At 61.7% G+C, this 57,091-nt stretch carries 53 protein-coding genes and 2 pseudogenes (2 of these 55 only partly in view); 22 read left to right on the forward strand and 33 right to left on the reverse strand.

The window, feature by feature from the left end; translation table 11 throughout:
- Nucleotides 1-65, reverse strand: partial view of a hypothetical protein gene (locus BM438_RS18770; protein WP_093636035.1) — the start only. 187 nt of this gene lie to the left of the window's left edge; 65 of the gene's 252 nt are visible here — the first part of the coding sequence; its start codon is at nucleotides 63-65; its stop codon lies off the left edge, out of view.
- Between the two features lie 230 nt (nucleotides 66-295).
- Here BM438_RS18770 and BM438_RS18775 point away from each other — a divergent pair, with 230 nt between their 5' ends.
- Entirely contained in the window at nucleotides 296-634 is a 339-nt protein-coding gene (locus BM438_RS18775; protein WP_234486890.1) for a DUF6566 family protein, read from the forward strand.
- 72 nt (nucleotides 635-706) lie between these two features.
- On the opposite strand, the gene BM438_RS18780 is transcribed toward BM438_RS18775, so the two are convergent.
- The 7 genes from BM438_RS18780 to rhaM form a co-directional block, all read right to left on the reverse strand.
- Nucleotides 707-1,066: a host attachment protein gene (locus tag BM438_RS18780; RefSeq protein WP_244179394.1), complete on the reverse strand. Its 360-nt coding sequence runs from the start codon at nucleotides 1,064-1,066 to the stop codon at nucleotides 707-709.
- A gap of 291 nt (nucleotides 1,067-1,357) precedes the next feature.
- Entirely contained in the window at nucleotides 1,358-2,365 is a 1,008-nt protein-coding gene (gene rhaS / locus BM438_RS18785) for a rhamnose ABC transporter substrate-binding protein (RefSeq protein ID WP_093636040.1), read from the reverse strand.
- Between the two features lie 94 nt (nucleotides 2,366-2,459).
- Nucleotides 2,460-3,476, reverse strand: coding sequence for an ABC transporter permease (locus tag BM438_RS18790; protein ID WP_093636042.1), 1,017 nt, complete (start codon nucleotides 3,474-3,476; stop codon nucleotides 2,460-2,462).
- Complete coding sequence (locus BM438_RS18795; RefSeq protein WP_093636044.1) at nucleotides 3,469-4,527, reverse strand: ABC transporter permease; 1,059 nt, start codon at nucleotides 4,525-4,527, stop codon at nucleotides 3,469-3,471. The genes BM438_RS18790 and BM438_RS18795 overlap by 8 nt, the downstream gene beginning before the upstream one ends.
- Nucleotides 4,524-6,053: a sugar ABC transporter ATP-binding protein gene (locus BM438_RS18800; RefSeq protein ID WP_093636046.1), complete on the reverse strand. Its 1,530-nt coding sequence runs from the start codon at nucleotides 6,051-6,053 to the stop codon at nucleotides 4,524-4,526. The genes BM438_RS18795 and BM438_RS18800 overlap by 4 nt, the downstream gene beginning before the upstream one ends.
- A gap of 53 nt (nucleotides 6,054-6,106) precedes the next feature.
- Entirely contained in the window at nucleotides 6,107-7,000 is an 894-nt protein-coding gene (locus BM438_RS18805; protein WP_093636048.1) for an amidohydrolase family protein, read from the reverse strand.
- Between the two features lie 31 nt (nucleotides 7,001-7,031).
- On the reverse strand, nucleotides 7,032-7,355 hold the full coding sequence (rhaM, locus tag BM438_RS18810) for an L-rhamnose mutarotase (protein WP_093636050.1): 324 nt from the start codon (nucleotides 7,353-7,355) through the stop codon (nucleotides 7,032-7,034).
- 140 nt (nucleotides 7,356-7,495) lie between these two features.
- Here rhaM and BM438_RS18815 point away from each other — a divergent pair, with 140 nt between their 5' ends.
- Nucleotides 7,496-8,494, forward strand: coding sequence for a LysR family transcriptional regulator (locus tag BM438_RS18815; protein ID WP_093636052.1), 999 nt, complete (start codon nucleotides 7,496-7,498; stop codon nucleotides 8,492-8,494).
- Nucleotides 8,495-8,509: 15 nt separating this feature from the next.
- Here BM438_RS18815 and lra1 read toward each other — a convergent pair whose 3' ends face one another.
- The 6 genes from lra1 to BM438_RS18845 form a co-directional block, all read right to left on the reverse strand.
- Nucleotides 8,510-9,292 carry an L-rhamnose 1-dehydrogenase Lra1 gene (gene lra1, locus BM438_RS18820; protein WP_093636054.1) on the reverse strand — a complete coding sequence of 261 codons (783 nt, stop codon included), beginning with the start codon at nucleotides 9,290-9,292 and terminating at the stop codon, nucleotides 8,510-8,512.
- A gap of 75 nt (nucleotides 9,293-9,367) precedes the next feature.
- Nucleotides 9,368-10,546: an L-rhamnonate dehydratase gene (gene rhmD, locus BM438_RS18825; protein WP_093636056.1), complete on the reverse strand. Its 1,179-nt coding sequence runs from the start codon at nucleotides 10,544-10,546 to the stop codon at nucleotides 9,368-9,370.
- Between the two features lie 49 nt (nucleotides 10,547-10,595).
- Nucleotides 10,596-11,924: an MFS transporter gene (locus BM438_RS18830; RefSeq protein WP_093636058.1), complete on the reverse strand. Its 1,329-nt coding sequence runs from the start codon at nucleotides 11,922-11,924 to the stop codon at nucleotides 10,596-10,598.
- Between the two features lie 97 nt (nucleotides 11,925-12,021).
- Entirely contained in the window at nucleotides 12,022-12,774 is a 753-nt protein-coding gene (locus BM438_RS18835; RefSeq protein WP_054035966.1) for an SDR family NAD(P)-dependent oxidoreductase, read from the reverse strand.
- A gap of 172 nt (nucleotides 12,775-12,946) precedes the next feature.
- Nucleotides 12,947-14,194 (reverse strand): MFS transporter, encoded by a 1,248-nt coding sequence (locus tag BM438_RS18840; protein ID WP_093636061.1) that lies wholly within the window; start codon nucleotides 14,192-14,194, stop codon nucleotides 12,947-12,949.
- 301 nt (nucleotides 14,195-14,495) lie between these two features.
- Complete coding sequence (locus BM438_RS18845; protein WP_093636063.1) at nucleotides 14,496-14,804, reverse strand: hypothetical protein; 309 nt, start codon at nucleotides 14,802-14,804, stop codon at nucleotides 14,496-14,498.
- 787 nt (nucleotides 14,805-15,591) lie between these two features.
- Between BM438_RS18845 and BM438_RS18850 the strand changes: the two genes are divergently transcribed.
- Nucleotides 15,592-15,918, forward strand: coding sequence for an H-NS histone family protein (locus tag BM438_RS18850; RefSeq protein WP_093636065.1), 327 nt, complete (start codon nucleotides 15,592-15,594; stop codon nucleotides 15,916-15,918).
- A 79-nt stretch (nucleotides 15,919-15,997) separates the two neighbouring features.
- On the opposite strand, the gene BM438_RS18855 is transcribed toward BM438_RS18850, so the two are convergent.
- From BM438_RS18855 to BM438_RS18865, 3 genes are all read right to left on the reverse strand, one after another.
- The gene (locus BM438_RS18855; RefSeq protein WP_093636173.1) at nucleotides 15,998-16,519 is read right to left on the reverse strand and encodes an arsenate reductase/protein-tyrosine-phosphatase family protein; all 522 of its coding nucleotides are present in this window, start codon (nucleotides 16,517-16,519) and stop codon (nucleotides 15,998-16,000) included.
- A gap of 213 nt (nucleotides 16,520-16,732) precedes the next feature.
- Nucleotides 16,733-16,933, reverse strand: a complete 201-nt coding sequence (locus BM438_RS18860; RefSeq protein WP_093636175.1) for a hypothetical protein — start codon at nucleotides 16,931-16,933, stop codon at nucleotides 16,733-16,735.
- 194 nt (nucleotides 16,934-17,127) lie between these two features.
- Nucleotides 17,128-17,808 (reverse strand): J domain-containing protein, encoded by a 681-nt coding sequence (locus tag BM438_RS18865; protein ID WP_093636177.1) that lies wholly within the window; start codon nucleotides 17,806-17,808, stop codon nucleotides 17,128-17,130.
- A gap of 461 nt (nucleotides 17,809-18,269) precedes the next feature.
- Here BM438_RS18865 and BM438_RS18870 point away from each other — a divergent pair, with 461 nt between their 5' ends.
- From BM438_RS18870 to BM438_RS47000, 6 genes and pseudogenes are all read left to right on the forward strand, one after another.
- Nucleotides 18,270-18,929: an NADPH-dependent FMN reductase gene (locus BM438_RS18870; protein WP_054035960.1), complete on the forward strand. Its 660-nt coding sequence runs from the start codon at nucleotides 18,270-18,272 to the stop codon at nucleotides 18,927-18,929.
- A 477-nt stretch (nucleotides 18,930-19,406) separates the two neighbouring features.
- Complete coding sequence (locus tag BM438_RS18875; RefSeq protein WP_093636067.1) at nucleotides 19,407-19,622, forward strand: transcriptional regulator; 216 nt, start codon at nucleotides 19,407-19,409, stop codon at nucleotides 19,620-19,622.
- Between the two features lie 176 nt (nucleotides 19,623-19,798).
- The gene (gene iaaH / locus BM438_RS18880) at nucleotides 19,799-21,253 is read left to right on the forward strand and encodes an indoleacetamide hydrolase (protein WP_093636069.1); all 1,455 of its coding nucleotides are present in this window, start codon (nucleotides 19,799-19,801) and stop codon (nucleotides 21,251-21,253) included.
- 91 nt (nucleotides 21,254-21,344) lie between these two features.
- Entirely contained in the window at nucleotides 21,345-22,121 is a 777-nt protein-coding gene (locus BM438_RS18885; protein WP_093636179.1) for a CDP-diacylglycerol diphosphatase, read from the forward strand.
- 201 nt (nucleotides 22,122-22,322) lie between these two features.
- Entirely contained in the window at nucleotides 22,323-23,411 is a 1,089-nt protein-coding gene (locus tag BM438_RS18890) for a fatty acid desaturase (protein WP_093636071.1), read from the forward strand.
- A gap of 19 nt (nucleotides 23,412-23,430) precedes the next feature.
- Nucleotides 23,431-23,544, forward strand: a pseudogene (locus BM438_RS47000) (Arm DNA-binding domain-containing protein); the annotation flags it as partial.
- A 186-nt stretch (nucleotides 23,545-23,730) separates the two neighbouring features.
- Here BM438_RS47000 and BM438_RS18900 read toward each other — a convergent pair.
- The 10 genes and pseudogenes from BM438_RS18900 to BM438_RS18945 form a co-directional block, all read right to left on the reverse strand.
- Nucleotides 23,731-24,432 carry a sterol desaturase family protein gene (locus BM438_RS18900; RefSeq protein WP_093636074.1) on the reverse strand — a complete coding sequence of 234 codons (702 nt, stop codon included), beginning with the start codon at nucleotides 24,430-24,432 and terminating at the stop codon, nucleotides 23,731-23,733.
- A 55-nt stretch (nucleotides 24,433-24,487) separates the two neighbouring features.
- Nucleotides 24,488-25,864 (reverse strand): MFS transporter, encoded by a 1,377-nt coding sequence (locus BM438_RS18905; protein ID WP_093636076.1) that lies wholly within the window; start codon nucleotides 25,862-25,864, stop codon nucleotides 24,488-24,490.
- A 93-nt stretch (nucleotides 25,865-25,957) separates the two neighbouring features.
- Nucleotides 25,958-27,691 carry a GMC family oxidoreductase gene (locus BM438_RS18910; RefSeq protein WP_093636078.1) on the reverse strand — a complete coding sequence of 578 codons (1,734 nt, stop codon included), beginning with the start codon at nucleotides 27,689-27,691 and terminating at the stop codon, nucleotides 25,958-25,960.
- A 64-nt stretch (nucleotides 27,692-27,755) separates the two neighbouring features.
- A complete protein-coding gene (locus tag BM438_RS18915) occupies nucleotides 27,756-28,562 on the reverse strand; it encodes an enoyl-CoA hydratase/isomerase family protein (protein ID WP_093636080.1) in 807 nt (268 codons plus the stop codon).
- Between the two features lie 4 nt (nucleotides 28,563-28,566).
- A complete protein-coding gene (locus tag BM438_RS18920) occupies nucleotides 28,567-30,186 on the reverse strand; it encodes an AMP-binding protein (RefSeq protein WP_093636082.1) in 1,620 nt (539 codons plus the stop codon).
- On the reverse strand, nucleotides 30,179-30,700 hold the full coding sequence (locus tag BM438_RS18925) for a (2Fe-2S)-binding protein (protein ID WP_093636181.1): 522 nt from the start codon (nucleotides 30,698-30,700) through the stop codon (nucleotides 30,179-30,181). The genes BM438_RS18920 and BM438_RS18925 overlap by 8 nt, the downstream gene beginning before the upstream one ends.
- A gap of 28 nt (nucleotides 30,701-30,728) precedes the next feature.
- Nucleotides 30,729-31,549, reverse strand: a pseudogene (locus tag BM438_RS18930) (FAD binding domain-containing protein).
- Nucleotides 31,546-34,593: a xanthine dehydrogenase family protein molybdopterin-binding subunit gene (locus tag BM438_RS18935; protein WP_093636085.1), complete on the reverse strand. Its 3,048-nt coding sequence runs from the start codon at nucleotides 34,591-34,593 to the stop codon at nucleotides 31,546-31,548. Before BM438_RS18935 ends, BM438_RS18930 begins: the two are co-directional and overlap by 4 nt.
- Nucleotides 34,590-35,210: a UbiX family flavin prenyltransferase gene (locus BM438_RS18940; protein ID WP_093636087.1), complete on the reverse strand. Its 621-nt coding sequence runs from the start codon at nucleotides 35,208-35,210 to the stop codon at nucleotides 34,590-34,592. Before BM438_RS18940 ends, BM438_RS18935 begins: the two co-directional genes overlap by 4 nt.
- Nucleotides 35,203-36,687: a UbiD family decarboxylase gene (locus BM438_RS18945; protein WP_093636089.1), complete on the reverse strand. Its 1,485-nt coding sequence runs from the start codon at nucleotides 36,685-36,687 to the stop codon at nucleotides 35,203-35,205. Before BM438_RS18945 ends, BM438_RS18940 begins: the two co-directional genes overlap by 8 nt.
- Nucleotides 36,688-37,029: 342 nt before the next feature.
- On the opposite strand from BM438_RS18945, the gene BM438_RS18950 reads away from it, so the two are divergent.
- The 4 genes from BM438_RS18950 to BM438_RS18965 are packed head-to-tail and all read left to right on the forward strand — an operon-like array spanning nucleotide 37,030 to nucleotide 42,447.
- Nucleotides 37,030-37,977 carry a LysR family transcriptional regulator gene (locus BM438_RS18950; protein ID WP_093636091.1) on the forward strand — a complete coding sequence of 316 codons (948 nt, stop codon included), beginning with the start codon at nucleotides 37,030-37,032 and terminating at the stop codon, nucleotides 37,975-37,977.
- The gene (locus BM438_RS18955) at nucleotides 37,977-39,419 is read left to right on the forward strand and encodes an aldehyde dehydrogenase family protein (protein ID WP_093636093.1); all 1,443 of its coding nucleotides are present in this window, start codon (nucleotides 37,977-37,979) and stop codon (nucleotides 39,417-39,419) included. Before BM438_RS18950 ends, BM438_RS18955 begins: the two co-directional genes overlap by 1 nt.
- A gap of 3 nt (nucleotides 39,420-39,422) precedes the next feature.
- Nucleotides 39,423-39,722 (forward strand): EAL domain-containing protein, encoded by a 300-nt coding sequence (locus tag BM438_RS47005; protein ID WP_425270740.1) that lies wholly within the window; start codon nucleotides 39,423-39,425, stop codon nucleotides 39,720-39,722.
- A 40-nt stretch (nucleotides 39,723-39,762) separates the two neighbouring features.
- Entirely contained in the window at nucleotides 39,763-42,447 is a 2,685-nt protein-coding gene (locus BM438_RS18965; RefSeq protein ID WP_093636095.1) for an excinuclease ABC subunit UvrA, read from the forward strand.
- A 76-nt stretch (nucleotides 42,448-42,523) separates the two neighbouring features.
- Here the strand turns inward: BM438_RS18965 and BM438_RS18970 are convergent, their stop codons facing one another.
- Entirely contained in the window at nucleotides 42,524-43,351 is an 828-nt protein-coding gene (locus BM438_RS18970; protein WP_093636097.1) for an AraC family transcriptional regulator, read from the reverse strand.
- Between the two features lie 76 nt (nucleotides 43,352-43,427).
- Here BM438_RS18970 and BM438_RS18975 point away from each other — a divergent pair, with 76 nt between their 5' ends.
- Both BM438_RS18975 and BM438_RS18980 read left to right on the forward strand, forming a co-directional pair.
- Complete coding sequence (locus tag BM438_RS18975; protein WP_093636099.1) at nucleotides 43,428-43,625, forward strand: hypothetical protein; 198 nt, start codon at nucleotides 43,428-43,430, stop codon at nucleotides 43,623-43,625.
- A gap of 224 nt (nucleotides 43,626-43,849) precedes the next feature.
- Entirely contained in the window at nucleotides 43,850-44,344 is a 495-nt protein-coding gene (locus BM438_RS18980) for an MgtC/SapB family protein (RefSeq protein WP_093636101.1), read from the forward strand.
- 90 nt (nucleotides 44,345-44,434) lie between these two features.
- Here BM438_RS18980 and BM438_RS18985 read toward each other — a convergent pair whose 3' ends face one another.
- Nucleotides 44,435-44,869: a PRC-barrel domain-containing protein gene (locus tag BM438_RS18985; RefSeq protein ID WP_093636103.1), complete on the reverse strand. Its 435-nt coding sequence runs from the start codon at nucleotides 44,867-44,869 to the stop codon at nucleotides 44,435-44,437.
- A gap of 295 nt (nucleotides 44,870-45,164) precedes the next feature.
- Between BM438_RS18985 and BM438_RS18990 the strand changes: the two genes are divergently transcribed.
- Complete coding sequence (locus tag BM438_RS18990; protein WP_093636105.1) at nucleotides 45,165-45,740, forward strand: HdeD family acid-resistance protein; 576 nt, start codon at nucleotides 45,165-45,167, stop codon at nucleotides 45,738-45,740.
- Nucleotides 45,741-46,180: 440 nt separating this feature from the next.
- Nucleotides 46,181-49,018, forward strand: a complete 2,838-nt coding sequence (locus BM438_RS19000) for an ATP-dependent Clp protease ATP-binding subunit (RefSeq protein ID WP_093636109.1) — start codon at nucleotides 46,181-46,183, stop codon at nucleotides 49,016-49,018.
- A 53-nt stretch (nucleotides 49,019-49,071) separates the two neighbouring features.
- Here the strand turns inward: BM438_RS19000 and BM438_RS19005 are convergent, their stop codons facing one another.
- The 3 genes from BM438_RS19005 to BM438_RS19015 all read right to left on the reverse strand — a co-directional run bounded on the left by BM438_RS19005 (nucleotide 49,072) and on the right by BM438_RS19015 (nucleotide 51,061).
- Nucleotides 49,072-49,344, reverse strand: a complete 273-nt coding sequence (locus tag BM438_RS19005; RefSeq protein WP_093636111.1) for a UBP-type zinc finger domain-containing protein — start codon at nucleotides 49,342-49,344, stop codon at nucleotides 49,072-49,074.
- 58 nt (nucleotides 49,345-49,402) lie between these two features.
- The gene (locus BM438_RS19010; RefSeq protein WP_234489188.1) at nucleotides 49,403-50,656 is read right to left on the reverse strand and encodes an NAD(P)/FAD-dependent oxidoreductase; all 1,254 of its coding nucleotides are present in this window, start codon (nucleotides 50,654-50,656) and stop codon (nucleotides 49,403-49,405) included.
- Nucleotides 50,657-50,818: 162 nt separating this feature from the next.
- Entirely contained in the window at nucleotides 50,819-51,061 is a 243-nt protein-coding gene (locus BM438_RS19015) for a hypothetical protein (RefSeq protein ID WP_093636113.1), read from the reverse strand.
- Between the two features lie 246 nt (nucleotides 51,062-51,307).
- On the opposite strand from BM438_RS19015, the gene BM438_RS19020 reads away from it, so the two are divergent.
- Nucleotides 51,308-51,838 (forward strand): phosphate-starvation-inducible PsiE family protein, encoded by a 531-nt coding sequence (locus tag BM438_RS19020; protein ID WP_093636115.1) that lies wholly within the window; start codon nucleotides 51,308-51,310, stop codon nucleotides 51,836-51,838.
- 16 nt (nucleotides 51,839-51,854) lie between these two features.
- On the opposite strand, the gene BM438_RS19025 is transcribed toward BM438_RS19020, so the two are convergent.
- A complete protein-coding gene (locus BM438_RS19025) occupies nucleotides 51,855-52,385 on the reverse strand; it encodes a DUF1269 domain-containing protein (RefSeq protein WP_093636117.1) in 531 nt (176 codons plus the stop codon).
- A gap of 442 nt (nucleotides 52,386-52,827) precedes the next feature.
- Here BM438_RS19025 and BM438_RS19030 point away from each other — a divergent pair, with 442 nt between their 5' ends.
- The 4 genes from BM438_RS19030 to BM438_RS19045 form a co-directional block, all read left to right on the forward strand.
- Nucleotides 52,828-53,481, forward strand: coding sequence for a BON domain-containing protein (locus BM438_RS19030; protein ID WP_093636119.1), 654 nt, complete (start codon nucleotides 52,828-52,830; stop codon nucleotides 53,479-53,481).
- A gap of 549 nt (nucleotides 53,482-54,030) precedes the next feature.
- On the forward strand, nucleotides 54,031-56,079 hold the full coding sequence (locus BM438_RS19035) for a TonB-dependent receptor plug domain-containing protein (protein ID WP_093636121.1): 2,049 nt from the start codon (nucleotides 54,031-54,033) through the stop codon (nucleotides 56,077-56,079).
- Nucleotides 56,069-56,596, forward strand: a complete 528-nt coding sequence (locus BM438_RS19040; RefSeq protein ID WP_167378416.1) for a YfiR family protein — start codon at nucleotides 56,069-56,071, stop codon at nucleotides 56,594-56,596. The genes BM438_RS19035 and BM438_RS19040 overlap by 11 nt, the downstream gene beginning before the upstream one ends.
- Nucleotides 56,593-57,091: the 5' end (the start) of a diguanylate cyclase domain-containing protein gene (locus BM438_RS19045; protein ID WP_093636125.1), read on the forward strand. It continues 677 nt past the right edge of the window; 499 of the gene's 1,176 nt are visible here — the first part of the coding sequence; it begins with the start codon at nucleotides 56,593-56,595; its stop codon lies beyond the right edge, outside the window. Before BM438_RS19040 ends, BM438_RS19045 begins: the two co-directional genes overlap by 4 nt.

Consider the following 57,091-nt stretch of genomic DNA (forward strand, 5'->3'; position numbering starts at 1 on the left):
CCCTGCAGCGGTGAGATCGTTGCGGCGATCTGGAACCGTCGATATGAAAGTTCATTCTGTGCCATAAAACCTCCCGTCAACCGAAAAATTTGAGCCTCACGATTCTTTTGTACTCGAAGTCTATGAGCAAAGTCACGTTGATGCGAACATGGGTTTCTCCGATGCTAGGTATTGGTGAAATACGTCTACCGGTTTGTCACTTAACCTCAATAATCCGCGTGTCGGACTGCTGGAGTTACGGCATGATGACGCTGGAAGAGAAGCCCGCACGCCGCGTTGCGGGCGGATATCGATCATGACCGCTGCAAAGGAGAGAACGATGCCAGCACGCACTGTTTCTTACGGCGAATTCGAAATCGCCGTGCGCCCTGAGCGCAACAAGCTCGGCGCCTGGATCGCAAGTGTGAGTGTGAGTCACGGCACCCGAACAGTCGTCGATATTCGTCCCATGACCGTTCAACCCGAGTGGCTAACCGAAGAAGAGGCGGCAAGAGACGGGGTCGAATGGGGATGCCGGTTCATCGATCGCGAGTTCAATACGCCGCCGTCGCGCTCCTGGGTTGCCGAGCGGTCTCATGCGGAAACCTGGTTCCGTGATGCAGAAGAATCGGGTAGCTCTGAAACCAGCGCGTAGATAACACACTGACACAGAAACCCTGCGAGGCCACGGATCGTGGCCTCGCAGGGTTAAGTGTGTGAAGGCCGATCAGTGTCGCCGCAGGTGCGCCTCGATTTCCCGGGCATTGAGCGTCGACAGATCCTCGCTGGTTTGCTCGAATATCAGTCGACGGGTTTCCTCGCTGAGATCCGCTTTGACCATGCCGAGAAATTTCGGCTCGATGGCAAGTCTTAGCCGATTGTAGAGTTGATGGAGCCGCCCTGCCTCCAGATACTCGGCAACGCGCTTCGCGAATTTCTCGCGATCCTTTTCCGTCAGCATCGTGCCGGTATATTCAGTGTTGATGAGACTTTCTTTTTCATGCAAGTCGAGCGTGAGCCCGGGCGTCTGGAAAACACGCGCACGGCCTCCGTCAGCCACAACAAGCCACGTCATTCCAATCATCATGCACCTCTAAGCAGGGATTTATCTGCGTGTACGGCATCCGTTCTGACTGCTCGCCTCCGTCCTCGCCGAAAACCGCGACCGCCAACTGCTGCGTCAATGATCATCCATGGTCCGAACGGCGATCACTCAAGATAGCAGTTCGGAGCCACCACGCCCACGGTCGATTTACCGATTCATAGTATAGGTCTTAAAGTTCACGCCGACGCCTCCCGCGCGTATCCGAAGCGGCTTCCGGTTTGGCCGGGAGGCACGCATATCCCGTACCCGAATTGCTGGGCCTTGGCTCGCTGGCTAGAAATTGAAGTTGTCGATATTGCTTGCGTCGAACGTGGCCGGCGGTCCGAGAATGATTTCGCCTTGCGGTCCGATCGTACGCTTGCCGAGCTTGCCGGCATCAAACGATTCGCCTTCCTTGCCGGCAATCGTCCCCGACGACAGCGCCGCTGCCGCATAGGCCGCCAGATAGCCGAGCTGATTCGGATCCCACAACTGGAACGCCTTGACGGTCCCGTTCTTCACGAACGCACGCATCTGATTCGGCGTGCCCAAGCCGGTCACCTGTACCTTGCCCTTGCTCGACGACGACGAGATGTAACGCGCCGCCGCTGCAATGCCCACCGTGGTCGGCGCAACGATCGCCTTCAGATTCGGATACGCCTGGAGCAAGCCTTGTGTTTCGACGAACGACTTCTGGTCGTCGTCATTGCCGTACGCGATCTTCACGAGCTTGATCTTCGAATACTCGGGCTTTTTCAACTCCTCCTGCATCCACTTGATCCAGGTATTCTGATTCGTCGCGTTAGGCGTGGCCGACAGCACGGCAAACTCGCCCTCCCCGCCCATCAGTTTTGCAACCAGTTGGATCTGGCCCCGCCCAATACCTTCCGCGTTCGCCTGGTTGACGAAAAGCTGACGCCCTTCAGGCGCCGTGTCCGAGTCGAAGGTCACGACCTTGATGCCTTGCGACATCGCTTTCTTCAGATACGGCACGACCGCGTTCGCGTCGTTGGCCGCGATCACAATTGCGTCCTGCCGCTGCGTGATCAGCGTATTGATGTACTGCACCTGCGACGATGCGCCCGCATCCGACGGCCCCACGACCTTGCCTACCCCGTTAAATTCCTTGATCGCGGCCATGCCGCCGTCGTCGGCAATCACTTCATAGGGGTTGTTGATCTGCTTCGGCACGAAGGCAATCTTCAGACCGCTTTTCAGGCCCGCCGCGGATGCGGCACAACTGATCGCGACCAGCGCAATGCAAAGCACAGTCTTGCCGGTGTGACGTAGAGGATTGAACATGAGGTGTCTCCTGCTTTGTTGTTGGACGACATGCTGTCCGGGTTGTCGGTATTTGGTATTGGGTATTTCTTGTGGAGCCGGTTATAAGAGAACGTTATAAAGAAGAAGCGGACTTCGCGATGAAACGCCGGTCACGCGCCGCACGCCAGCGCGCAACCAGATTGGGAATCAGCACCGAGGCCAGCAGCAGCACGCCGGTGACGATCGTCAGCGTTTCGCTCGACACGTCGTCGAGCGTCAGCGCGTTTTTCAGCACGCCGATAATCAGCAGCGAGAGCAGGACGCCGAACATCGAGCCGCGTCCGCCGAAAATACTCACGCCGCCGAACAGCACCGCCGCGATCACCGACAACTCGAAGCCTTCGCCGTTATCACCACGGGCGCTGGTGAAGCGCAGCGTGTAGACGACGCCCGCCAGCGCGCTCATCGCGCCGGACAGCACGAACAAACGCAGCCTGATCTTCGCGACCTCGATACCGGAGAAAGCCGCCGCGGTCGGATTCGCGCCGATTGCGTAGAGGCTGCGGCCGAACGCCGTGGACTGCAGCAGCACGGTAAACAGCACCGCGCCGACGATCACGATCGCAAAGGGCAACGGAATGAAAGTCGAGCCGACCGTATCCATGCCGAACGCCGTATAAGCTGCGGGAAAATCCGCGACCGCCTGATCGCCGAGCAACACATAAGCCAGACCGCGAAACAGCGCTAGCGTGCCGATGGTGACCGCGAGCGAAGGCAGGTTGAGTTTGACGATCACGAGGCCGTTCAGCAGACCCGCCAGCGCGCCGGCAATCAATACCAGCACGATCACGACCGGCATCGGCAAGCCCATGTGCCACAGCACGCCCATCAGTGCGCTGGACGCGCCCAGCACTGACGCCACCGAAAGATCGATTTCCGCGGCGACGATAATCAGCGTCATGGGCAGCGCCATCAATGCGATCTCGGTCAGATCGGCGAGGATATTGCTGACATTCGCACCCGTGAGAAAGACCGGCGACAACAAGCGCCCGAGCACGAGCGACAGGGCCAGTACGATGACCAGCAACACTTCCCATTGCAAGGGCGTTTCGCGTTTGCGCGTGAGCAGTGCCGAATCGGGTTTAGCCATGATCGCGTTTCCTCATCATGCGTTTGGCGACGGAGCGGGCCAGCAAGGTGTCGGCGGTAATGGCGGCGACGATCAGCGCACCCTGAATCGCCTGCTCCCAGAATGGCGAGACGTGCAGCACAACGAGCGCGATGCTGATCACACCCAGCACGAGCGCGCCAAGCGTGGCGCCAAGAATGGTGCCCACTCCACCGGTGATCGCCACGCTACCCACCACGGCGGCGGCAACGACCTGCAATTCGATGCCCTTTGCGGTGCTTGCATCGACGGTGCCGAAGCGAGCGAGCCACAATGCGCCCGCGAAACCGGCAATCGCGCCGGACAGCAGAAAACCCGCCATCACGCGACGTTCGACGTTCACGCCGGCAAGCCGCGCCGCCTCCGGATTCGAGCCGATGGCGTAGTGTTCGCGTCCCCCGCGAAACTGCTTCAGATAGACAGCCAGCCCCGCCAGCACGACGATTGCGATCAGCGCGAGCGTCGGTATGCCGAAGAAAGTGCCGGTAGCGAGACGGGAAAACGCGTCAGGCAAACTGGTCGCGTTGATCTGGCCGCCGTGTACCCATGCATAATCCGCGCCGCGAAAGATGTAGAGCGTGGAGAGCGTCGCCACCAGCGACGGCACGCGCCCCACGGCAACGAGCAATGCGTTGATACTGCCCGCCACCAATCCGATCGCGAGTCCGGCCAGCAACGCGACGATCACCGGCATATGCGGAAACGCGACGTACAGGCTGCCGACCGCATACGCGCTGATACCGACCGTCGACCCCACCGACAGATCGATATGCCGCATCAGGATGACCACGGTCATGCCGGCCGTCAGCAAGCTGATGATCGACACATTGAGCAAAACGTCGCGTAGATTCTGCAGATTCAGAAACTGCGGTTTCGCGAGCCCCGTGCCCACAATCAACAGAATCAGCACGACGAAGAGCGTTGTTTCGCGGCTCTTCGCGACGCCCGCAATAAAACCGCCTGGCGCACTGCCGGTGCGCTTGGGGGCTGACGCCTGAACCGGCGCGGGATGGGTCGTCGAATGGCGCATCATGCCGCGTTCCCCAAGGGTGGAATCGGTTGACCGAGCGCCGCACCCATGATGCGTTCTTCATCGGCTTCGGCGCGCGCTATGTCCGCGCTGATACGTCCCTCGTGCATGACCAGTACGCGATCGGCCATGCCGAGTACTTCCGGCAGTTCGCTCGAAATCATCAGCACGGCCATGCCGTCGCGCACCAGTTCCGCCAGCGCGCCATACACCTCGGCCTTGGCGCCGACGTCGATGCCACGCGTGGGTTCGTCGATGATCAGGACCTTGGGATTCGTGGCGAGCCACTTGCCCAGCACGACCTTCTGTTGATTGCCACCTGAAAGCGTGCCGACTGGCGCGTTCGGGTCACCCGCTTTGAGGCGCAAACGCGTGCCCCACTGATTGGCCAGTTGCGTTTCGCTTCGCGTGGAAATCAGCCCATGTTTGACCAGACGCCCGAGTACCGTCATCGAGGCATTGCGCGCGATGCTCAACTCCAGTGCCAAGCCTTGCTGACGACGGTCCTCCGGGACCAGCGCGAGACCGGCACGCACCGCGGCGGCCGGACTGCCGGCTGCAAGCCGTTTTCCGCCAAGCGAAATTTCACCCGAATCGAGGGGATCGATGCCGAAGATCGCGCGCGCCACTTCGCTGCGCCCCGCGCCGACGAGGCCCGCCAGCGCGACGATCTCGCCTGCGCGCACGTCGAAGGAAATGTCCTTGAATACGCCGATGCGCGTGAGTCCACGCACTGACAATCGCACTTCGCCCGGTGGCCGGTCGGCCTTCGGATAGAAGGTTTCCAGATCACGGCCCACCATCTTCGCGACGATGGATTCAGTGGTGAGATCGGCAGTGAGTCCGTCAAATACTTTCGCGCCGTCGCGCATGATCGTCACGCGTTGCGTCAATGTGAACACTTCGTCGAGCCGGTGCGTGATGAACAGAATCGCCACGTCACGCTCACGCAGCTTGCGCACGATTGCAAAGAGGCGCTCCACTTCGGGCAGCGACAAGGCGGCGGTCGGCTCGTCCATGATCAGCACGTTCGCGTTCAACGACAACGCCTTCGCAATTTCGATCACCTGCTGATCGGCAATCGAGAGCCCTCGCACCAGTTGATCCGCACGCAGATCGACCCCGAGCGAGGCCAGCAAACCATCCACTTCGCGGCGCATGGCGTCGTACTGAATGCGGCCGATCCGGTCGACCGGCTGCCGTCCCATGAAAATGTTCTCCGCGATCGAGAGATCGAAGAACAGCGTCGGCTCCTGATAGATCACGGCGAGGCCCGCATCGCGCGCTTCGGCAGGCGTCGCGAAGCGGCGCGCCACGCCGTCGACCAGCAGTTCACCGGTATCCGGTTGATGCACACCCGCGAGAATCTTCACGACCGTCGATTTGCCCGCGCCATTTTCGCCGAGCAACGCATGCACTTCGCCCGGCCACAACGCGAGATCGCCGTCGGACAACGCGCGGACCCGGCCGAATGATTTGCTCGCGTGCCGTAGTTCGAGCCTGGGCACAGCGGATGGGGATTGCTGCACTACGTGTCTCCTTCTTTTTTGCTTTCGGGAATGCGTCAGACGCGGCAGGTACGTCAGATACGATAAAAACGCTCCGCGTTACGGCAAAACAGCGCTTCTTTTTCAGCGTCGCTCGCGCCGTCGACGATCGCCGCATACGCGTGCCACAAATCCTGGTAAGAGCCGAACAATCGATCGACCGGAAAGTTCGACGCGAACATTGCGCGCTCGACGCCGAACGTATCGATCGTTTCGAGCACATAAGGCCGTAGGCTTTCGACGCTCCACTGATGATCGAACATGGCGAGTCCGCTGATCTTCACCGCGACGTTCCTGCAACCCGCGAGCATTCGCATACCGTCACGCCAGGCGCGATATCCAGCGACGCTGCTGCGATCCACGAACATGCCCGCATGGTTGACGATAAAAATCGTATCGGCATGCGCGCGCGCCAATGCTGCCGCCTCCTCCATCTGCGACGGATACAGTTGCAGATCGAATGACATGTCGTAACGGTGCAGCAAGGCAAAATGTTCGCGCCACTTCGACTCGCGCATGAAATGACGGCCTACGTAATCGAACAGCTTGTTCTCGTGCACATTCAGGATCTGCCTGATGCCACGCGTATTGGCGAACGACGCGTGCGCTTCGAGCAGTTCGGGTGCGTTCGCTGCGGACAGATCCACGGCGGCGACAATCGCATCCGGCATGCCGCGCGACGCCGGACGATCCGCAATGGACTGCAACCAGCGGGTTTCTTCGACCGGATCGGCAGGATCGTGATTCGCTTCCACGTGCACCAGTTTCAGCACCTCGATATCGCCCGCCTCTCGAAGCAGATCGTCGAGCAGGTAGTCGTGCTTCAGGTCGCGCGCGTCCCCCACGAACGACACACCCGGGTTTTCCAGCCACGGATAGCGATGCGTCTTCAGATCCCACAGATGGATATGCGAATCGACAACCTGCATGCGACACCCTCCGCCCATTGGGCAAGCACAGTCAGCTAAGCGAATTCAGACGAAAGACCGGCTCCAGCGGTTGCTGAAGCGGCGTATGGTCAGGGGCCGTCTGCATGATGTCGGCCATGTAATCCCACCATTTGCGCATCACGTCGAGCTGCGGCAGCGCATTCATGGTGTGATTCGTGCTGCGCGTCAGAATGGCGAACAGGTGATGCGAGTCTGCGTCGAAGAAGATCCGATAGTCGCGCACCCCGGCGTTGTGCAATGCATCAACCAGTTCAGGCCAGATTTGCGCATGACGTCGTTCGTATTCCTCGCGCATGCCGGGGTTGAGCACCATCCGGAAAGCGATTGTTTCCATTGCGGCCTGTCTCCCGTCGTATCCGGGCGCTTTCCCTGAGAAGCGTAGAAGCGTCTGGTACGACTATAATTCCTGCGTCGATAGCATCTCAATCCGTTGTTGGGATTGGGCGATCCACAAACCGAATCGCACCCGGAACCATGAGCCAACATTCAGCTGCCATCGCACTCGTCAATCGGCTCAAGTTCAAGCACCTCGCGCTGCTCGTCGCGCTCGACGACGCGCGCAATCTCCACCAGGCCGCCGAAGCCATCAACGTCGCGCAGCCCAGCGCGAGCCGCATGCTCGGCGACATCGAGGAAGCGTTCGGCTTCCTGCTGTTCGAGCGCAACGCACGCGGCATGACGCCCACGCCGCTCGGCGTGGTCACGCTGGCGTATGCGCGGCGCGCACTCGCCGAGCTGACCCGTTTTGCCGAAGACCTCGACGTCAAACGCCGTGGCGGACATGGACAGTTGACCGTCGGCGCGATCATGGGCGCCGCGCCCGATCTGCTGGCCATGGCAGTCGCCGCCCTGAAAACCGAGAGCCCTCTGCTGAACGTGCGCATTCTTGGCGAAACCAGCGACCAGGTCGTGCAATTGCTGCATCGCCGCGAAGTCGATCTGGCGCTTGGACGATTGACCAGCCCGCTGCAACACAACGACTTTAGTTTCGAGCCGCTCGCACGCGAGACTTTGCTGCTGGTGGTGCGTTCGGTGCATCCGCTGGCGCAGCGCTCGCGCATCACGTTGCGGGAGCTGATCGACTGGCCGTGGGTCGCGCAACCTGTTACCAGTCCGGCGCGCGTGCTGTTCGAAGAGGAACTCGCGCGTGCGGGTCTGGCGACACCCGTCAACCTGACAGAGTGCGCGTCGATCTTCGCCACGCTGCAATTGCTCGAGAACTACGACGCCGTGGCCATGCTGCCTGAATCCGTGGTGCGTGATCACGTGCGCGGCAAACTGCTGGTCGCGCTGTCGCTCGAGATCGGCAAGAGCCTCTCCGGCTTCGGCATTCTCACGCGCAAGGAAGAAGCCCTCGCCGAACCCGCGCTGCGATTTATCGATTTGCTGCGCGGCTTCTCGCGCAAGCTCGCACGCGATGATTCCAGCGCGACGGCGATTGAGCCTGTGATCGTATCCGCACCGGTTCATTGACGTCGACATCGCCCGTTACTGCAAGTTGACGAACAGGCCGCCGTCCACCAGCAGCGCGGCGCCTGTTACATAACGGGCACGGTCGGAGGCAAGGAATACCACGCAATCGGCGACGTCCTCCGGGCGGCCCAGTCTGCCCAGCGGAATACGTTTTTCGAAGTAGGCTTTTTTCGCTTCGTCGGCGAGATCTTCCGCGTTGAGGTCGGTCGCGATCGTGCCGGGCATCACCGAATTGCAGCGAATACCGTACGGCCCCAACGCCACCGCGCATGACTGCATCAACGAATGCACACCGGCCTTGGTCGGCGTGTAGTGGGTTTGCATGCCGCCGCCCACCAGAGCGCTGATCGAGCTCGTCGCCACGATCGCGCCGCCCGTGCCCTGCGCTTTCATCTGCTGCGCGGCGGCTTGCGTGACGTAGAACGCCCCGTTCAGATTGACTGCCACCGTCGACTCCAATACCTCGGGCGGCATGTCGAGAAAGGCGTGAAACGGGCAGATGCCGGCATTGCTCGCGAGCACATCGACTTTGTCGAAGGCTTCAACGGTGCGGCGAACAAGTTCCTGACCGGTTTCGCGTAAGGCAACGTTCCCTTCGATCGCGATCACGCGCCGCCCCAAGGCTTCAATTTCTCCGACCACTTCCGCGACGGCCGAACGGCGCCCATACGATGCGTCGTTATCGCCCCAGTAGTTGATCGCTACATCCGCCCCTTCGGTTGCGCACGCAACTGCTATCGCGCGGCCGATGCCACGCGAGCCGCCGGTAACGATCACAACCTTGTCCTTAAGCAACACGTCATTCTCCTGTTGGCTGGATCGATAAGATGTCTTGCGGGTTGAAATCTGGTCCAACCCACCTTCAATAAGCATTCAACGCGGATAAGGCCGCACCAGCGCGCACTCCGGATTGAGCCGCACACCAAAGCCCGGTGTGTCAGGCACTTTCATCCGTCCATTCACGGGGACCGGTTCATCGAGCAGCAGCGGCGTGAACATCGGCACGACTTCATCCGCCTTCGGCGCCATCATCAGAAACTCGGCGAACGGTGAGTTGTGCCGCGTGACGACGAAGTGATAGCTATACACCGATGAACCGTGCGGCACCACCATCACATTGTGAGCATCGGCGAGCGCGGAGATCTTGATGAGTTCGGTGATGCCGCCGCACCAGCCCACATCCGGCTGAATCAGATCGCAGCACTGCATCTCCAGCAGCATGCGAAAACCCCAACGCGTCGCTTCGTGCTCGCCGGTCGACACCATCATGCCGCGCGGCACGTTGCGGCGCAGTTCGGCGTAACCCCAGTAGTCGTCCGGCGGCAGGCACTCTTCGATCCATTTCAGACCGTACTCGTGCGCCGCCTGTGCGAGCCGCGTTGCATACGGTACGTCGAGGCTCATCCAGCAGTCGTACATCAGCCAGAAGTCATCGCCAACGCGACTACGCATCTCCGCGAGCTTCTCCAGATTCTTCTTCAGCCCCGCTTCGCCTTCAGCAGGACCGTGCCGCAACGGCAATTTTCCGCCGATAAAACCCATCTCCTTCGCGAGGTCCGGACGCGCGCCAGTTGCGTAGAACACGAGTTCGTCGCGCACCGGGCCGCCCAATAGTTGGTACACCGGCTCGTTACGCACTTTCGCAAGCAAATCCCACAACGCGAGATCGACGCCCGAGATCGTATTCAGCACCACGCCTTTGCGGCCGTAGTACAGCGTCGAGAAATACATCTGATCCCACATCTTCTCGATGTCGGTGACGAGCTGCCCCTCAAGAAAACGCGCGAGATGTTTTTCGACGATGAACGCGCCGATCTCACCGCCCGTCGTCACCGCAAAACCGACCGTGCCATCGCTCGCTTCGATCTCGACCACCAAGGTGCCGAGCACATTGATGCCGAACGACTGGCGGCTCTGGCGATACTCCGGATAACGCGCCATCGGCGTGGAAATGTGATCGTCGATCCAGTGTCCGTCGGGTTGATCGTGATAGTCCGCACCGCCACCGCGGACGATGAAGGCACGCACGTGCCGGATAGTAGGCATGGCCATGAAAAGGGCTCCGTTATGGGTGCGTCGAACGTGCAGCCAGAAAATGCGCCTAGCGGGCGCGGTGCAATAAGTGTTGGAAAGACCAGCTTGAATCGGCGCCGTCACGACGCAACAGCGTGCCGATCAGGAGCGCAGCCAGCAGACTCGACGCGCCCAATACGATCAGCCCCGCCGAGGTCGACGAAAACACGCGTTCCGCCGCGGTGCGCAGGCTCGGCGCAATAAATCCACCGAGGCCGCCGAGCGAATTGATCAGCGCGATCCCACCCGCCGCTGCGGCGCCCGTGAGGTAGCGCGTCGGAAATGTCCAGAACAGCGGTTGCGCCGCGATGAAACCACTAGCCGCGCAGCACAGCGCGATCAGGCCGATCGACGGGTTATGCGCGAGCCCCGAGGCACCGATGCCGAGACCCGCGAGCACCAGCAGCGCAACTGCCCAGCGCCGGTGTCCACCCGTACGATCCGCTCGACGCGGCACGTACCACGTCACGGCCAACGCACACAGCCATGGCAACGCACCGACGAGGCCCACGCGCAAACCGACCGTCGTGCCGAGCAAAGCCGCCACCTGCTGCGGCAAATAGAAGATCACGCCGTAGACACTCATCTGAATCAGCAGATAGATCGCTGACAGCAGCAACACACGGCGGTCCACCAGCGCTGCGAGAATATGACGCGGCCCATGCGCCGATGCGGCGAGCGCATCGTCGTCGAGCGCGCGGCGCAAGGTGGTGCGCTCCTGCGCGTCGAGCCACCGGGCGTCTTCGGGGCGGTTGTCGAGATACCAGAACGCCCATACGCCGACCACAGAGGCCATCGTCCCCTCGATCAGAAACAGCCACTGCCAGCCGGCCAAACCCATCGCGCCATGCAGTTCGAGCAAGGAACCCGACAACGGACTGCCGAAGATGAACGCCAGCGGCGCGCCGAAATAAAACACGCCCACCGCGCGAGCTCGCGCCGCTTGCGGAAACCAATGCGTCAGGTAATAGATCACGCCGGGGAAGAAACCCGCTTCGGCGACGCCGAGCAGAAAACGCAGCGAGTAGAAAGCGGTCGGCGTATGCGCAAGACACATTGCCGCCGAGACGAGCCCCCAGGTCACCATGATCCGGCACATCCACGCGCGCGCGCCGACCTTATGCAGCAGAAGATTGCTCGGTACTTCGAACAATGCATAACCGACGAAGAACACGCCCGCGCCGAAGGCAAAAGCCGCATTGGACAAACCCGTGTCGTGCTGCAACGCTTTCTGTGCGAAGCCGATATTGGCTCGATCAAGAAACGCCAGCACGTACATCAGCAACAGAAACGGCAACAGCCGGCGCATGACCTTGCTGTTGATCGCCTCCAGTGAAGCGGGCGAATGCGGATTCATGTCGTCTCCTTCGCAGAGCATGCGGGTCGCGCTCTGCGTTTTTTCTACCTTTTGCACTGCCACTGCTACTACTACGGCTTGGTGACGCTGTGACGACTCAATAAGTGGCGCGGCCGCCCGACAGGTCGAATACCGAGCCGGTGCTGAACGCGCAGTCTTCGGAAGAGAGCCAGAGAATCAGCGACGCCGCTTCTTCCGGCAACAGGAAGCGATTCATTGGAATCTTCGAGAGCATGTAGTCGATGTGCTGCTGCGACATCGAGTCGAAAATCTCCGTTTTCGCCGCTGCGGGCGTGACCGCGTTGACGAGGATGTTCTTCGTCGCTAGTTCTTTACCGAGGGATTTGGTCAGGCCGATGAGCCCGGCTTTGGAGGCGCTGTAGTGCGAGGCGTTCGGGTTGCCCTCTTTGCCGGCAACGGACGCTATATTAACGATCCGGCCGTAGCCCTGCTTGAGCATCTGCGGCACGACCGCGCGGCAGGTGAGATACGGGCCGATCAGATTCACGTCGATCACGCGGCGCCAGACCTCGGGGTCCAGCTCCCATGTCGTGCCGTTGCCGCCGGTGATGCCGGCGCAGTTGATCAGCACGTCGATCGCGCCATGGGCGGCGACCGTTTGCGCCACTGCCTGAACCACTGACGCTTCCTGGGTGAGTTCGACCGTGACGGCGGTGACTTTGCCCAGTTCGCTGAGTTCGCGCTCGCTGCGCGCGAGGCGTTCGGCGTCGATGTCCCATAGCGCGACCGACGCGCCCGAGTTCAACGCCCGTTGAGCCACTGCGTAGCCAATGCCGCGCGCGCCGCCGGTAATGGCGACAACACGCCCCTCCAGATCGATTCGATTCATCGCTGTGCTCCTGTAGCAGGCCCGGGAGGCTTGCCGTTCAGTTGTTGTATTTCTGCTGTCTCTGCTTTCGTCCAGCAAATATACGAGCGGTGCGATGCGCCAACAATCCGTGTATTGGAGGGGGCGATAACAAAAGCGGATCGGTGTGGGCGTGGTGCTCGACGCTTACCGGCTAGTCAGTACACGCCGGACAGACCACCGCTTTCGCGGGCACTTCCTGCTTGCTTCGTCCGAAACTCGCGAGCGCGGCGAGCCCCAGCAACGCTAGGCCGCTGCCAAAGAGAAAGTCCGCGGAAATGCCGACATGGTCGACCACCACACCGCCAATGAGCGATCCCAGCGCGATGGCAACCTGAATGATGCTGACAAACAGCGCCGAGCCTGCTTCGGGCGAATCCGGCGTGGCGCGCTGAATCCAGATGCTCAAACAAAGCGGCAATGCGCCGAACGAAACACCCCACGCGAGCACGAGCGCGGCGATGCCGATCGGCGATTGTTCCAGCAAAGGCATTGCCAGCAGCGCGAACATTAGCAGAGAAACCATCACGCCCAGAGACACTTTCAGATTGTGCGTCACCGTCGACGATACGGCGAAGTTCGAGAAGAAGCCAATAATGCCGAAGCCGAGCAGCAGCCACGTAATCGTCGACATCGAAAAACTCGCGTTGTGCAGCAGGAACGGCGTGATGTACGTGTACGAGGAGAAATGCGCGCCGAAGACGAGCGCCACCATCAGCATGCTTCTACGCGGATGCGGGCGGCGCAGCAGCGCAACCAGATCGCGCAGCCGCAATGCGGTGCTCGACGGCAAGGACGGCACGAAAACGAACTGCGCCACGAGCGCGATCGCGACAAGCACGCCGGTTGCCATAAACGAAGCACGCCACGAAGCGAAGCTGGCGATGAACGTGCCGAGCGGCACACCGATCACTGTCGCGCAGGTCACGCCGGTCAGGATCGTCGCCATCGCTTTGGCCGAATCCTTCGGCTGCACGAGGCGCCCCGATGCCGCAGTCGCCAGGGTCCAGAAGCCGCCCAGCGCCGCGCCGAGCAACGCGCGTCCGACCAGCATGACCAGGAAATCGGGCGCAAAGGCCGAAATCAGATTCGACGCGAGCAGCAAGGCCGTGAGCAACAGAAACACGCGCCGGCGATCCATCCGTCCGGCCACCAGCATCAATCCGGGCGCCGAGATGGCGGCAATCACGCCCGGCACCGTGACCATCAATCCTGCAGTGCCAGGCAGCACACCCAGATCCGCCGCGATACGCGGCAGCAGGCCAACAGGTAAAAATTCCGTGGTCACGAATGCGAACGCACCGATTGCAACGGCCACGACGGCGAGCCAGGAACGCAGGGACGACGAAGCCCCATCGTCCGGCGAGGCAATGCTCGCCGGCAGATTATCTTCCATCAACATAGTATTGTTTGCGAGTAACTAAACAACGGGTGGGATTGGAGCAGTCACACCGGACTAATCAAATCGCAGACGGCAAGTCATGAATAAAAAAGCAGGCGGTATTGGCCTGCTTATGATTGCGATCGGAAAAGACAGCGGGTGAAAACCTGAATGGAAGACACCTTAACATCGTATTAAATCGCCCGCTGACGACTCCGTAAAATTGCACTCGGGCGTGTGGGTATTCCGATCAGGGTGCCGTACGTGGATGGAAGTGGAAGCGGTGCGCTCTGTCCCCACCGCCTCCTGAACTGCCGGCCTGCTACTGGCCAAAATAGATCCTGCATTGCGGCCCGGAAGCGCACGGCCGCTCCTGTCGGCCTCCCACTTCCGTCGCGCCTGCAGCCACTCCGCCATAGGAGACGTTCTGCACCGCCTGCCCGGCCGGCATCACGGTCCGCACAGTGTCACCGTACGACATGTCGGTGGTGGCTTGCGCTGATTCGTTTGCGTTCTGCATGAGCGCCTGGCCCGATACGGCCTGGCCCTGCTGGCCATCCAGTGCGCCGGCTGTGCTCGGCGCCAGAAACAGAGCGGTGCTTGCCAACGCCATCAATAAACGTAGTTTCATGTCCAGACTCCTCGAATCCGGCGCAGCAGCGCTTATCCCCTTCGAAAAAGAATTGATCCGCGAAAAAACGTCGTGTCATGAAATCGAACTAACTCACTGCCGAACTGACAAACGGGCGAATGCCTATGCGGGACTGCTGCGGCGAGTCACCGAACTAAATGAGTAAATAGTTGCCAGACCTGAAACCGATGTCGGGCGTGCGCGCACGGCTAGCCGGAAACGGTCGCCACCAGGCTGGAAACGCAGATTGTTGCTCCGCTGTTCCGTTATAGCTCGGCCACTCAGGATTTCAATCCCGGCGGTGCGGACGGCCTTAGTGGCACCCGCCGCCGCTCAATCGGCTGCATGCAGTAACAAAATCAGGCCGGCAGGCGCGTGCGTTACCCGAACAGTGCGTTATGATGCTGGCATAACGCACAAAAATCGGCCCCGCGCGAGGCACCGGCGAGAGACGGAGCGTGGACTTGAGGCCGACTGTTCGCAATCATTGCATTGTCATCACCGTTTTTTCCATTGCGGCCGTAGGGCTTACCCAGCCGTACCTGCCGCGCGGCGGAGCGCTTGAATATTCACTGATTGGCACAGTCAGCCTTATAGCCGGCCTTGTTGGACATATGCTGTACCGCAATGTATGGGGCGACGTTCTTTGACGCAGCCACTGGAATTTCCTTCGATCAATAACCTGACCGCGAGCGGACCCCATATACATGGGCTCGATGCTTTCGCGGCTTCCCCTTGCAATCTGTAACTGACAGAACGCCGGACGCTTTAGAAGGACGAATATCTTATGGACGAAAGGAAGCGAGATAGCATGATTGCGTATCTCCGCCACCGCATGGAAGAGTTTGGTATCAAACCAGAAGACCTCGCCGCCGTGCTGGCGGCCGAACCGAAGGGGCAAAAAGCTGAACGCTACCGCAGCGCAACGGGAGATAGCTGGGACGGCCAGGGTGAAATGCCCCAATGGCTTAAACAGGCAATTAGCGCTGGTCAATCAATCGACCACTTCGAATTATCGGCCACGCCGGCACCCGCCCCGCAGCCGAAAAAACAGGTGGATTGGCTAAACGACCCATTCGCGGGAAGTCCGCTTGCGCGCCCGAACAACCGCTAAGCCGTCTGATCGCCACACCGCCAGAGCAAAGGCATAACCCCGAGGCATCACCCCGTACTGGCTGACGCGCCGGGGCCGTTCACACGTTGCACTGAATGGCGGGATTCGTTGCGCCGTTCAGCGATGCACACGACGCGTCGCCGGTACAAGCCGGCGCCGCCGCGTACTGCGGCAATTCGATAAACGTGCTGAGCTGCCGGACTATCTGCCAGAAGACCTTTTCAAACGAACGGACGCGCTCCGGCTCGAGCATGCCATCGGCAAGCGGATCGGCGAAGTTCCAGCTACACAACGCAGGGTCTCCCGGAAAGCGCGGCGCATGATGCCTGGCGACGCACGCGTCCATGGCAATGACGAGGTCCATCCGCGGCGCCCATTCACCGGTGAATTCCAGCCAGCTTTTCGGGCAGAGCACGCCGAGGTCCGATATACCGGGCCGCAATTGCGCGATCGCAATAGGGTGAACACGCGCGGCCGGCTCCGGCCCCGCGCTGAACGCTTCGAACCGGTGTCCAGCCAGTTCGCGCAGTAAAGCTTCGGCAATGATGCTGCGTGCTGAATTCTCGCGACAGAGAAACAGCACCTTGTATTTTTTGGTCACGCTCACCCCGAGTTTTTTTATCTCTCTCTATGCGCAATTATGCCGGCCTAGTCTTGCGTCCCCGTGACACTACGATGACGTAAATTGTTGCGCCACAAGAATTTGTATCAGGGCGCTCGATCCACGGATATCGCGCGCTGCATTGGCGACAAAGTTTAGCAGCGCAAAGTCGAATCTTTCATTAAGCCGACAATTTTTCGCGGCGGCGCCTCCTCATACGGAAGCGCCGCTGTCGCGGTGTTCGGACACGATTCGATTGGCGGCGTCGCTTGCGCCGTCCGACGCAGCCGGTGAAGTTTCGAACAACATCGCCGCAGGCTGCGCGCTGATCGACTTGACGCCGTTCGCAATGCCGGGCGCCGCGACGTACGGGATAAACGCCGCCATCGCAACGACAAAAATAAAAGTAACCATGGCCGTCGTGCCTCTCGGAATCTGCAACATGGAGGTCAAGCGAAGCGGGTCATTCGCGGGGGGAAGTGGAGTCGGCGACAATGACACATGTCACGGACGTCTCATTGATTCTAGAAGCGGATATACCGACGCCGAAGGCCGCCCTCTATATCAATTCGGCCTACGTGTGGGGTCTTTCGGCCAGAACTGTCTGTTCAAAACCGCAAGCCGTTCAGGAACTGAAACCAGAGTCCACCCAGTACGCCGGCCGGATGGGCGTCGCTGGCATTTTCTTCGCGCTTGCCCGAGTTGGCGGGCTTACCTGAGGCGTCACGATTGGCGGCATCGTCGTTCACCGTCGTTGCCTCCGCTTTCGCTGAAACGTCGGGGACGTCCACCGCCTTTGCTGCCGCTTCGGCGGCAGCCGCCGCCTTCTCTGCCTCGCGCCGCGCCGCCTGCAAGGCAGACACGCTGTCGGCGATCTGCGCGGCCCGCTGCGCCTCGCATCGACGTCCTAGCAGCACGCCGAACAGCACGTCGCGATTGTGGCCGTCGTCGGCGAAACGCATGGCGAGCGACACCATCTCGGCGTAGGCCGCTTCGTCCGCGGCACGTACCGCCGCTTCACGTTCGGCCTGCGCTTTTTGCTGGCGGGCACGCTGCGCTTCCCAGCCACGCATCTGCTCGGCATAGACTGCGTCATACACCTTGCGCTGCGCGGCGTCGGAGAGAATCGCATACGCGTCCTTGATTTCCTGGAAAGTAGCGCGCGCAACTTCCTCGGCGCCGTTGTTGCGATCCGGATGCCATTTCATCGCGGCCTTGCGATAAGCCCGCTTGATTTCTTCGTCCGTGGCGTGCGCGTGCACACCAAGCGTGTCATACAGGGTTGCCATTGCTTGTTCGACCTCGCCGTGATTCGCGTTGCGGACCATCGTAGCATGCAAAAAACGGCTTTATCGTGAAGCGGCACGCGCGGGCGCCGCTGAAAGTCCAGACGAAAAAAAGGCCTCGCCACTTACGTAGCGAGGCCGAGTCCCATGTCAAGGAGATGTCATGGAGGAGACGACTCGATCATAGCCGCGTGTCATCGCGCCCCCAAACAATGGTTCGCCATATGCTTATCGGGGGCCGCCTCAACTGCATTGCACAGGGCGGCGTATCGGTTGCGATACATCCGTCAAACGGCCCACTGAGCCGCCGATAACCCCGCGCGGTTATATCGTTAGAACAAAAAGTCGCTTCGCCCGGCTCGCGGCGGTCATTAAGATGACACTTCAAAGTCCGGTTCGCCCCGGTTCGTCTACGCGCAGCCCCGCGCCAGCGTCCCGTGAGCCGTTACCGAAGGAGCATTTCGTTGACCAGTTTCGACCATCATCGCCGGCCGCTCGTAATCGGCATCGGCGGCACGACACGTGCGGCGTCGTCGACCGAGCGCGCGCTCGGCTTTGCGCTGCGTGGCGCGGAAGCCGCAGGCGCGAATACCCGCCTGTTCGGCGGCACCTTCCTGCATAGCCTGCCCCACTACGCTCCGGAAAACCCTCAACGTACCGCCGAACAGCTTGAGCTGATCGAAGCCGTGCGCCATGCGGACGCGCTGATCATCGCGACGCCCGGTTATCACGGCGGCGTCTCGGGCCTCGTCAAGAACGCACTCGACACGCTCGAAGAACTGCGCGCCGATGAACGGCCGTATCTGGATGGCCGCGCGGTCGGCTGTATCGTCACCGCTTATGGCTGGCAGGCTGCCGGCTCGGTGCTGACGTCGCTGCGCTCGATCGTCCACGCGTTGCGCGGCTGGCCGACCCCGTTCGGCGCCGGGATCAACACGCTGGAAACACGCTTTGACACGGTCGATAGTTGTTCCGACGCCAAGGTCGTCGATCAGCTCGCCACAGTCGGCCAACAGGCCGCGCAATTCGCCCTGGCGTTCAACGCGCATCGCACGCCGACGGCCGCGCCGCTCGGCAATGCAGTCAAGGAAGCGCAACCCGCCAGATTGCTGCACGCGGTTTAACGCCTTTGCGTACGACGTCGAGGACCCACGCTTGTGGGGTCCCCGACGCACTTGCGTTTGCGTTGAGCCGGCGGCCATCCCACTGCCTCGACGAACCATTCGACGCATGCGTGCGCTTGCCTCCTCTCCCCGCTAACCGCAGCATCCTCCGACGATACTTTTAAGGCTGACAAGTCACGCCGAGCGCGCTCGAACGCGCTCGTGTTTCCGCTGGTCCAAACCGTGCGCCACACAACAGACCGCTCTCCCACAACGCCGGATAGTGTGTTCGAACGCTGCGACTATGGTCCGATCCGGTCTCCTGAAGACCGTTCCCGAACCTCGCTGATTTGCTTACGACGAAAGATTGGTTCACCCGCTGCGCGGCGCGGCCTACGCTTGATCCTGCCCGCTCACCACCGGTTGCCTGACGCACAGGGTTGCGTCCCGCGCGCCGGCTCCTTAGCAATACACGCGGGCACACTCACTGCCACGATCATGAATTCAAATATCCGCTACAAGGGCTACGAAGTCGCACCGGCTGCGCAACGGCTGCCCAACGGCCTGTTCGCCGCCAACCTGACCATCGAAAAAACGTCTGCAAGTCAAGGCCAGGCTTACTCGTTCGACGCACTCGATTATTTCTTCGACGAAGAGCACGCGCTCGCCTACGCGTTCCGCTGGGGACGCATGTGGATCGACAGCCGGCAATAGCACGCCGGCAGACTCGTCTGATAGTACCCAGGCGGTGACGCATGGTCTCGCACGCAGAACCTGAGGGCCGGTTGGCCTGCGAGCCGGCGAACGCGAGCCACCTTGCGCCACCGGGCGTCGATTTTTAAGCGGCTGTGCCAGAATAGGCGACACCTCAGTTAAAGGAGACGCCTGCGATGACATGGACCGTCGATCAACAGTTGGCCCTAACCGCAACCGAAGCGGTCGCCGCGATCCAGTCCGGGCGCCTCAAAGCCGCCGACTATATGGCCACGCTGCTGGCGCGCGCGGCGTCGCTCTCTAGCCTCAATGCGCTCACCACGCTCGATCTCGACGGCGCGCTGGCTGCCGCGCAGCGCATCGATGCCTTGCCGCCCGAAGCAAAAGCGCAATTGCCGCTCGCCGGTTTGCCCATCGTCGTGAAGGACAACATCAACACGGCCGGCTTGCAAACCTCGGCGGGCACCCCCGCGTTGGAAGGCTTCGTGCCGAAGACGAACGCGCCTTCGGTGCAACGGCTTCTCGATGCCGGCGCGATCATCCTCGGCAAAGCCAACATGCACGAACTCGCGTTCGGCATCACCAGCACCAACTTCGCCACGCACGCCGGACCGGTGCGCAATCCGTACGACCCCACGCTGATTCCTGGCGGCTCGTCGGGCGGCACCGCCGCCGCGATCGCCGCGCGCATCGTGCCCGCGGGTCTCGGCACTGACACCGGCGGCTCGACGCGCATTCCGGCTGCGTTGACCGGCATCGCGGGGTTTCGTCCGTCGGTGGGTAACGGTGGTGCTGAACGGCGCTATCACGATCCGGGTGCCGTCGTGCCGATCAGCCATACGCGCGATACGGTAGGGCCGATGGCGCGCACGGTTGCCGACATCGCGTTGCTCGACGGCGTGATCACCGGAGCGGGGGCGCTGCCCACACTCACGCTGAACGGTTTGCGCATCGGCCTGCCCGAGCCGCTCTGGGAAGGGCTCGAAAAGCAGGTGGAAGACGTCGCGCGCGCCGCCTTGCGCCGCCTCGAAGCAGCGGGCGTCATCTTCGTGCCTGTAGCGATGAGCGAACTGGAGATCTTGAACGGCCATGTCGGTGGACCGATCGCGATCCACGAGCCGCGCGAAGACGTGCTCGCCTGGCTCGTCGCCAATAACGCGCCGGTAAAGACAGTCAAAGAATTGGCAGCCCGCATCGCGAGCCCTGACGTGCGCGCGATCTACGACGGCGTGCTCGCCGACGTACTCGGTGCTCATTACGACGCAGCGCTGAAGCAATGGCGACCGCGCTTGCAGCAGTATGTCGCCGCGACTTTCGCGGATGAGCGTCTCGATGCGCTGCTGTTCCCGACCACGCGCCTCGCCGCGGTGCCGATCGACGACCTGAACGGCTCGTCGACAGTATCGATCGATGGCGCCGCGCCAATCGATACGATGGACGCGTTCCTGCGCAATACCGACCCGGCCAGCACGTCCGGCATTCCGGGCTTATCGCTGGCGGCGGGGATGACTGCCGGCGGCCTGCCGGTCGGCCTGGAACTGGATGGTCCGCTCGGCGAGGACCGACGGTTGCTGGCGATCGGCGTCGCCTTCGAGCAATTGCTCGGCGTGCTGCCGGCGCCAGCGCTCTGACGGTTCTGAAAATGCCGTCGAAGGTGCCGTTGAAGATGCCATTGAAGATGTCGCTGAACACTCCAGTAAAAAAATGCCGATCCGCATGCCGATGACCGTGCCCAAACCCACCCGCCTTCGCCACACTATTCTGCGCACCGCCGCCGCATTGGCGGTCGTCTTCACCGTCGCCTCCCGCGCGCGCCTTGCTGCAGTCGATTCGAACGCGCTCTGGAAAATCGTCGATATGCGCTGCGTGCCGTCGCAGCAGGCCACCGGCACGCCGGGCCAATGCACGGTCGTCGATCTCGACAAACGCTATGCGATCCTGAAGGATATTGTCGGCCGCTCACAGCATCTGCTGATTCCGACCGACCGCGTCACCGGCATAGAAAGCCCGTTCGTGCTTGCGCCGAATGCACCGGACTACTGGGACGATGCGTGGGTGTCGCGGCTGTACGTCGAGAAGTCCGTCAAGCGCTCCTTGCCCGACAATCAACTCGGCCTCGAGATCAACTCGCAATTCCGCCGTACGCAAAACCAGCTGCATATCCATATCGATTGCATGCAAAGCAAGGTGAGCGACGCCTTGGCGCGTCACGCGAAGGACACGCCTGGCGAATGGCGTTGGGATACGCTCGACGGCCAGCGCTATCGGATCATGCGCGTCACCTCACTCACTCAGGCGAGCAATCCGTTTCTCATCGTCGCGCGTGATAACAAAGACGCTGCAGCGATGGCCATGCAAACCATTCTCGTGACGGGTGCGGGGCCATCCGCGGAGAAAGACGGCTGGCTCGTCGTGAATAGCAGTCTCGATGCCGACAACGGCAGCGGCTCCGCGGAAGGTTTGCTCGATCACGCTTGCCACGTGGCGGACGATAAATAAGCGTCTTTTACCGATTGCCCGAACAGGATCCGCGAGGATCCCTGCGCGCCGGGTGATAGCGGCCGGGCGCTGCGCAAGGGCCGGCGATATGGCCCCGCGCTTTTGCACGTATTTGCAGATGCATTGCTGAACAAAATGGTTCTAGTCGCGTGAATTGGTCCGTAGGATCGGTCTAAACCTGCATTCCGACCGATCCAGCCGATGGCGATTTACCTCGACGACACGCAACGTAAAGCACTCGCCCAACAGGCTGCAAGCTGGACATGGCGCACGCAATGGCCGACGTGGCTGCTGATCGCCACGATCTACGGTGGATGGTTCGGTGTGGCGACGCATGCGCGCATGCTCGGCCTGCCGCTGACCGTTGCACTGCTAGCGTTGCTGGGTGCGTGGTACATGTCTCTTCAACATGAATTGCTGCACGGCCATCCGACGCGTTCGCCGTTCTTCAACGCACTATTAGGATTCGCGCCGCTCGCGGTGTGGTTTCCGTACAGCGTCTATCGTGATTCGCATCTTCAGCATCACGACGATCCGCATCTGACGCTTCCTGAGCGCGATCCCGAAAGCTACTTCGTCAGTCAGCGCGTGTGGCAACGTGCGGGTCTGGCGATTCGCGCGCTGCTGACCTTCCGCAATACGTTTGTCGGCCGACTGATAGCTGGGCCGGCTTTTTCCATAGCGGCAACGGGTGTCGATGAACTCCGCACTATCAAACGCGGCGATTTGCGTCATGTGCCGATGTGGGTTGCGCATCTGGTTGCATTGGCAGCGCTGACGATATGGCTTCAACGTGTCTGCGGAGTCCCTGCCTGGGCATTTATCGTCGGCGCGGGATATGGATCGTTGTCGTTAGGTTCGATCCGCTCGTTTCAGGAACATCGCGTGGCACATGCTCACGAGCATCGCACTGTCATCAACGAAGCGGGGTGGTTCTGGCGGCTGCTGTTCCTGAACAACAACTACCATCTAGTTCATCACGACTTGCCTCATGTGCCCTGGTTTGCACTTCGGACGGTTTATGAAACGTCCCGGCAGCAGTACGTAGAACGCTCGGGAGGGTTTCTCGTACACGGTTACAGCGAATGGCTGAAGCTTTATGCATTCGCCTCGGTTGCGCCTCCGGTTTATGGGGATCTATCCGGCATGATCCAGAGTAATCCGCGCGCTTCCGACAGGTTTGCGGGTAAATTGCCGGGAAAAATCATGGTAGTTGTCCATCGAGGAGAACTCCGTGAAGCTAACCTACCCGCTACTGCTGAACGCCGAACCACAAGACAAGCCCTATAAGATTCGTGACCGCGACTCCATGTATCTGCGGGTGTCAACCTCGCGTTCGAAGGTGTGGAAATTTGATTACCGGCTGGATGGCAAGGGTTGCAGCCATACCCTTGGGCGATTCCCTGTCCTGTCGATAAACGACGCCCGCCAACGTCGCAACGATGCGGCCAAGCTCGTGGCGTCCGGCATCCACCCAAAGCCTAGGAGCCGTAGCTGCAGCTGCAGCTACAGCTACAGCCGATCACATGCGGACGCTCGCCGTCCTCTATCGACCGGCGGCTTGGGGGGGTTGTCGGGTCCCTTATTGCGAAAAAGTCGCAGAAGCTCTTTATGGACGACGCGCCAGCGGTTCGCGTGCAGTGCGCGGCGCATCCCTGCGCGTGCCGAACAGCGTGTCGCAGATGGGAAACGTCAGGTTGAAATTTTGCGTCGCCATCAGTTCGGGATCGTGGTGCGTGACGTGCAAGCGCCGCACGGTATTGACGAACGGAACGCGGTCGAGCAACGGGCTGTCGGTGACGTGCGACAGTGTGTGCAGTCCCTCGTACATCAGGTAGTACGCCGCCATCGTGAGCAGCGCGATATATCCCGCATTGCGCGAAAACACATAACCAATGAAGAGTGCGAACGGCACTGCCGCCAGCACAAACGCGACCGGCGCAAACGGCGGAAACAACAACGCGCGCCAGTGCCGCTGGCCCTTGTATTCGAGCGTGACGTGCGTGAAGAATCTGTGATGGACCGCGCAGTGCCGCTTGTAGATCATGCTGAAGTACTTCGTCGGGCGATGCAGCACGTAGCGATGCGCGGCCCACTCTGCCCAGTTGCCGAACAGAAAGAGCGGAATGACCGCCATCCATTCCGCAAGCGTGGGCGCATGAAGCTGCGTGAAGCAGTACCCGATCACTCCACCCGTGAAGAGCAGCGTGAAGCCAAGGTGCAGTTCACCGCGATACCAGGGTGGCGTGGCCGCAACATAATCGTCGCGAAACTGGTATGAGCGCGCGCGAACGTCCTCGTCGTATTTCATTGATGTCTCCTGTATGTGAGCGACGCGGGCGCGCTTTTGCGCCCGCTGGAATGCACTAGGCGGCCTCGCGGGCGGTGCCGTTATCGAGCTTGCCGCGGGTCTCCGGCACGATGAACGCCCCCACCAGGAAAATTACGCTGATCGCCCCGGCGAAGATCGCAAGCGTCATCGGCAACTGGCTGGCGTCTTTTGCCACCAGCGAGACGGCGGTCGGCATCATCCCGCCGATCGCGAAACCGATGTTCCATGACAGCCCCGTGCCAGTGGCGCGAATCGCGGTTGGAAAGCGTTCGTTCAGGAAGATCAGAATCGGCGCGTAACCGGCGCTGCCGAGCGCGCTCAGAATCACCGCGTAGACGCCGACCATCGTGATGCTTTGCGCTGTGGGCAGCAGCAGGAACAGCGCAGGCAGCGCGATCAGGCGAATCAGGCCGATCCAGACGAACGTGCTTTTGCGTCCAATGAAAGTGCTCAGATGTCCCGCCGCGATCGACGCGATCACCACCGCGACGCTGCAGATCATCAGAATCGCGGCCGCGGCGCCGTTCGGTGCGTGGCTCACCACCTTGAGGAAGGTCGGCAGGTAGCCGGACGTGAGGTAATAGCCGCTACCGCCGCCGATCGTCAGCAGCAGATTGACGAACAGAATCGAGCGATAGTCGCGTGAAAACAGCGTGCGGATCGGCGAGCGTACGACCTCGACGGGTGCGGCCGTGTTCTGCATTGCGGCCTTGGCGGCCTTCTCGGCGGCCAGCTTCTTCCACAGCGGCGACTCTTCCAGGCTACTGAAGACGAACAAGCCGAGAATCGAACTCACAATGCCGGTGAAGAACATGCAGCGCCAACCCCACACGTCGAACAGGGCGCCCGGGAAGATCGCCGACATCGCCAGATAGGTTAGCGATGCGAGCAATGCGCCGAGGCCCGCCCCGCCACCTCCGATCAGCCCCGACACGGCGCCGCGATATTTAGGCGCGACAGATTCTGTGCCGATGGTGTGGGTCGACGCCACCACGCCGCCGACGAATACGCCTTGTATCAAACGCAGCATCAGGAACAGGATCGGCGCGACGAGGCCGACTTGCGCAACCGTTGGCAGCAAGCCGAAGGTTGCCGTCGAGAGGCCCACGCCGACCACCGCAGTGATCATCGCGCCCTTGCGACCGTTGCGGTCCGCGTAGGAGCCGAACCATGCCGAGCCGAGGGGGCGCATCAGCAGGGTCACGGCAAACGATGCATAGACCGCGGCAAGCGAGAGCATGGCGTGTTCGGACGGAAAGAACAGCCGTCCCACTACCGGTGCGACGAACAGCAAGACGAACAGATCGAACAAATCCAGTGCCCAACCGAGGCACGAGGCCATTACTGCACCCATCACTTGCCGCTGGTCTACCGCGGGCAAGGCGGCGCCATTCTGCGCTGCTACGGACATCGTCATCTCCTTGATTATAAGCGGGCCGTCTTTCGATCGCCCCGTTTTAAGGCACGTTCTGGATTGCGTGCTCTTGGTTGTGTTAATAAACTTTTATCGACCGACCACCGTGGACGACGTCGTGTTCGACGCCGCGCTCGTGTACCTTCGCGCGAGCATCGTGTCGGCGATCTTTTCGGCCATCATGATGGTCGGGATATTCGTATTCGCCGAAGGCAGTCTCGGCATCAGTGACGCATCGACGACCCGCAAGCCCTGCGCGCCACGCACGCGACCCGCGTTGTCCGTCACAGCCATGACGTCGTTCACATCGCCCATCTTGCAGGTGCCGCTCGCGTGCCATACGCCGAACACATTGGCGCGAATGAACGACTCAAGTGCGTTCTCATCGGCAAGCAGGGCGGACATTTGCTGGCCTCCCGTGAAAAACCGTTCGATTAATGCCCGCCGGATCGGCGCAGGTGTGTCGAGCAGCATCCCAAGCATCGAGGTCAGCGCGGCGTTACGGGTTCCGACGCGGCTAAGCGCCTTGACCCGTGGTGAAAACGCCGCGGGGAAAAAGTCGCGTGGATCGTGACCGAGCCCCGAGGCCTCGACGATTTTCGCCAGCATTCGTACGCCGAAAGCGAGGCGCGCGACATCGCGTGGATCGTCGAGCAGATTCAGATCGACGCGCGGCGGCACCGCGGCGTCGGGTGAAACGAGTTGCACACGGCCGCGTGAATACGGGCGATTGCACCAGAGAAAGAACAGCCCGAGCCGGTTGCCGAGCGCATGCCATGCGGCGCGAGTCGCACTCGACAGATACAGATCGGACGCATCGCACCCTGCAACGCCCGAGGTGAAACGCGCGGCTGTCATACTCGCGCGGCGCCGCGACAAAGGCATGCGATAACGTCGCTCGAGAAAATGGCAGAAAGTCAGGGACGGATGATCCTGAAGATTACGTCCCACGCCCGGCAGATCAATCATGCAATCGATGCCGAGCGCGCCCAGATCCTCCCTCGCGCCGACGCCTGCTCGCATCAGCAGCGCCGGCGATTGCAGCGCGCCTGCACACAGCACGACTTCATTCGCCTCGAAGCGCACGTGGGCACCGTTGCGCGCGACAGCCACCACGCCGCGAGCGACCATGCCCTCCATCACAATGCGCTCGACGCGCAGCTCCGGATAGATGTGCAGATTGCGGCGCCTGCGCGTCTGTGCATCCAGATAAGCGACGGCGGTCGAGATTCGCCTGTCGTCGAGATTCGAGAACGCGCCTGGAAAGTAGCCGTCACCGAACTCGCCGTTCTGGTCCAGCAGGCTGGCGAAACCGTTTTTACGCATCCCGTCGGCAAACGCATGGCAGAACGGCGGCCAGTCGGCCTGAAGAACACGGCGAATAGGCACCGGCCCAGCGCCGCCGTGCAACCCGCCTTCCGGGAAATTCACGTCGCGTTCGAGCTTGCGGAAATACGGCAGCACGTCCTGCCACGCCCAGCCAGTTGCGCCATTGGCGGCCCAGTCGTCGTAGTCGCGTGGCAGGCCGCGATTGGCGGATTGCACGTTGATACTCGATCCGCCACCCATCACGCGCCCTTGCTCATACACACGCGGCGCGGCCGTTCGGGTCGCGCTCGCTTTGAGCTCGGGCCAGATGTACGTGTCGCCGCAGAAAACCGGCATGGGATAGCTGTCGAGAATCGCCGCGGGCACAGCGCCCGGCGGCGTATCCTTGCCCGCCTCGATCAACGCGACGCGCAACGACGGTACCGCCGACAACCGGTGCGCAAGCACGCATCCGGCGGATCCACCGCCCACAATCACGTAATCGAAACGCTCCATATGCTTTGTCTCCTGCAGTTTTTTTCGCTACTGGGTGTTGCCGCTATGTTGTGCTGCGTTCGGTTCAACTGCCGCGAAACACCGGCTTGCGTTTGCCATGAAACGCCTCCACCCCCTCACGGAAATCGTCGGACGTGCGCAGACGGCTATAGCAGTGCCCTTCGAGTTCGATCGCGATCGAAAGCGGCGCATCTTCGCTATCGTTCAGCAGCTTCTTGGCCGTGCGTTGCGCAAGCGGCGAGAAGGCCCGCAGTTCATCCACCAACGCGTCGGTCGTGGCTTCGAGTTGCGCATCGGCCACGCACTCCACCGCGATGCCCCAGTCGTAGGCCTGCTTGCCCGGAATGCGGCGCGAGCGCATGACGATGTCCTTGGTTCGACCGACGCCGACCATCTGCTGCAAACGCGCCGAGCCGCCCGAGCCCGGGATCTGGCCGAGCTTCTGTTCCGGCAGCGCGTAGAAGGTGGTGTCGGTGGCGATGCGGAAATCGCACGCGAGCGACAGTTCGAAACCCACGCCGAAGCAGAAACCGCGATTGGCGGCGATCACCGGCTTCGAGCAGCGCGCGGGTGCCGCGATATTCCAGGCGAGTTTGGACACGTGTTCCGGCGACGCCTCGAGAAAACCCTTGATGTCGCCGCCGCTCGAGAAGTGTTCACCCGTGGCGCGCACGACGATCACGCGCACGCGCTCGTCTTCGTCAAGTGCTTCGAAGGCCGCGCGCAACTGGTCGCGTGCATGCATCGAAATCACGTTGAACGGCGGCCGATGCAGAATAATGTCGGCCCGCTCGCGTTCGGCGTCGATCTCGATCGAAAAGCCGTCGAGTTCTTGCAGCAGGCTCTGGCCGCGGTGAGTCAAGTCGGTCATGGGGTTACTCCTTGGTAGTTTCCGTGTGTGTGGCAATGAATGCGCCGCTGGCGCGGCTGTGGTTGCTGTCGTTACCGTCATTAGGCTGACCACGTTCGTCGCGTTCGTACTCGCCCGCGGACAACTTGCGGCGCAAGATCTTGCCAACCGGCGATTTCGGAATGTCGTCCACGAAGACGTACTCGCGCGGCCGCTTGAAGTTGACGAGATTGGACGTTCGGCAATACGCATCGAGCGTTTCGGCATCGACGTATTCGCGGCGTTTGACGAAGGCGACGACCCGCTGGCCCCAGCGCTCGTCTTTCACGCCTGCCACCGCCACTTCGTCGACGGCGGGATGCAGAGACAGCACCGATTCGATATCGACCGGCGAAATGTTCTCGCCGCCACTAATGATCATGTCGTCGACGCGTCCGGACACGTACAGGTCGCCTTCGACGTCGAAGAAACCGGTGTCGCCGGTGAAATACCAGCCGTCGCGCAATGATTTGGCGTTGGCGTCAGGGCGGTTCCAGTAGCCTTCGAAAGCTTCGTCGCCGAGCAGATCGGCGATGATCTGACCTTCTTCGCCAGCCTGCGCCAGATCCTCTGGCGTTTGCGCATCGAGCTTCACGACACGCAGGCGCGTATTGATACCGGCACGCCCCGCGCTGCCCGGTTTCTGCGTTGCGTCCTGATCGATGCTGAAGGTGTAGACCTCCGACGAGCCGTAGTGATTGACGAACAGTTCGGGTTTGAAAGCAGCCGATAGCCGCTTGAGCAAACCGTCGTTCATTGGTGCGCCGGCAAAACCGAGCTTTTTGACGGATGTCGTGTCGATAGCGTCGAAAGCGGGATCGCCCAGAAGATCGTGATAAAGCGTCGGCACCAGATAAAGACAGCTGATCTGATACTGCGCGATGGAATCGAGCGCGAAACGGGCGTTCCAGCGGCGTGCGCAAACGAACACGCCGTCAACCATGGCCATCGAGAGCAGCGAGCGCACGCCCATGGTGTGATACAACGGCATCACCCCGAGCGTGCGCTCGCCGTACCGGTACAGGTTCTGTGCGACATGGGCGAGCGCGGCAGCCCGCTCATGACGGTGACGGCGCGGCACGCCTTTGGCTTTACCCGTGGTGCCCGACGTGTAAAGAATCAGCGAGTAGTCGTCCGCATTCGCGCGAGTGGTCTGGATACTGGCATCATGCGAGCGCTCGGCAAGGAGTGTTGCGAATCTGGCGGTGCGGCCTTGCGCGTCGTCGAGCCCGATGCGCGGCAGATTTTGCGCAGCCGCGCTCTGCGTGACCGCTTCGGCACTGACCGGTTCATAGACAATCGCCTTCACGCCGGCATCGGTCACGCAGTAATCGAGTTCGTCAGGCTTGGCGCGCCAGTTCAACGGCACGATCACAATACCCGCGAACTGGCAGGCCCAGTGCAAGGTTGCCATTTCCCAGCGGTTTTGCAGTACGACGAGCAGCCGGTCCCCGTGCGCGAGACCCAGTTCACGCAGGCCTTCGGCGACGTTCACAATGATGCGATGCCACTGCGCATAGGTCAGCGTCAGGGCGCCGTCGACCAGAGCGAGCGCGTTCGGGCTGCGCTCCACGCTTTGCAGATAGGTTCGGCCGAGATCAAGCATGAGCGGTCTCCACGGTCTCACCGGCCTGCTTGCCTGCGTTACGTCTCGCCGCCACGTCCAGCACCGCTGCGACGATCGGCGTATAGCCCGTACAGCGGCACAGATGGCCCGAGAGCATGTCGCGCACTTGCGCTTCGGTGGGATCGGGCACGCGCTTCAGATAGTCCGCGCACGACATCAGAATGCCGGCCGTACAGAAGCCGCACTGCAAGGCGTGGTGGCGTTGAAACGCCTGCTGCAGATCGCCAAGCACCATATCGGGCGCGAGGCCCTCGACTGTATCGATGCGACGTCCTTGCGCCTGCACCGCCAGCATCAGGCAAGAACGCCCTGCCACGCCGTCGATGTGTACCGTGCACGCGCCGCAGACACCATGTTCGCAGCCGACATGCGTGCCGGTCGCGCCCAGTTCGTGACGGATGAAATCCGACAGCAGGTCGCGTGGCTCGCAATAGCCGCTGCGCTCGCTGCCATTGAGCGTCAGCGTGATGCACGGCCGGTCGCCCTGCCGCATGATGTTGTCTTCAGACGTGTTGCTCACTTTACTTTGCCTCCTCGATCACGCGCCATCCGAGTTGCCGCACCAGATGCCGGCGATAGGTCGCGCTAATATGCGCGTCGTCCTGCGCGCCCAGCTTCCAGCTCAAATCGTTCAATGCACTGCGTAGGTCTTCGCCGTGCAAACGCGGCCATTTCTCGACCACCGGCCGATCCGCGACGCCGCCCACCGCGAGGCAGATCGAGTCGCTCGTCACCACCGCCGCGCACGCGGCCATCGCGAAATCGCCATGACGCGCAGAGAATTCGGTGAAGCCGTAGCGTTCGCCGGGCTTCTTCAGCGGGAAGCGCACCGCTTCGACCAATTCGTCCGGTTCGCGCGCCGTCATCAACTCCCCTGGAAAAATTCCTCGGCCTTCAGGACACGCTTCTTCTTTTTCGAGCGCAGCGTCACGTCGCCACCGAGCGCCGCCAGCACAAGTGGCAATTCCGCGCTCGGATCGGCGTGTGCAATCGAGCCACACACGGTGCCGCGATTGCGAATCTGAAAGTGCGAAATGTGCGGGAATGCCATCGCCAGCAGGGGCACTTCATCCCGCAGTGACGCGCGCCATTCGACGCTGCCCTGCGTGGCGGCCGCGCCCACAATCAGCTGACCTGCTTCGTTATCGGTGCGCACCGCGTTCAGTTCGTCCGTGCGCGAGATATCGACCAGCATGCGCGGCTGCGCGAGCCGCATGTTCAGCACCGCCATCAGCGACTGGCCCCCGGCCAGCACGCGGGCGTCTTCGCCGTTTTGCGCGAGTGCGTCGAGCGCGTCCTGCGTGGTCATCGCGCGCAGATAATCGAACGGCGCGGGTTTCATGCCTGCCTCCTGAAACGTGCGAGCAACCGCGATAGCCACCCGCCTCCTGTTTTCACCGGTTTGCCTGCGGCCTGGCGTCCAAGCGATTCGAACAGTTGCCGCAACACGACCTTGGCCGCCCCTTCGAGCATTCGTCCGCCGACGGCCGCGACCTTGCCCGACACCTGGGCTTCGTAGTCATAGGAAAGACGCGTGCCGCTTTCGATCGGCGTCAACTCGACGAGGCCGCTGCCGCGCGCGCTGCCGAGCGACGACATGCCCGCGCCTGCCAAACGCAGCCGATGTGGCGCGTCGATTTCCGACAACCCGATCTTCGCTTCGAAGCGCGCCTTGATCATGCCCACGCCGACCGTCACGTCGGCGCGATACTGGTTCGTGCCTTCGGCTTCGAGCGCGTGGCAACCCGGTATCACTCTGGCGAGCGCGGCCGGATCGAGCAGCACGGCGAAAATGGCTTCTGGCGAGGCCGGCAAATCGACGCTGCCTTGCGCGGTCAGCGCCTTGCCGCCGCCGGGCATCGCCGGTTTCGCCGGTGGCATGTCGCGCAATTCGGGACGCGACGGCGCGGGGTCGTCGATACCGATGAGCGCCATGACTTTCGAAGGCGTCAACGGCAAACGGATATCGTCGACGCCGAGCGCGTCCGCCACCGCATTTGCAATGCACGGTGGCGTGCTCATGTTATTGCCCTCGCCAAGTCCTTTCGCGCCCAACGGCGTGAACGGACTCGGCGTTTCCAGATGCACGATCACCGGATCGGGTACTTCGCAGGTGGTCGGCATCAGATAATCGGCGAGCGTGCCCGACTGGAAGCTGCCATCCGCGCCGTAACGGAATTCCTCCATCAACGCCGCGCCGAGACCTTGCGCGAACGCGCCGCGAATCTGGCCATCGGCGAGCGCGGGGTTCAGCAGTGTGCCGGCATCGTGCGCGGTGACATATCGATCGATCCGCACGCGGCCCGTCGCGCGGTCCACTTCCACTCCGCACATGTCAAAGGCAAACCCGTAAGCCGCCGACGTATTAATGCGATCGTTCTCATCCGGTGCCGCCATGTTCGGCGGATTCCAGAACACGGTCTCACGCAGACCGGGCTCCTCGCCTTCAGGCAAGAGCGCGGGCGCCCAATGCGGCGCATTGGCGGCGACGCGGCCGAACGGCTGCGCGCGATCCTCTGCACCCGCCGCGTAAATGCGGCCGCCTTCAAAACGCACATCTTCCGGCGCGCAACCCAACTGCTTCGACACGATGCGCGCGACCTTGTCGCGTACGCGCACAGCCGCCAGATGTACCGTGCCCGCCACCGCGCCGGCAAAGCGGCTCGAGTAATTGCCCGCCGCCACCGACCACGCGTCCTTATGCGTATCGAACTCGACATTGACGACGATGTCTTGAGGCGAGACGCCGAGTACATCCGCGACCACCTGCGCGCACACCGTCATATGCCCTTGGCCCGCGGGCGTCGACGCGATCGTCACCACCACGCCGCCTAGCAGATCGACGCTGACCGTGGCGCTCGCGATCGCGCCGCTCTTCGGCCCGGCCTTTCTGCGCGCGTCGGCGGGCATCACCGTCGTGATATAGCCCATGTTCGACACCGACGGCTCGACGATCGCCGCGAAGCCGATGCCGTACAGCCGCCCTTCCTTGCGCGCCGCCTCGCGGCGCGCACGCAGTTCGTCATAGCCGCCTTCGGCCAGCGCGCGGCGCAGCGCCTCCTGATAGTTGCCCGAGTCGAGCAAGGCGCCCGCTGCGGCGCGATACGGGAAGGCATCGGCGGCGACGAAATTGCGGCGATACACGTCGAGCACATCCAGCTTTAACTCAAGCGCGATGTGTTGTATCAGCCGTTCGAGCGCGAAGTAAACCTGCGGGCCGCCGAAGCCGCGCACGAGACCCGTGGGCGTCTTGTTGGTCAGCACGACGCGATTGCGCACCAGCAGATTGTCGATGGCATACGCGCCGGTCAGGCAGCCATGCATCCGGTAGAACGTCGCCGGTTCCGGTGCGCGCAGATAGCCCCCGCAATCTTCAAGTTGATCGTATGAGAGCGCCGTAATACGGCCGTCGCTTTCGACAGCCGCCTCGAGCGTCGACAGGCGTGCCGTTGCGGAGGTCGCCGCGCTCAGATGTTCGAGCCGGTCCTCGACCCACTTCACCGGCGCGCCAGCCTTGCGAGAGGCGAGGCACATCAGCACGACATAGGGAAACACCGCCTGCTTCACGCCGAAACTACCGCCCGAATCGCGCGGCGCCTTGTGACGCAGACGATTGGCCGGCACGTTCAGCGCCATCGCCATCACCGCGTGCAGCGAGAACGGGCCCATAAAATTCGACGTAACGTCATAGCCTTCGTCGCCCGCCAGATATTCGGCGATCACCACGCCGCATTCGATCGGCGCACAGGTATTGCGCGGATAATGCGCGACCAGTTTCACGCGATGTGGCGCTTTCTCGAACGCAGCTTCGGGATCGCCATAGCGGAAACGGCGGTCGCTGATCACATTGGTACCGACCTTTTCATGCAAAACCGTTGATTCCTCGCTCGCCGCCTGTTCGATCGTCGTGACCGGATCGAGCGTGGAATATTCGACCTTGAGAAGATCGAGCCCGTCTTCGGCGATGGCCCGCGATTCCGCCAGCACCACCGCGACAGGTTCGCCGACATAGCGCACGCGGTCCATGGCGAGCGCCCACTGCTCCATCGGCGATTTCACCCCGACCACGAAGGGCCGCGACCAGGCACGCAGGTCCTCGCGCGTCAGGATCGCGCGCACACCGGGCAGTTTCGACGCGGCGTCGGTATTGATAGCAATGAGTTCTGCATGTGCATGCGGTGAGCGCAGAATCGCCGCATGCAGGGTGCCGGGTTTGGTCCCGAGATCGTCGCCATAGCGGCCACGGCCAGTCAGGATCGCCGGGTCTTCGAGACGCTCCATCGGGCGGCCAAGATAGGTCTGTGGACGCTTTACGCCTTCGTCGTGGGTTGGTTCAACCTCCACCGTCGCAGCATTGCCTGAATTGATCATGTCGCGCTGGTTCATTCGTCGGCTCCCTCACGGCGGCCCGCGAACTCATCGGCGAGTCCGCTCCAGCGCTGGGCGATTTCGCGGTGCTCGATGCCGAACAGATCCAGAATCCGGCCGACCGTGTGATCGACCACGTCCTCGATGGTCTTCGGATGAGCGTAGAACGCGGGCACCGGCGGCATCACGATCGCGCCCATCTCGGTGGCGAGCGTCATGTTGCGCAAGTGCGCGAGATTGAGCGGTGTTTCCCGTGCGACCAGCACCAGTCGGCGACGCTCCTTGAGCATGACATCGGCGGCCCGCGTGAGCAGGTTGTCGGCGAAGCCATTGGCCACGCCCGCAAGCGTTTTCATCGAGCACGGCGCGATAACCATGCCCGCGGTGATGAACGAACCGCTCGCGACTGCCGCGCCGATATCGCGCACGTTGTAGACCACGTCGGCGAGGCTCTCCAGATCGCCACGCGCCATGCCCAGTTCCTGAGCCGCCGTCACTGCGCCCGAGGCCGACACGATCAGATGCGTCTCATGCGTGCCGAGGCGGCGTAGCGCGGCAAGCAGGCGCACGCCGATCACCGCGCCGCTCGCGCCCGAAATGCCCACGACAATCCGCTCACGCTTGTTGTCAGGCATGAACGTCACCGAGATAGGTATCGAACGCGGCGTTGTCGCCGGCGACGAGCGCGTCCAGGTCCACCGAGTCCTGCCCGGGAATGCGCACGCGCGTGAACACGTGCGCCGCATAAACCACCGGCCGCGTGGCGTCGAGCCCCATCTTCGCGCTGATGCCCTGCAGATGCGCCGGGGCGTCATCCGGCTGGCCCACGGTGGTCGACGGATCGAGCGGCGAGCCCTGCGCGCCTTCGATCACGATCAGATCACGATCGGCCTGGAAGCGCGTGGCGATGGCCCATTCGATTTCAGCGGGGTCGTGCACATCCACGTCGGTATCCACCACCACCACCTGTTTGATGTCGTAGTGGGCGCCGAACGCACACAGGATCACATTTTTCGCTTCGCCTTCGCGCTTCTTATCGAACTGGATCCACAGGTGATAACGACACACGCCGCCAACTGACAGGTGCACGTCTTTCACGTTCGGATGGCTGCGCTGCAGATGCGCAAGCAGCGTCGCCTCACGTGGAATCGCGCCAAGCAGCAGATGTTCCATTTCGGCCGGCACAATCGTGTGATAAATCGGCTTTACGCGATGCGTGAGCGCCGTGACCTCGATCACCTCACGCGCCTCTCGCGAGCTGTAATACTTTGGAAACTCGCCGAACGGGCCTTCCTGCTCGCGCACGTTCGGCAGGATGCGCCCTTCGATCACGATCTCCGCGAACGCCGGTACCTTCACGCCGTTGCTCACGCACTTCACGACCGGCAGCGGCGCCCCGTGCAGTGCGCCTGCGATCTCCAATTCGTCGTGATCGATGGGCGTGATCGCCTGCGAGGCGAGCATCGTCAGTGGATCCACGCCAATCACCACGGCGAGCTCGAGTGGCTCTCCGGCGGCTTCCGCGGTTCGCTGAAAGGCGTACAGATGGCGCGGCAGCAGGAGGATCGCCATGCGGTCCGGTCCATGCACCTGGATCCGGTTGATCGATACATTCTGGATGCCGGTGCGCGGATTGCGCGCGATCACGAGACCGGCGGTGATGTACGGGCCACTATCGTGTTCGCTATGTGTCGGAATGGGCAGCAGCTTGTGTAGATCGATCCCTTTCGTATGGATGACCTGCTGGCACAGCGCGGTATTCGCCGGGACCTCCTGCCACGCGAGCGGATGCTCGGCGGCTTCGCGAAAGCGATGCAGCAGCTGGTCCTCACTCACGCCCATCGCTTCGGCGATCCATGCGCGCCTCGACATGAAACCGCTGACCACCGGAATCGCGTGGCCGCCAGGCTGCACGAACACTGCGGCGCGCGAGCCGTCGAGCTTTTTCGCAATCGCAGCGAGTTCGTGCTCGAGCGCGACGGGGTTTTCGATGGTGGCCAGCCGCCCGCTCGCCGACAGGTGCTCGAGCCAGCTTCGCAGCGAGCGGGTGGGACGCTCTCCCTCACTCGGAGAAACCGTCGTTTCGAGGAAAGCGGTACCGCGAGAGCTCATCTGGGTCTCCATGTGTCGTGTCAATGTGCGCCCGTTGTTTTGTGTAACAAGCGCACAGTGGATTTGGATGGAGCGTAGCGAGAACGACGTATAAGTTCTAATAGTGTTTTTTGATTTATTGCATCACTTACTCTGATATCAGTGTTACCCCTGATGACGTCGGGCAGCCTCCTGAGTACTAATAGCAACGACCGCCAATACGCTTACTACGACGGGCTTTTAGTGACAGATCGACAAACCTGCCCCATGCGAAGTAGCAGTACCGCCACTCCACGGGAGTTGATAACAGCGACCGTCAACATCAAAAATATTGAAAACGTGGAAGCCTGAGCAAACACACCCATGGACCTGAAGCAGATTCAATATTTCATCGCGCTGTTCGAAGACGGCTCGGTTACCCGCGCTGCCAAGCGTCTGAATATCGTGCAACCGGCGCTCAGCATGCAGATCGCGAAGCTCGAGGAAGAGCTGCATCAGCAACTGTTCGAGCGCGGCTCGCACGGGATGACGCCGACCGCCGCCGGGCGGCTCATGTACCGGCTCTTCCTGCCGATCATGCGCGACCTTGCGCACGCGCGGCAGCAGCTCATCCAGCGCGACGAGATCATCACCGGGCGTGTGTCGATCGGGTTGATTGCGTCGATTAGCGAAAGCGTGTTGGCCGATTCACTGTCGCGCTATCACGAGAAATATCCGTACGTCGAAGTCACCGTCTCCGACGGCTACAGCGCGACCTTCATCGACTGGGTCGCCGGCGGCCAGCTCGATGCGGCGCTCATCAACAAACCGCGCGGCAAGCTCTCGCTCGATGCGCACGCGATCCTCGACGAAGAAATGGTGCTCGCCACCAGTGCGGCACACGGCCCCGACCTGCCGCACGCGATCGAGCTGGCCAAGCTGCCCGAACTCGAACTGGTGCTGCCGACCAAGCGGCACGGCCTGCGCGGCGTGCTCGATACCGCCGCGCAGCACGAGGACGTGCTCCTGACGCCGCGCTTCGAAATCGATGTGCTCAGCAGCATCGTGCAATTGGTCGGCAATACTCGCTTCGCGACCATCCTGCCGCGTATCGTGGTCGAGCGCGCAGTCCGAGCGGGCACGTTGCGCGCGTATCCGATTCTGGCGCCACGCATCGTGCGACACATCGTCTGCATCACGCATCCGCGCCGGCCGCTGAGCGCTGCGGCGGACGCGCTGATCTCGATCATCGCCGACGAACTGCGCCAGGTGCTGAACACCGCGCCGTTGGATGCGACGAAGGACACCCCTACCCCGACCAGGAAAATTTGATGAACGCACAACACTGGATCGCCGGCATGTGGACCGGCACGCCGACGCGGCCGGCGATCGACCCGGCCACCGGCGAGCCGATCGGACTGTATGCCGACGGAGGCGCGGCAGAGGCGGATGCGCCGATTGCCGCCGCGCGCGCTGTGTTCGATCGCACCACGTGGGCACAGGACGCGCGGCTGCGGCAGAACGTGCTGCTTGACTGGGCCACGGCGCTGGATGCAAAGCGGGACGAACTGGCGACGCTGATGGCGCGCGAGAACGGCAAAGCGATCGCGCAGGCGCGCGGCGAAATCGCCGCGGCGATCTCGGAGGTTCGCTATTACGCCGGGCTTGCGCGCCATTTGCCCGGCCACGTGCTGGAGCCGGAACCGGGCACGATCTCCACGCTGCTGCGCGAAGCTGCCGGCGTCGCCGCGATCATCGTGCCGTGGAACGCGCCCGCGGTGCTGCTGGTGCGCTCGCTCGCGCCGGCCCTGGCGGCCGGCTGCACGAGCGTCGTCAAGCCGGCGGCGCAGACGAGCCTGCTGAACGCGGCGATGATGCGTTGCCTCGACGACACCGCGCTGCCGAAGGGGGCGGTCAATGTAGTGAACGAGACCGGGCATGCGGCTGCCGAGCGGCTCGTCGAATCGCATGATGTCGACGTAGTGAGCTTCACGGGGTCGACGGCCACCGGCAAGCGGATCATGGCCGCGGCCGCCGACAGCATGAAAAAGCTCTCGCTCGAACTGGGCGGCAAATCATGCTGCGTGGTGTTCAATGATGCCGATGTCGCCGCAATCGCGCCGCGTCTCGCGCGCGCGGCGACGATCATCTCCGGTCAGCAATGCACGGCCGCGCGCCGCGTGCTCGTGCATGCCTCGAAAGCGCAGCAGATGCGCGAGCAATTGGCCGCCGCGCTCGCCGCGCTGAAGGTCGGTCCGGGAAGCGACGCGGCGACCGATATCGGCGCACTGATCGACCATCGCACACGCGATGCGGTCAATGCGACGATCGAGCGGGCGTGCGACAGCGCGGACCGTGTGCTGCTACGCGGTGCGAGCCGCGGCAACGCGTTCCTGGCGCCAACGTTGGTCGAGCATGGCGATCCGAAAGCGTTTTTCTGTCAGGAGGAGATCTTCGGGCCGTTCGTCACGCTGGAGACCTTCGAGGACGAGGCCGAGGCGCTCAGCAAGGCCAACGATACGGTGTTCGGTCTCTCCGCGAGCGTGTGGACTCACGACGTCGCGCGTGCCTATCGGATCGCCCGGGCACTGCGCAACGGCACGGTGTGGATCAACGACCACAACCGGTTATTCGCCGAGGCGGAAACAGGCGGGTATCGGCAGAGTGGCCTCGGCCGTTTGCACGGGTACGATGCACTGGCGGACTTCACCGAACTGAAACACATCTGCTTGAATGCGGGCGTGCCGGAGCAATTGGAAACAGTGGGGCAGTAGGCAATGCCGCGCGAACCGTGGCGCCGGAAACGTGCGTCGGTGCAAGCCGGCATATTCACATCGCTGGAAGACTTCGGCTCTGGATACTCCAGTCCCAGCTATCTTGTCCGACTGCCCATCGACACACTTAAGATCGATAAATCGTTTGTTCGGGCGCTGGTCGAGTTAGCCACCGCACTCTGCGCTCGGATCGGCGCTTCAGTGATAGGCTGTCATTTCTGGATTGACGGGGGTGGGTGCGCCCTGCCTTCACTGGCATCATCGCCAAATAACCGTCGGGCATGCTCCGTGCAGCTTCGCTAGCGTTGGCCCGCAGGGCCATGCTTATTCGCCACTCATCGATATGGACGCCATCCACAACAAAGCCCGCTCGACGCCGCCGTCCGAGGAATCCGCGTTCACCGGCTTCGTGCGAGTGCGCGGCGCTCGCGAGCACAATCTGAAAAACATCGATGTGCAGATTCCGCGTGATGCGCTGGTCGTCTTCACCGGCGTGTCCGGATCGGGCAAATCGTCGCTGGCATTCGGCACGTTGTACGCCGAAGCGCAGCGGCGCTATTTCGAATCGGTCGCGCCGTATGCCCGGCGCCTGATCGAGCAGGTCGGCGTGCCCGAAGTGGACGCCATCGAAGGCCTGCCGCCCGCGGTCGCGTTGCAACAGCAGCGCGGCACGCCGAGCGCGCGCTCGTCGGTTGGCAGCGTGACCACGCTGTCGAGTCTCGTGCGCATGCTCTATTCGCGCACGGGCGACTACCCGCCGAAGCAGCCCATGCTGTTCGCCGAGGATTTCTCGCCGAACACGGTGCAAGGCGCCTGTCCGACTTGCCATGGACTTGGCCGCGTGTACGAGGTCACGGAAAAATCGATGGTGCCCGACGATTCGCTGACCATTCGCGAGCGCGCAATCGCTGCATGGCCGCCCGCGTGGCACGGACAAAACCTGCGCGACATTCTGGTGACCCTTGGCTACGACGTCGATAAACCGTGGCGCGATTTACCGAAGAAAGACCGTGACTGGATTCTCTTCACCGACGAACAGCCGACCGTGCCTGTCTACGCCGGACTCACGCCGAAAGAAACGCGTGCCGCGCTCAAGCGCAAGGACGAACCAAGCTATCAAGGGACATTCACCGGTGCACGCCGCTATGTGCTGCACACGTTCGCGAACACGCAAAGCGCGCTGATGAAAAAGCGCGTGTCGCAATTCATGATTGGCAGCGTCTGTCCGACCTGTCATGGCAAGCGGCTCAAGAAGGAAGCGCTGTCGGTGAAATTCGCCGGGCTCGATATCGGCGCATTCGCTCAGTTGCCGTTAGCCAGACTTGCCGAGATGCTCGAACCGATCGCGCGCGGCGAATGGCCCGAGCCGGATGCCGCGCATTCGGGGAAAGACGCCGGCAAAGGCAGCGTGCTCAGCAGGAGCGCCATGCGCGATGCCGTCGATAAGCGGATCGCCGCAGGCGGTTCCGCGCATAAAGCCTCGCCCGACGTGCGGCGCACACCCAACCTGTCCGAGGAAAAACGCGTCGCCGCGCAACGCATTGCAGCCGAGTTGCTCGAACGCCTGACGACTCTGGTCGATCTAGGTCTGGGCTATCTCGCGCTGGAGCGCAGTACGCCGACGCTGTCATCCGGCGAACTGCAGCGCTTGCGACTCGCCACGCAGTTGTCGTCGCAGTTGTTCGGCGTCGTGTATGTACTCGACGAGCCATCGGCCGGCCTGCATCCCGCGGATGGCGAAGCGCTCTTCAGCGCGCTGCAGAGCCTGAAGGCCGCGGGCAATTCGCTGTTTGTCGTCGAACACGATCTGCAGATGATGCAGCGTGCCGACTGGCTCGTCGATGTCGGTCCTGCGGCCGGCGAAGCCGGCGGCCATGTGGTCTATAGTGGGCCGCCCGCCGGCCTCGCGAATGTCGAAGCGTCGCATACGCGACGGTATCTGTTTGCGCCGCCCGCGCCCGTCGCACGTGCGACGCGCGAACCGGCCGGCTGGCTGCGGCTCGCCGGCATCACGCGCAACAATCTGCATGGGCTGGACGCCGCGTTTCCGCTTGGCTGCCTGACTGCCGTCACGGGCGTGTCGGGCTCGGGCAAATCGAGCCTCGTGAGCCAGGCGTTGCCGGAACTGGTCGCCAGCCACCTTGGACGTGTCTTTGAAAACCCGGACGACGACGAGCAGGACCCGTTGCTCGCGGCCGCGAGCGCGCCGACCGGCGGCCGCATTGCCGAAGGCATGGACGCGCTGCGCCGCCTCGTGCGCGTCGATCAGAAACCGATCGGCCGCACGCCGCGTTCCAATCTCGCCACCTACACCGGCCTCTTCGACCACGTGCGCAAGCTGTTCGCCGACACGCCGCTGGCTCGCAAGCGTCGCTACGGCGCGGGCCGCTTCTCGTTCAACGTAGCGCAAGGCCGTTGCCCGACGTGTGAAGGCGAAGGCTTCGTCAGCGTCGAACTACTGTTCCTGCCAAGCGTCTATGCGCCCTGCTCGACCTGTCACGGCACGCGCTACAACACGCAGACGCTTGAAGTCACGTGGCGCGATAAGAACATCGCCGAGGTGCTCGGTTTGACCGTCGACGCCGCCTGCGATTTCTTCGCTGACGAAGCCAGCGTGATGCGCGCACTGAAAGTGCTGCGTGACATCGGCCTCGGTTATCTGCGGCTTGGTCAGCCCGCCACCGAATTGTCCGGTGGCGAAGCTCAGCGCATCAAGCTCGCCACGGAACTGCAACGCGCGCAACGCGGCGACACGCTGTATATCCTCGACGAACCGACCACCGGCCTGCATCCCGCCGACGTCGACCGGTTGATGGTGCAACTCCAGGGACTCGTGGATGCCGGCAACACCGTCGTCGTGGTGGAGCACGACATGCGGGTGGCCGCACAAAGCGACTGGGTTGTCGATGTCGGCCCGGGCGCCGGCGACGCCGGCGGCAAGATCGTCGCGAGCGGCACACCGGCCCAGGTCATGCGCGCGAAGGAAAGCCGCACCGCCGAGTATCTGCGGCAGCACCTCGTAGTATGAAAGAAGGAAGCATGTACGCTAGCGAGCGCCGCGCTTCTCTTTCAGGAAGTCGATCAGCGCGCGCAGTTTAAATGAATCAGCTACCGGCGTTCCGGTGGGTAAGTCGGAATGCGCGCGGCGTCACACCGGTGTATCGATGAAACACTTCGGTGAAATGCTGCTGAGTCTGAAACCCCGCGCGCGCGCCAACGTCAACCAGAGGAAAGGTCTCCTCGCACAACATCGTCCTGGCAAATTTCACCCGCTCGAGTGTCACGTACAGATGGGGCGGGTTACCTGTCGCCGTTTTGAAACCGCGAGCAAAGCTTGATGCACTCATGTGCGCCAGCACTGCGAGTTGCTCGACCAGAATGGTTTCGGCTATGTGCTCATGAACGAAGGCTTCAATGCGAGTCAGCATTTGACGCGTAAGAGGCATGTCCGGCTCGGCTGCACCAGCACAGTGCCCGTAGCGGAGAGCGATGTGCACCGACATGACATCTGCAAAAGCGTCGGCGCAGGCAGCGTCGATGAGATCCGCATGATGCAAAGCTGCCAATGTGTCCGCGGCCTCGCGCAGGAACGGATCCCAAAACCTGAACCATTTCGGGACCGCGTCAAACGCTACTTGCGAGACTTGCCCAAGTACGCCCGGTTTGAGCGCGATAACCCATCCACCGGGACCGTTGTCAGCGACCCTGGCCAACTGCGCCCCCACCGGAATAACTGCGACAAATGGTGCACTGATCAGGATGGAATGACCCATTCCGGGACCGTCGCCGCCCGCAGTCTGCGCAACGGTGCTGCCTGTCGGTATAACCAGGCGAAGTCCCTGCACCGAATTCAGCCCGCCATCGATGAAAGCGACATTCATCGGTTGGCAGCGCAACGCGTGATTCTGGGTCGACCCTATTTCTTGCTTCATGATAAGCAGAAGTCCTCGACTCGTTGCACATCTAAGGTTACATCGAATTCAAGGCTGCTTAAGGCAGATTCGTAATATGGGCCGAAGCAACCCGACTTCGTCGATGGAGATGCTGCCGACCTATATTGCTGAGCACCTCGGAACGACGCTCGACACGCTGTTAGCTGGGATTCAAAGTAATCCACCACTCCTGAAGGCATTCTGCAAGCTGTCGCTTACGCCGGGTATTGCATGGCGTTCGAACGCGGTCAGGTTCCCGAAGCTCCGGCGCTGACGCAAGTTGCTGCGCTACATCTGCGCGCGCATCACCGTATCTGCGCCGCTGCAACGGCGACCGATCGCTGCGATCGCGAGAGGATAACTGCGGTTTTCAGGCGGACGGGTCGCCTGAGCCGCGTATGACGCTCAAGCAGTTTGCTCGCCTCGACGCTAGACTGTAGTGAGCAGCCAGGTGCTCGCCGAGCGCGACGTTACCAGGAAACCTTAGCGGGGGTGCCGATGATTTCATACGTGCAATTGCTTGAGGCGATCTTGCGCATGGTCGCGGCAGTGCTGGTGGGTTGTATTGTCGGGCTGGATCGAAACCTGCATGGCAAGCCAACCGGCGTCAAGACGTTAGGCCTCGTTGCACTCGGCTCCTGTCTCGTCACGATGGCCGGCATGTCCTTCGAACTAAACCGTTCCACCGATGGCAGCGACGCCGGCCGTGCGATTCAAGGCGTCATTACGGGCATCGGCTTTCTCGGCGCCGGGGTGATCCTTCAAGACCGCGCCACCGGAAGGATCAGCGGCTTGACGACGGCGGCCTCGATCTGGGTCACGGCCGCGCTCGGCATTGTGTGCGGCATCGGCGCATGGCAGATTGCGGGCATTGCCACCGTCCTGCTCCTGCTGCTGCTCTCGGTGGGCGGCAGCATTGAACGTGGTTTGCATCGGCGCTGGTTAAGAAAGTCCCCTGAAGAGCAGGCGGCGATCATCCGGCACGACGAATAGTCACGCGGCGGCGCACTGACCGGCGCGCTGCCCATGGATCGAGTGTGCCGCGCTTCAAATGCATCGATCGGGATCGGTGCGAGACATATGTCAGTGATGCTCGCTGTAGTCGGACCTCGGTTTAGGTGTCGCGCGTACCTTTGCGTATTGAAACTCGGGCAGCGCCTTGATCGCATCTTTCGTCGCACCAGCGAGCACCAGTTTGCCACCGACGAAATCGAGCTGCTCGATCGGAATGGCCACATCGTGATGCGACACCCCCAGAAACTGGTTTGCGGCGACGATTGCAAACGATACCGACCGGTCGGGTGCCACGATAATGTCATGAATGACGCCGACACGCTCACCCTTTTCGTTGAAGACCGGCTTGTCCATGACCGACTTTCTCACGCTCCAGCCTGCGACGATCGCGGCCGACTCTTCCACGCTGATACCAAGCGGCTGGGCGCCGGCCACCTGGGCTTGCGCGGCCAGTGGGAGTCCGAGCGACGACACAAGCAGCCATGCAAGCAGATTCGTTTTCATGAGATTCCTTTCATTGTGGTGTCGATGGTGCGACACGGGGCCAGCAATGCTCACGCTATTGCCGGACCGTGCGCGGCGTAAGTTCATGTTAGGACGCCTCACGGCGAGCTGCTGTAAAAATGCGGTGATAGATCAGGTTATTTTGGTGCGTCTGGGATGCCAATCTGGATGTCATTCAGCACGCGTCATGAATGAACGCAGAATTGCGAAACGCATGGCAGAAACGCGAAAGAATCGCAGATGCGCGGAGCCTAGACTGAACTTCGTCACCTGACGGTACAGCCTGGAGTCCCATATGGATGAACTGCTTGGACGCGCTTGGTGGATGCTCATTCTGCGTGGCACGGTAGCGCTGCTGTTCGGCATTCTGGCGCTATTCTTGCCCGGTCTCACTCTGCTACTGCTTATCACCCTCTTTAGCGCCTACGCAATCGCCGGCGGCATCGTTGCGATTCTCGCGGCCATCCGCTACCGCGCGACGCACGGCGGCTGGTGGGTGCCATTGCTGTTCGGCATCTGCAGCATCGGCGCCGGTGTGATCGCCGCGTTAGTGCCGGGCATTACCACGCTCGTACTGGTCGCCGTCATCGGCGCAAACGCGATTATCACCGGCGTATTCGATCTGATCGCAGCAACGCGGCTGCTAAGGCGCCTGCGCAATGCGTGGATGCTGGTGCTAACCGGAGTGCTGTCCGTGCTGTTTGGCATCTTCGTGCTGCTCTTTCCGGGCGCCGGCGCACTAGCGCTCGTCTGGCTGATCGGCGTGTATGCGTTGTTCACGGGTGCGCTGCTGTTCGTACTCGGTATCACTGCTCGCGCCTGGCTCCATGACGGCCTGACCGGCGAGCCGCACGCGCCATTGCATCCATAGACGCACCGTTCAGGACCACTGGCCGGTCAGAAGATCAAGCCCGCGGCCGCCCCCACACCTGACTGGTTCTGACGACGTCGAACTCGAAGTGATTGAAGACATGCTGATCATCAGCGGCGACAAGCGCTTCGAATCGACCAGCGAAGCACGGTCGGGCCTATCGTGAGACAACTCGTCCGCTTCCGGAGTCTCAGCGATTCGGCCCACGCCAGCGTCGCGCAACAGATTGGTGAACTGGCCGCGCACCATCCGAAGCGGCACCTGTACTCGTCTTCAACGGAACTGGTCAGTTTGCGGGCGGGTGTCGAGAGGGACATCCTGTGCAGCGTGAGCCCAGCGCGCAAACCAGGCGACATCGGAATGAGCAGCGGAACAGATATTTCCACCCACCCATTACCCGCCCGGGGAGCGATGCCCTAGCGGACGAAAAGGAGTTCATCATGGCCGAGTGCAGTGTTTGTGGAAAGCCCGCAACCTCGCAGATCACGATCACCGAAAACGGCCAACGCCGTCAGCTGATGCTGTGCGATGAGCACTACATGGAGTTCATGGCGCGCAATCAGCGCCGCCTGTCGCCGCTCGAGTCCCTCTTTCACGGCGGACTGTTCGACAGTCTGTTCGACGACGTATGGCCACAGATGGAAAGCGGCCGCGGTAGCCGGTCACGCATCGGACGCGCGCCTGGACAGTCCGCCGGCGCGGATCAGGGTACAGGCGCCGGTAGCGGGCAAATGGGCGATTCAGCGGGCGGACACCCAGGTGGCCGCACACGCCGACATCGTCGGGCGCGTGAAGCGGTGGACCTGCAGACGTACCTGAGCCAGAGCGGTCTGGACCGCCTGCAAGCTGCGGCGCAAGCAGCGGTCGAATATGGCAAGAACGAAGTCGATACAGAACACCTGTTGCTGGCGCTCGCCGATAACAATGTGGTGCAGGAAATCCTGCGCGAATTCAAGCTTGATCCCGAAGAGATCAGGAGAACCATCGACCAGACCGCGCCACGCGGCACCCGCAAGGAGCCGGGCGACAACGAGCAGATCGGCGTATCGCCACGCGCCAAGAGTACGCTGGAAAATGCGTTGAAGTCGTCGCTGGAACTGGGTCACAGCTATGTCGGACCGGAACACATTCTGATTGGGCTCGTCGAGGAAGAAGACGGCTTTGCAGGTGAATTGCTGCGCAAGCTCGGGCTGTCGCCGCAATCGCTGCGGCAAAAAGCAGTCAAGGTGGTCGGCAAGGGTGCCGAAGACGGCAAGATGGAAGACCGCTCCACCACGCCGACGCTCGACAAGTACGCGCGCGATCTCAGCGCGCTTGCGCGTCAAGGCAAGCTCGATCCGGTGATCGGCCGTGACAAGGAAATCGAAACCACCATTGAAGTGCTCGCACGGCGGCGCAAGAACAATCCGGTGCTAATTGGCGAACCCGGTGTGGGTAAGACCGCTATCGTCGAAGGCCTCGCGCAACGTATTGTTCAGGACCAGGTGCCGGAAGTGCTGCGCGGCAAGCGCGTGGTCGAACTGAATATCAATAGCGTCGTGGCTGGTGCGAAGTATCGTGGCGAATTCGAGGAACGCGTCAAGCAGGTGCTGGATGAGATCACCGAGAACCAGGACCGTCTGGTTGTGTTTATCGACGAACTGCATACGATTGTCGGCGCCGGCCAGGGCGGCGGCGAAGGCGGCCTCGATATCGGCAATGTCTTCAAGCCCGCGCTCGCTCGCGGCGAGCTGCACCTCGTGGGTGCGACCACGTTGAACGAATACCAGAAGTACATTGAAAAGGACTCGGCATTGGAGCGGCGCTTTCAACCCGTAATGGTGCCTGAGCCTGGCGTCGAGGAAACGATCGAGATTCTGCGTGGCCTGCGTGACCGGCTCGAAGCGCATCACAAGGTGAAAATCACCGAAGAGGCGATCGCTGCTGCGGCAAAGCTCTCGGACCGCTACATCGCCGCGCGCTTTTTGCCCGACAAAGCAATCGATTTGCTCGATCAGGCCGCCGCCCGTGTGCGCATTTCATCGAATTCGCGTCCGCAGCCCTTGCACGATATCGAGGCGAGCATCCGCCGCATCAAGCAGGAACAGGATGCGGCCAGCGCTGCAAAGCAATTCGACAAAGCCAAGAAACTGGAAGAACGGCTCGTCGCGGAACAAAAAAGCCTGCATGAAACCACTGAAACGTGGAAGAAGGAGCGCGGCACCAGCTCGCAGGAAGTGACGGCGGAAGACATTGCGCAGATCGTTTCGTCGCTCACGGGCGTACCGGTATCTGAACTGACTGCCGAGGACCGCGAAAAACTGTTGAGGCTGGAAGACCGCCTGAAGGAGCGCGTGGTCGGCCAGGATGAGGCCGTCTCCGCGGTCGCCAAAGCGGTGCGGCTTTCGCGCGCCGGTTTGACGGAGGCCGGCAAGCCGACCGCGAGTTTCCTCTTTCTTGGACCTACGGGTGTAGGGAAAACCGAACTCGCGAAGGCGCTTGCCGCTTCGGTGTTCGGCGACGAGAACGCGCTGATACGCATTGACATGAGCGAGTATTCCGAGCGTCATACGGTGGCACGGCTGGTTGGCGCGCCGCCTGGATATGTCGGCTACGAGGAAGGCGGGCAACTCACCGAGCGCGTGCGGCGCAGGCCATATTGCGTGGTGCTGCTCGACGAGATCGAAAAGGCGAATTCGGAAGTGCACAATCTCCTGCTGCAACTGTTCGACGAAGGGCGGCTCACCGACGGCAAGGGACGTCTGGTCGATTTCACCAACACGATCATCATCGCGACCAGCAACATCGGCTCACAGCTGATCCAGGACAACATGAAGGCCGACTCGAAGCAGCTCGACTATCCTGAGCTGCGCGACCGGTTGATGGAAATCCTGCGGCATCATTTCAGGCCGGAGTTTCTCAATCGCGTCGACGAGGTGGTCGTGTTTCGTGCGCTCGGCAAGGAGCAGATTCGCACCATCGTCGATCTACAACTTGCGCGCGTACGGCGTACGGCGCTGGCCCAAGGCATCGATCTGTCGTTCGACGACGGGTTGCGCGCTCACTTGGCGCAGATCGGCTATGACCCCGAGTTCGGCGCGCGGATGCTCAAACGCAAGATCCGCCTTGAAGTGGAATCGCAACTCGCCGATGCGCTGTTGCGAGGCGACGTGCGAGACGGCGACAAGGTCACAATGACCTACGACTCCGGTACGCACTCTGTGCGCGTGCAGAAAGGAGTAGCGCCCACAACAGAAGCGCCCAGCGAGGCGTCGAAGCCGGCACCGGCGCATGCGTGACACTGGCATGCTGAAGAACGCGACGGCACCCGCACGTGCGGGCGGCGTCGCCCTCACGATTCAAGTTCACCTACGACGATCTCGTCGCGATAGCACCAGATCCACGTTTCGCCGGGCTCGATTGAACGCACCAGCGGATGGCCGGTCGCGTGAAAATGCTTGCTTGCATGCCGGTTGGGAGACGAATCGCAACAGCCGACGTGTCCGCACGAAAGACAAAGCCTCAAATGTACCCACGGCTGGCCAAGCTTCACGCAGTCCTCGCAATAGTCTATGGGCGTGTGGAGAATGCGGGCCTCGCCCAGGTGCGTGCAACCAGGGGTCATGATCGTACTCCTCGGATAGGTGCGCGCAGACGTGCGCGAATCAAGGTTGCGCTTGCGCTCAAGCGCTATTCAGATAGCGATGCACCAATGCCACAGCCATTGCCCCCTCGCCGACTGCCGACGCCACGCGCTTGATCGATGCGTGACGCACGTCGCCCGCTGCGAATACGCCAGGCAGACAGGTTTCCAGATGTAGCGGCGCGCGTTCGAGCGGCCATTTCAGGTTCGCCCGATATTCCTGCAGGTCGGGACCGGTCACGAGATAGCCGCCTTCATCGCGGACAATGCCAACCTCCTGCGCCCATTCGGTCTGCGGCACGCCGCCAATGCAGACGAATAGCCAATTCGTTCTTACCGTGCGGTGCTGGCCGGTGTGCACATCGGTCAGCGTGATCTCCTGCAACACGTCACTGCCTGCGAGCGCGGTGACTTCCGTGCACGTGCCCACTTCAATGTTCGGCGCCGACGTGATGCGATCCACCAGGTATTGGGACAACGTGTTCTTAAGCGATGCGTCACGCACGAGCATATAGACGCGGTTGGCGGACTGCGAAAAATGCATGGCGGCCTGTCCCGCCGAATTCCCGCCGCCCACCACATATACGTCTTCGCCATGGATCAGCGCGGCCTCGCTTGCGCCGGCGCCGTAATAAAGGCCCGTGCCGAGAAAGCGCTCTTCATCCGCCAGGCCTAGCTTACGATATGCCACGCCGGTCGCGCAGATAGACGTGCGCGCCGTGATACGTGTGCCGTCTTCCAGATACACGATGCCCTGGCCGGGCAGAAATTCCGCGCGCACACCGGCGCGAGCCAGCAGGATTTCGGCGCCGAACTTGATGGCTTGGGCGCGAGCCCGTTCAGCGAGCTCCGCGCCGCTCACGCCCTGTGGAAAGCCCAGATAGTTCTCGATTTTCGAACTGCTGCCTGCCTGGCCGCCCAGTGCCAAACGCTCCACCAGTACGGTGTGCAGCCCCTCCGATGCACCGTACACCGCCGCGCTCAATCCCGCCGGTCCTGCGCCGTAGATCGCCAGATCGTAGGCCTCACGGGATGGACTCGCAAACCAGCCGAGCTTCTCTGTGATTTGCCGGACGGTGGGACATTCGAGCCGCGTTCCGTCGTGGAAGACGCACACCGGCAAGCGCGAATCGGAAAGATGCTGCACGTGCGCCAGTTCCTCCGCTTCTTTATCGCTGCCCAGCTCGATCCATTCGAACGGTATGTCGCAGCGATGCAGGAAGTCGCGTATCGCGTAGCCACTTGCACTGCGCATGCGTCCATAGATCCTGACCATGAATATGCTATCCGCCATTGAGGACTCTCAGAACTTTCTTTCGTTTCTCGCGCTTCACAAGCAGGCGGCCACGCCTCTATAACGGCGGTTGGCCGTATGCTCCGGCCGTACCACGATCTCGTAGCCTCGATGTTCAAACACGTGCGTTTGCATGATCCGCTCCGGTTTCGCAGCGAGGCGTCAATCTGGAAGCACGAACTCGGTGCGCATGTCTTCGATCACCTTCTGGACGTGATGTACGCAATCTGCGCCGGGGTCATTGAGCGGCACTATGTTCCAGTTGCGGCCGGATGCGTCGGGCGGGTGCCGCTCTGGTAGCGGTATGCGCACGCGCAAAGCTCCCGGCACGTCAGCGGCTATTTTCGCCATGCGGCTCTGCAGTTCGTCGCGAATTTGCTCAGCGCTTCGAACGGTCTTCGGCATCGGTTTGCCTCCCTCGGTCGCACGTCCGGATCGTGACTGAATGGCGCATGCGTTCCTCTTGCGTGAGCATGCGCCGACCATGCTTTAAGTCTAGTCGCTAATCCGGGAATGTTCGGATAATCGCTCGCTTGTGTGGACTGCATCAAGGGCCTGCCATGTACTCGAAGAGGTACTAGACTTGAAGCAGCAGGTCCATGCACGTGCGGTGCGTTGGCGGCGCAGCGACGGCCGCCCGGGAGCCAAATCATGGAAACAAAGAAAAGCTGGCTGCGCAAGGATCTCGATGCGTTGCGCCTGCAGTGGGACATGCTCACCTTTTATGAACGATTCGAGCAGCTGGTCGCGCATGTGCTGAGCGTCGTGATTTCTATCATCATCCTCGTGTCGCTCTGGCAGTTGATTCGCGCGGTGATTTCATTGCTGGTTTCGGACGCGCTGAACCCGCTGGATCACGCGGTATATCAGACAATCTTCGGCATGGTCATGACGCTGCTGATCGCTATGGAGTTCAAGCATTCGATTACGCGCGTGATGGCGCGGCGCGATCACATCGTGCAGGTCAAAACGGTGCTTCTGGTTGCGCTGCTGGCTATCGCCCGCAAATTCATCATTCTCGATCCGGCCAGTGCGCCCGCCCAGATCGCGGCGCTTGCGTTTGCGCTGATGGCGCTGGGGAGCGTCTACTGGCTGATGCGGCAGCGTGATGACCCGGCCGACGCCACGGCCGCCGCGCAAGCAGAGCGCGATCGCGTGGCGCATTCAAGATCACAACCCTGATGCAGCGCAGGGGTGCTCATGCTGTTGTGCCGCTGCTGTTCAGGCTCTCTAGCGCCTTCTTCAGGCGTTCCTCCTGGTCGTTCGTGAGAGACGTCTTTAATAGCTTTCCGCCGAAAGGCTTCAGCTCTGGCAGGACCTTGTCGAAATTCACGCGACGCACGAGGATGAAGAGCGCCGACGAACCCGGCTCAATGTTCTGACCCGTCGAACGCATGAAATCGTCATCGATTCCATAGTCCGAGAGCGCGCCCGACAACGCGCCGGTGCTAGCACCGATGGCCATGCCCGTTGCCAGCCCGACGAGCGGATTGAGCAACATCAGCCCAACCAGCGCGCCAAACATACCGCCCCAAGCCGCGCCGCTGAGCGCGCCGATCTTGACGAGATCGACGGCTTGCTTGAGGTGCACCTTGCCCTTCGCGCTACGGACCACGACGCAGGCATCCTCAAGGTCGATCAGGTGCTCCTTTTGCATCTGCTGGAGTTTGGTCAATACCTGGTCGGCCGTCTCTTCGCCTTTGAAGCTTACAACGACTAGATCGCTCATCGAATTGCTCCATTTCTCTGGGAAATAAACCTGGACCCTTTCGCGGCAAGACGGCTGAATTCATGCTCAGCGCAGCACGCAAGCCAGTCGACCACGCCCGCGCCGCGAAGCAGCGGTGGTGCCGGCCAGCCTTGCATGTCCCGGCCGGCGCGTACCTTCGGACGTCGATGTGGCCATTGACCCGATGACGATGACATCAAGACTAGGCTCTTGCCGGTTGCACTTCTTCCCCATTCCTGCAAAGACGTGTCGGATCTCTGCGCCCCAGCTGCGCTGGCTTTCAGATGTGAACGTACGACAGCATTCCGCAAAAACTGCGCAGGCGTAGGGAAGAAAATCTGCCCCGCGCGCCCTACCGTGGCCCTGCCGTGGACGGATGCGTGCGGTGCAGGGCGTAGCCCGCGCGAGCGTTTTTCCATTAACAAGCCGACTAGGAGCAGCGATGAGAACCGACGAAGACATCAAACGAGATGTGGAGTACGAACTGAAGTGGGATCCGGACATCGATCCATCAGATATCGGGGTTGCGGTCAATGACGGCGCGGTCACACTATCCGGTTTCGCACGCAGCTTCCGGCAAAGGCGAAAGGCCGAGGAGGACGCGACGCGTGTGCGCGGCGTGAAGGGGGTCGCAAACGATATAGAGGTACGGTTGCCTCTGATCAACAAGCGGCCCGATCCGGAGATCGTGCGCGAGATCATTGCCCAACTGAAGGCTGAGCTGCCTTACGCGGCGGACACCATCAAGGCGGTCGTCAGGGACGGAGACGTGACGCTGAAGGGCGAAGTCGAATGGGACTACCAGCGCCGCCGCGCGGCCGAGACGGCGGTGCGGGTGAGCGGCGTAACCGGCCTGACGAACGAGATCGAGATCAAGCCGAAGGTCAAGCCCGAGGACCTCAAGCGCAAGATCGAGGACGCGTTCAAGCGCAACGCGGAAGTCGACGCACAGCACATCACGGTCGAGGCCGAAGGCAATAAGGTCGTCCTGAGCGGCAAGGTCCGCTCATGGGCCGAGCGCGAGGAGGCCGAGCGGGTCGCATGGCTTGCCCCCGGTGTGATGCACGTCGACAACCGGATCAACATCGGGCGCTGAGGGGCTGCTGGAGACGGGGCGGCTCGCTTGCGTACCGCTGCGCGACGCGGTAGGCCGCGCCCGCGAGCGGTAGCGCTGGTCTAGCCGGCCGGGCGCCATTCAATACAGCCATAGTGAACAACGCGGCGAACGTCCACGCCACCGTCCGCGCACGTACACGCCAGTCCGGAGACAAACGGTCAAGCGGCCTGCAAATCAAATCGCCTTGTCGCCCTTCAATAAGAATTCCCTTGCCGGCCCGGTGCGAATAGCCTGAGATAAACCCGTGCTGCCCCCTGCGACATTGCCCTTCGTACCCCGGCGCTGTAACCCGAATACATCGCTGCTCAATTCTGCGAGCCGGTGAAAGTGGACAGTGGCCATAGCCGCGTATCCGGTCGTCTTTACCGATAAACATCGCCATCGACTGGCCCCAATAATTGTCGCGGCCCAGTGCCCCGTTATCTTGAGGCCGCCACGGGCTTCGGTAAAAACGCGTGCATCAAGTTCGTATTAAGCATGCCGTTATTCACCGTGTAGGCGCGGCTGCGCTGTCTTTCGAATACCCCCATGCCTCGCCCTGTTATTAAAATCCGGATTGCTGCATTTCTTCCCTCCCTGTTCACGCTTGTTGCTGCCGCGTGCCCAGTGGTGTGGGCGTCTGAGCCGCCCGGGCCGAAATCGGCACCATTGAGCGCTGATTCGGATAGTGCCGCGCTGTCATCGCTTTCGCTGGAACAGTTAATGGAGGTTCCAGTAGTGACCACCGCATCCAGGTTCGAGCAACCGATAAGTGATGCGCCGTCCGCCGTCGTTGTGCTGACCGCACAGGACATCAAGGATTTTGGCTGGCGGACGCTCGCGGATGCACTCGCGTCGCTGCCGGGTCTGTACGTCAGCAATGATCGTAACTATTCATACCTGGGCGCTCGCGGTTTCTTGCGACCAGGCGATTACGATAGCCGCTTCCTTCTGATGATCGACGGGTATCGGACCAACGATGCAGTGTATGACGAGGCGACAATCGGAACGGAAGGTCTGGTCGACATGGACCTGGTGGAGCGGATCGAGTATGTCCCGGGACCTGGCTCGGCAGTCTACGGTTCGAACGCTTTTTTCGGTGTGGTTAATGTCATCACGAAAAAAGGCAGCGCCATCAACGGGGCTGAAACGGCCGTGGCGGCCGGAAGCTATGGAGAGAAAAAGGCGCGCGCAACTTATGGATGGCATGGCGAGAACGGGGCGGACATTGTCCTGTCCGCGACGTCGTACATCCGGAATGGCCAGGATCTCTACTATCCGGAGTTCAACACGCCGGACCAGAACGGCGGGGTCGCGCACGGGCTGGATTACGACCGGGCGCAAAGCTTCTTCGCGAAGGCGACGTACGGCGAATTCACCGTCTCGGCGGCCCACAGCAACCGAACCAAGGGCGTACCCACCGCGTCGTTCGGCGCGGTCTTTAATACGCCCAATTCGACCAACGACGCACAGAGCTTCATCAATGGCGTCTTCGCACACGAAATCAATTCCGGCCTGGCAGTGGCCGTACAGGCTTACTGGGGTCGATACGACTATACGGGCGTCGGCATTTATCCGGGTGACCCGCCCAGGACAAACGTCGATGGCGACCGGGCCCTCTGGTACGGCGGCGACGCGCATGTCACGGTCACAAGCCTCACGAAGAACCGGATCGTCGCCGGCCTGGACTTCCAGCGCGACGCACGGCGCGACCAGTACAACTACGATCTGAACCCCTACACGTCGGAGCTTGACGACAAGCGGTCCAGTAATCGCGCCGGCGCCTATGTGGAAGACGAGATCCAGTTGCCCGCAAACTTCGCGCTTAACGCGGGTTTGCGCTATGACTGGGACAGCGTCGCGTCGGGCAATGTGAATCCGCGTCTTGCGCTGATCTACAAGCTTACTGCCCAGGACACTGCCAAACTCATCTACGGAACAGCGTATCGTGCGCCAAACGCGTTTGAGCTGTACTACGCAGTGCCTGGAAATGGCGGGCAGCTGCCGAACCCCAATCTCAAACCTGAACACATCACGACAACCGAATTCATCTTCGAGCACGCATTTTCCCATTCGGGCAGCGCGACGCTGTCGCTGTTCCAGTATTCGGTCAGAAATCTCATATCGCTGGAGACTGATCCCGCTAGCGGGCTACTAATCTATCAGAACGTCGACCGTGCAAAGGCCACCGGGCTGGAACTCGCAGCGGAACGGTCGTTTGGCGAAGGCTTCCGGATCAGGGCCAGTTACTCGTGGCAGCTGGCAAAAGACGGTCGAACAGATGCACCGCTCCAGAATTCACCACGCCACCTTGTCAAGCTGAATGCCGTTGCACCTCTGTTCCATAATGCAGCCCGTTTCGGGACCGAAATGCAGTGCGTGTCGTCGCGGCTCGCTGAGGACTCTACCGCCGGCGGCTACTGTCTGGCGAACTTCACGGTAAGTTCGTCCCACCTGATTCCCCGCGCCACGGTCTCCCTGAGCATCTACAACGCTTTCAACAAACGGTATGCGGATCCGGCCGGCCCTGCTTTCGTACAGGAGACGATCGAGCAGCAAAGTCGCACGTTCTACGCGAAACTGGTCTATGGCTTTTGATCTGTCCAGCGCTGTGCGACTGCGAATCGGGGCGTCTGTCGCGGGGCTGTTTCTGCTCGCGTCTACCCTGTGCCACGCACAAGTCGAAGATGTTGCGCTGAAAGCCGCGTTTATCTACAACTTCGCGCTCTTCACCACCTGGCCTCCGACTTTGACTGCCGCGACCAGCTTCAACGTGTGCGTCGCGCCAGGCAGCCCACTGGGAGATAGCCTTCGCAGGCTCGGCGGGAAATCCATCAATGGCAAGCCCTGGACAGTTCGTGAAATGCCAGCGGACGTCCGTAAGGGTGACTGTGATGTCGCAGTTCTTGGTAAGGCGTCACAGCCCCTGTCCCTCAGTTCGCCGGGCACGACATTAGTCATTCGGGATGGAGGGATCGCAGGAAAGAACGGCGCAGCCATCACCCTCGTCACCGAGGACAATCACGTCCACTTCGATATCGATACGGCAGAGGCTGAGCGCAATGGCCTGCGCTTCAGTTCGAAGCTCCTGTCGCTCGCAAGGAATGTATTGTGAAAACGAAACTCGCGCCCGGGTCAAAGCCACTGTCGGCGTCGTTCGGCATCGGCCAACTCATCGCGGCTGCAACCGCGCTCCTGGTGGCCGGATGTATCCTGACCGCATTCCAGTTCGTTTCGCTCCGACAGTCACTCGTCGACGACGTCCAGGTTCAGGCGGCCCTTGTCGCGGACAACGTCGCGGCTCCGATGATGTTTCGCGATCAGCAAACCGCCAGTGAGACGCTCCGTACCTTCAGGCCCCCGCCCTATCTCATGTCGATCATGGTCTACGACCGCCAAGGGAAGCAGTTCGCAGCATTCGCCGCGAGCGGCGCCGCGCCCGACGAATACGAGGTGGCCCGGCTCCTCGCATCTGGCAGTGAAGAATCCCTCTCCCGTATCGTCGCGATCAAGCCGGTGGAATACCGAAGCCAGGATTTGGGGCATGTCATCGTCATCGCAAGCACGGCACGGGTATGGTCCGGTTTGCTCCGGTATGACGGCCTGTTCG

It is taken from the genome of Paraburkholderia aspalathi (assembly GCF_900116445.1).
Classification (GTDB): Bacteria; Pseudomonadota; Gammaproteobacteria; order Burkholderiales; family Burkholderiaceae; genus Paraburkholderia; species Paraburkholderia aspalathi.

Bases quoted from the DNA above. Each gene is read 5' to 3' on its own strand.
- BM438_RS18775 (WP_234486890.1), top strand. From the start codon at position 296: ATGACCGCTGCAAAGGAGAGAACGATGCCAGCACGCACTGTTTCTTAC.
- BM438_RS18780 (WP_244179394.1), bottom strand. From the start codon at position 1,066: ATGATGATTGGAATGACGTGGCTTGTTGTGGCTGACGGAGGCCGTGCG.
- rhaS (WP_093636040.1), bottom strand. From the start codon at position 2,365: ATGTTCAATCCTCTACGTCACACCGGCAAGACTGTGCTTTGCATTGCG.
- BM438_RS18790 (WP_093636042.1), bottom strand. From the start codon at position 3,476: ATGGCTAAACCCGATTCGGCACTGCTCACGCGCAAACGCGAAACGCCC.
- BM438_RS18795 (WP_093636044.1), bottom strand. From the start codon at position 4,527: ATGATGCGCCATTCGACGACCCATCCCGCGCCGGTTCAGGCGTCAGCC.
- BM438_RS18805 (WP_093636048.1), bottom strand. From the start codon at position 7,000: ATGCAGGTTGTCGATTCGCATATCCATCTGTGGGATCTGAAGACGCAT.
- rhaM (WP_093636050.1), bottom strand. From the start codon at position 7,355: ATGGAAACAATCGCTTTCCGGATGGTGCTCAACCCCGGCATGCGCGAG.
- BM438_RS18815 (WP_093636052.1), top strand. From the start codon at position 7,496: ATGAGCCAACATTCAGCTGCCATCGCACTCGTCAATCGGCTCAAGTTC.
- rhmD (WP_093636056.1), bottom strand. From the start codon at position 10,546: ATGGCCATGCCTACTATCCGGCACGTGCGTGCCTTCATCGTCCGCGGT.
- BM438_RS18830 (WP_093636058.1), bottom strand. From the start codon at position 11,924: ATGAATCCGCATTCGCCCGCTTCACTGGAGGCGATCAACAGCAAGGTC.
- BM438_RS18835 (WP_054035966.1), bottom strand. From the start codon at position 12,774: ATGAATCGAATCGATCTGGAGGGGCGTGTTGTCGCCATTACCGGCGGC.
- BM438_RS18840 (WP_093636061.1), bottom strand. From the start codon at position 14,194: ATGTTGATGGAAGATAATCTGCCGGCGAGCATTGCCTCGCCGGACGAT.
- BM438_RS18845 (WP_093636063.1), bottom strand. From the start codon at position 14,804: ATGAAACTACGTTTATTGATGGCGTTGGCAAGCACCGCTCTGTTTCTG.
- BM438_RS18850 (WP_093636065.1), top strand. From the start codon at position 15,592: ATGGACGAAAGGAAGCGAGATAGCATGATTGCGTATCTCCGCCACCGC.
- BM438_RS18860 (WP_093636175.1), bottom strand. From the start codon at position 16,933: ATGGTTACTTTTATTTTTGTCGTTGCGATGGCGGCGTTTATCCCGTAC.
- BM438_RS18865 (WP_093636177.1), bottom strand. From the start codon at position 17,808: ATGGCAACCCTGTATGACACGCTTGGTGTGCACGCGCACGCCACGGAC.
- BM438_RS18875 (WP_093636067.1), top strand. From the start codon at position 19,407: ATGAATTCAAATATCCGCTACAAGGGCTACGAAGTCGCACCGGCTGCG.
- iaaH (WP_093636069.1), top strand. From the start codon at position 19,799: ATGACATGGACCGTCGATCAACAGTTGGCCCTAACCGCAACCGAAGCG.
- BM438_RS18885 (WP_093636179.1), top strand. From the start codon at position 21,345: ATGACCGTGCCCAAACCCACCCGCCTTCGCCACACTATTCTGCGCACC.
- BM438_RS18890 (WP_093636071.1), top strand. From the start codon at position 22,323: ATGGCGATTTACCTCGACGACACGCAACGTAAAGCACTCGCCCAACAG.
- BM438_RS18900 (WP_093636074.1), bottom strand. From the start codon at position 24,432: ATGAAATACGACGAGGACGTTCGCGCGCGCTCATACCAGTTTCGCGAC.
- BM438_RS18905 (WP_093636076.1), bottom strand. From the start codon at position 25,864: ATGTCCGTAGCAGCGCAGAATGGCGCCGCCTTGCCCGCGGTAGACCAG.
- BM438_RS18910 (WP_093636078.1), bottom strand. From the start codon at position 27,691: ATGGAGCGTTTCGATTACGTGATTGTGGGCGGTGGATCCGCCGGATGC.
- BM438_RS18915 (WP_093636080.1), bottom strand. From the start codon at position 28,562: ATGACCGACTTGACTCACCGCGGCCAGAGCCTGCTGCAAGAACTCGAC.
- BM438_RS18920 (WP_093636082.1), bottom strand. From the start codon at position 30,186: ATGCTTGATCTCGGCCGAACCTATCTGCAAAGCGTGGAGCGCAGCCCG.
- BM438_RS18925 (WP_093636181.1), bottom strand. From the start codon at position 30,700: ATGCGGCAGGGCGACCGGCCGTGCATCACGCTGACGCTCAATGGCAGC.
- BM438_RS18935 (WP_093636085.1), bottom strand. From the start codon at position 34,593: ATGAACCAGCGCGACATGATCAATTCAGGCAATGCTGCGACGGTGGAG.
- BM438_RS18940 (WP_093636087.1), bottom strand. From the start codon at position 35,210: ATGCCTGACAACAAGCGTGAGCGGATTGTCGTGGGCATTTCGGGCGCG.
- BM438_RS18945 (WP_093636089.1), bottom strand. From the start codon at position 36,687: ATGAGCTCTCGCGGTACCGCTTTCCTCGAAACGACGGTTTCTCCGAGT.
- BM438_RS18950 (WP_093636091.1), top strand. From the start codon at position 37,030: ATGGACCTGAAGCAGATTCAATATTTCATCGCGCTGTTCGAAGACGGC.
- BM438_RS18955 (WP_093636093.1), top strand. From the start codon at position 37,977: ATGAACGCACAACACTGGATCGCCGGCATGTGGACCGGCACGCCGACG.
- BM438_RS47005 (WP_425270740.1), top strand. From the start codon at position 39,423: ATGCCGCGCGAACCGTGGCGCCGGAAACGTGCGTCGGTGCAAGCCGGC.
- BM438_RS18965 (WP_093636095.1), top strand. From the start codon at position 39,763: ATGGACGCCATCCACAACAAAGCCCGCTCGACGCCGCCGTCCGAGGAA.
- BM438_RS18970 (WP_093636097.1), bottom strand. From the start codon at position 43,351: ATGAAGCAAGAAATAGGGTCGACCCAGAATCACGCGTTGCGCTGCCAA.
- BM438_RS18975 (WP_093636099.1), top strand. From the start codon at position 43,428: ATGGGCCGAAGCAACCCGACTTCGTCGATGGAGATGCTGCCGACCTAT.
- BM438_RS18980 (WP_093636101.1), top strand. From the start codon at position 43,850: ATGATTTCATACGTGCAATTGCTTGAGGCGATCTTGCGCATGGTCGCG.
- BM438_RS18985 (WP_093636103.1), bottom strand. From the start codon at position 44,869: ATGAAAACGAATCTGCTTGCATGGCTGCTTGTGTCGTCGCTCGGACTC.
- BM438_RS18990 (WP_093636105.1), top strand. From the start codon at position 45,165: ATGGATGAACTGCTTGGACGCGCTTGGTGGATGCTCATTCTGCGTGGC.
- BM438_RS19000 (WP_093636109.1), top strand. From the start codon at position 46,181: ATGGCCGAGTGCAGTGTTTGTGGAAAGCCCGCAACCTCGCAGATCACG.
- BM438_RS19005 (WP_093636111.1), bottom strand. From the start codon at position 49,344: ATGACCCCTGGTTGCACGCACCTGGGCGAGGCCCGCATTCTCCACACG.
- BM438_RS19010 (WP_234489188.1), bottom strand. From the start codon at position 50,656: ATGGCGGATAGCATATTCATGGTCAGGATCTATGGACGCATGCGCAGT.
- BM438_RS19015 (WP_093636113.1), bottom strand. From the start codon at position 51,061: ATGCCGAAGACCGTTCGAAGCGCTGAGCAAATTCGCGACGAACTGCAG.
- BM438_RS19020 (WP_093636115.1), top strand. From the start codon at position 51,308: ATGGAAACAAAGAAAAGCTGGCTGCGCAAGGATCTCGATGCGTTGCGC.
- BM438_RS19025 (WP_093636117.1), bottom strand. From the start codon at position 52,385: ATGAGCGATCTAGTCGTTGTAAGCTTCAAAGGCGAAGAGACGGCCGAC.
- BM438_RS19030 (WP_093636119.1), top strand. From the start codon at position 52,828: ATGAGAACCGACGAAGACATCAAACGAGATGTGGAGTACGAACTGAAG.
- BM438_RS19035 (WP_093636121.1), top strand. From the start codon at position 54,031: ATGCCTCGCCCTGTTATTAAAATCCGGATTGCTGCATTTCTTCCCTCC.
- BM438_RS19040 (WP_167378416.1), top strand. From the start codon at position 56,069: ATGGCTTTTGATCTGTCCAGCGCTGTGCGACTGCGAATCGGGGCGTCT.